The sequence below is a fragment of the Streptomyces sp. SCPE 10 genome (assembly GCF_051980735.1).
GTDB lineage: Bacteria > Actinomycetota > Actinomycetes > Streptomycetales > Streptomycetaceae > Streptomyces > Streptomyces misionensis.
This window is the reverse complement of record NZ_CP197069.1, coordinates 6085746-6141794: the sequence shown is the minus strand read 5'-3', so window position 1 is coordinate 6141794 and position 56049 is coordinate 6085746. Positions and strand designations below refer to the sequence as shown.

At 74.1% G+C, this 56049-nt stretch carries 49 protein-coding genes and 1 pseudogene; 27 read left to right on the top strand and 23 right to left on the bottom strand.

What is annotated here, in order from left to right; all coding sequences use genetic code 11:
• Nucleotides 1-282 precede the first annotated feature (282 nt).
• From ACSP97_RS28170 to ACSP97_RS28160, 3 genes are all read left to right on the top strand, one after another.
• Complete coding sequence (locus ACSP97_RS28170) at nucleotides 283-1965, top strand: PucR family transcriptional regulator (protein WP_355154065.1); 1683 nt, start codon at nucleotides 283-285, stop codon at nucleotides 1963-1965.
• 163 nt (nucleotides 1966-2128) lie between these two features.
• Entirely contained in the window at nucleotides 2129-2896 is a 768-nt protein-coding gene (locus tag ACSP97_RS28165; protein WP_355154067.1) for a hypothetical protein, read from the top strand.
• Nucleotides 2897-2992: 96 nt separating this feature from the next.
• Nucleotides 2993-3502, top strand: coding sequence for a DUF2231 domain-containing protein (locus ACSP97_RS28160; protein ID WP_440554859.1), 510 nt, complete (start codon nucleotides 2993-2995; stop codon nucleotides 3500-3502).
• Between the two features lie 100 nt (nucleotides 3503-3602).
• On the opposite strand, the gene ACSP97_RS28155 is transcribed toward ACSP97_RS28160, so the two are convergent.
• Complete coding sequence (locus ACSP97_RS28155) at nucleotides 3603-4412, bottom strand: GntR family transcriptional regulator (protein ID WP_440554857.1); 810 nt, start codon at nucleotides 4410-4412, stop codon at nucleotides 3603-3605.
• Between the two features lie 546 nt (nucleotides 4413-4958).
• Here ACSP97_RS28155 and ACSP97_RS28150 point away from each other — a divergent pair.
• Nucleotides 4959-6005: a DUF2637 domain-containing protein gene (locus ACSP97_RS28150; RefSeq protein ID WP_355154073.1), complete on the top strand. Its 1047-nt coding sequence runs from the start codon at nucleotides 4959-4961 to the stop codon at nucleotides 6003-6005.
• Between the two features lie 77 nt (nucleotides 6006-6082).
• Here ACSP97_RS28150 and ACSP97_RS28145 read toward each other — a convergent pair whose 3' ends face one another.
• The 3 genes from ACSP97_RS28145 to ACSP97_RS28135 form a co-directional block, all read right to left on the bottom strand.
• Nucleotides 6083-6457 carry an ATP-binding protein gene (locus tag ACSP97_RS28145; protein ID WP_355148658.1) on the bottom strand — a complete coding sequence of 125 codons (375 nt, stop codon included), beginning with the start codon at nucleotides 6455-6457 and terminating at the stop codon, nucleotides 6083-6085.
• Between the two features lie 1091 nt (nucleotides 6458-7548).
• Nucleotides 7549-9291, bottom strand: a complete 1743-nt coding sequence (locus ACSP97_RS28140) for a pyruvate dehydrogenase (protein ID WP_355148218.1) — start codon at nucleotides 9289-9291, stop codon at nucleotides 7549-7551.
• Nucleotides 9292-9354: 63 nt separating this feature from the next.
• A complete protein-coding gene (locus tag ACSP97_RS28135) occupies nucleotides 9355-10461 on the bottom strand; it encodes a protein phosphatase 2C domain-containing protein (RefSeq protein ID WP_355532258.1) in 1107 nt (368 codons plus the stop codon).
• A 537-nt stretch (nucleotides 10462-10998) separates the two neighbouring features.
• Here ACSP97_RS28135 and ACSP97_RS28130 point away from each other — a divergent pair.
• Complete coding sequence (locus ACSP97_RS28130) at nucleotides 10999-11985, top strand: helix-turn-helix domain-containing protein (protein ID WP_355148222.1); 987 nt, start codon at nucleotides 10999-11001, stop codon at nucleotides 11983-11985.
• 118 nt (nucleotides 11986-12103) lie between these two features.
• On the opposite strand, the gene ACSP97_RS28125 is transcribed toward ACSP97_RS28130, so the two are convergent.
• From ACSP97_RS28125 to ACSP97_RS28090, 8 genes are all read right to left on the bottom strand, one after another.
• Nucleotides 12104-13321, bottom strand: coding sequence for a GDSL-type esterase/lipase family protein (locus tag ACSP97_RS28125; RefSeq protein WP_355148224.1), 1218 nt, complete (start codon nucleotides 13319-13321; stop codon nucleotides 12104-12106).
• A 192-nt stretch (nucleotides 13322-13513) separates the two neighbouring features.
• The gene (locus ACSP97_RS28120) at nucleotides 13514-14005 is read right to left on the bottom strand and encodes a methylated-DNA--[protein]-cysteine S-methyltransferase (protein ID WP_355322494.1); all 492 of its coding nucleotides are present in this window, start codon (nucleotides 14003-14005) and stop codon (nucleotides 13514-13516) included.
• Nucleotides 14002-15402, bottom strand: a complete 1401-nt coding sequence (locus ACSP97_RS28115; RefSeq protein WP_440558488.1) for an AlkA N-terminal domain-containing protein — start codon at nucleotides 15400-15402, stop codon at nucleotides 14002-14004. The genes ACSP97_RS28120 and ACSP97_RS28115 overlap by 4 nt, the downstream gene beginning before the upstream one ends.
• A gap of 93 nt (nucleotides 15403-15495) precedes the next feature.
• Nucleotides 15496-18177 carry a SpoIIE family protein phosphatase gene (locus tag ACSP97_RS28110; protein WP_440554852.1) on the bottom strand — a complete coding sequence of 894 codons (2682 nt, stop codon included), beginning with the start codon at nucleotides 18175-18177 and terminating at the stop codon, nucleotides 15496-15498.
• A gap of 191 nt (nucleotides 18178-18368) precedes the next feature.
• A complete protein-coding gene (rsgA, locus tag ACSP97_RS28105; RefSeq protein ID WP_440554850.1) occupies nucleotides 18369-19463 on the bottom strand; it encodes a ribosome small subunit-dependent GTPase A in 1095 nt (364 codons plus the stop codon).
• A 259-nt stretch (nucleotides 19464-19722) separates the two neighbouring features.
• On the bottom strand, nucleotides 19723-21297 hold the full coding sequence (locus ACSP97_RS28100) for a cellulose binding domain-containing protein (RefSeq protein WP_355148232.1): 1575 nt from the start codon (nucleotides 21295-21297) through the stop codon (nucleotides 19723-19725).
• Between the two features lie 160 nt (nucleotides 21298-21457).
• Nucleotides 21458-22777, bottom strand: a complete 1320-nt coding sequence (locus ACSP97_RS28095; RefSeq protein WP_355532262.1) for a radical SAM protein — start codon at nucleotides 22775-22777, stop codon at nucleotides 21458-21460.
• A gap of 250 nt (nucleotides 22778-23027) precedes the next feature.
• Nucleotides 23028-24035: a hydroxyacid dehydrogenase gene (locus ACSP97_RS28090; protein WP_440554847.1), complete on the bottom strand. Its 1008-nt coding sequence runs from the start codon at nucleotides 24033-24035 to the stop codon at nucleotides 23028-23030.
• A gap of 107 nt (nucleotides 24036-24142) precedes the next feature.
• Between ACSP97_RS28090 and ACSP97_RS28085 the strand changes: the two genes are divergently transcribed.
• The 3 genes from ACSP97_RS28085 (at nucleotide 24143) to ACSP97_RS28075 (ending at nucleotide 27123) form a co-directional block, all read left to right on the top strand.
• Nucleotides 24143-25387 (top strand): FAD-binding protein, encoded by a 1245-nt coding sequence (locus ACSP97_RS28085; protein ID WP_440554845.1) that lies wholly within the window; start codon nucleotides 24143-24145, stop codon nucleotides 25385-25387.
• A 110-nt stretch (nucleotides 25388-25497) separates the two neighbouring features.
• Entirely contained in the window at nucleotides 25498-26289 is a 792-nt protein-coding gene (locus ACSP97_RS28080; protein ID WP_440558487.1) for a sugar-binding domain-containing protein, read from the top strand.
• 99 nt (nucleotides 26290-26388) lie between these two features.
• A complete protein-coding gene (locus ACSP97_RS28075; protein WP_440554843.1) occupies nucleotides 26389-27123 on the top strand; it encodes an alpha/beta fold hydrolase in 735 nt (244 codons plus the stop codon).
• Between the two features lie 42 nt (nucleotides 27124-27165).
• Here the strand turns inward: ACSP97_RS28075 and ACSP97_RS28070 are convergent, their stop codons facing one another.
• Nucleotides 27166-27471, bottom strand: coding sequence for a helix-turn-helix domain-containing protein (locus ACSP97_RS28070; RefSeq protein ID WP_355148242.1), 306 nt, complete (start codon nucleotides 27469-27471; stop codon nucleotides 27166-27168).
• Between the two features lie 65 nt (nucleotides 27472-27536).
• Between ACSP97_RS28070 and map the strand changes: the two genes are divergently transcribed.
• Nucleotides 27537-28319 (top strand): type I methionyl aminopeptidase, encoded by a 783-nt coding sequence (gene map / locus ACSP97_RS28065; protein ID WP_440554841.1) that lies wholly within the window; start codon nucleotides 27537-27539, stop codon nucleotides 28317-28319.
• Nucleotides 28320-28422: 103 nt separating this feature from the next.
• The gene (mmuM, locus tag ACSP97_RS28060) at nucleotides 28423-29358 is read left to right on the top strand and encodes a homocysteine S-methyltransferase (protein ID WP_440554839.1); all 936 of its coding nucleotides are present in this window, start codon (nucleotides 28423-28425) and stop codon (nucleotides 29356-29358) included.
• 261 nt (nucleotides 29359-29619) lie between these two features.
• On the opposite strand, the gene ACSP97_RS28055 is transcribed toward mmuM, so the two are convergent.
• From ACSP97_RS28055 to ACSP97_RS28040, 4 genes are all read right to left on the bottom strand, one after another.
• Nucleotides 29620-31188, bottom strand: coding sequence for a carboxylesterase/lipase family protein (locus tag ACSP97_RS28055; RefSeq protein ID WP_440554837.1), 1569 nt, complete (start codon nucleotides 31186-31188; stop codon nucleotides 29620-29622).
• 226 nt (nucleotides 31189-31414) lie between these two features.
• Entirely contained in the window at nucleotides 31415-31678 is a 264-nt protein-coding gene (locus tag ACSP97_RS28050; RefSeq protein ID WP_355148250.1) for a hypothetical protein, read from the bottom strand.
• On the bottom strand, nucleotides 31675-32538 hold the full coding sequence (locus ACSP97_RS28045) for an isocitrate lyase/PEP mutase family protein (RefSeq protein ID WP_070025567.1): 864 nt from the start codon (nucleotides 32536-32538) through the stop codon (nucleotides 31675-31677). Before ACSP97_RS28045 ends, ACSP97_RS28050 begins: the two co-directional genes overlap by 4 nt.
• 197 nt (nucleotides 32539-32735) lie before the next feature.
• A complete protein-coding gene (locus tag ACSP97_RS28040) occupies nucleotides 32736-33389 on the bottom strand; it encodes a ThuA domain-containing protein (RefSeq protein ID WP_355532514.1) in 654 nt (217 codons plus the stop codon).
• Nucleotides 33390-33505: 116 nt separating this feature from the next.
• Here ACSP97_RS28040 and ACSP97_RS28035 point away from each other — a divergent pair, with 116 nt between their 5' ends.
• Nucleotides 33506-34141: a VOC family protein gene (locus ACSP97_RS28035; protein ID WP_440554834.1), complete on the top strand. Its 636-nt coding sequence runs from the start codon at nucleotides 33506-33508 to the stop codon at nucleotides 34139-34141.
• A 35-nt stretch (nucleotides 34142-34176) separates the two neighbouring features.
• Here ACSP97_RS28035 and ACSP97_RS28030 read toward each other — a convergent pair.
• Both ACSP97_RS28030 and ACSP97_RS28025 read right to left on the bottom strand, forming a co-directional pair.
• Nucleotides 34177-34453: pseudogene (locus ACSP97_RS28030) on the bottom strand (DUF6597 domain-containing transcriptional factor); the annotation flags it as partial.
• A gap of 14 nt (nucleotides 34454-34467) precedes the next feature.
• A complete protein-coding gene (locus ACSP97_RS28025; RefSeq protein ID WP_355322474.1) occupies nucleotides 34468-35718 on the bottom strand; it encodes a YihY/virulence factor BrkB family protein in 1251 nt (416 codons plus the stop codon).
• Nucleotides 35719-35883: 165 nt separating this feature from the next.
• On the opposite strand from ACSP97_RS28025, the gene ACSP97_RS28020 reads away from it, so the two are divergent.
• The 15 genes from ACSP97_RS28020 (at nucleotide 35884) to ACSP97_RS27950 (ending at nucleotide 51045) form a co-directional block, all read left to right on the top strand.
• Nucleotides 35884-37521 carry an acyl-CoA dehydrogenase family protein gene (locus tag ACSP97_RS28020; protein ID WP_440554832.1) on the top strand — a complete coding sequence of 546 codons (1638 nt, stop codon included), beginning with the start codon at nucleotides 35884-35886 and terminating at the stop codon, nucleotides 37519-37521.
• A gap of 342 nt (nucleotides 37522-37863) precedes the next feature.
• Nucleotides 37864-39159 (top strand): GAF domain-containing protein, encoded by a 1296-nt coding sequence (locus ACSP97_RS28015; RefSeq protein ID WP_440554822.1) that lies wholly within the window; start codon nucleotides 37864-37866, stop codon nucleotides 39157-39159.
• Nucleotides 39160-39368: 209 nt separating this feature from the next.
• Entirely contained in the window at nucleotides 39369-40706 is a 1338-nt protein-coding gene (locus tag ACSP97_RS28010) for a hypothetical protein (protein WP_440554799.1), read from the top strand.
• A 219-nt stretch (nucleotides 40707-40925) separates the two neighbouring features.
• Nucleotides 40926-41498, top strand: coding sequence for a GNAT family N-acetyltransferase (locus ACSP97_RS28005; RefSeq protein ID WP_358275476.1), 573 nt, complete (start codon nucleotides 40926-40928; stop codon nucleotides 41496-41498).
• A 127-nt stretch (nucleotides 41499-41625) separates the two neighbouring features.
• Nucleotides 41626-41709, top strand: a complete 84-nt coding sequence (locus ACSP97_RS28000; RefSeq protein ID WP_309486338.1) for a putative leader peptide — start codon at nucleotides 41626-41628, stop codon at nucleotides 41707-41709.
• Between the two features lie 147 nt (nucleotides 41710-41856).
• Nucleotides 41857-43554, top strand: a complete 1698-nt coding sequence (locus tag ACSP97_RS27995) for a nitrite/sulfite reductase (RefSeq protein ID WP_364728101.1) — start codon at nucleotides 41857-41859, stop codon at nucleotides 43552-43554.
• Nucleotides 43551-43733, top strand: coding sequence for a hypothetical protein (locus ACSP97_RS27990; protein ID WP_070025559.1), 183 nt, complete (start codon nucleotides 43551-43553; stop codon nucleotides 43731-43733). The genes ACSP97_RS27995 and ACSP97_RS27990 overlap by 4 nt, the downstream gene beginning before the upstream one ends.
• Nucleotides 43730-44440, top strand: a complete 711-nt coding sequence (locus tag ACSP97_RS27985; RefSeq protein WP_355148268.1) for a phosphoadenylyl-sulfate reductase — start codon at nucleotides 43730-43732, stop codon at nucleotides 44438-44440. The genes ACSP97_RS27990 and ACSP97_RS27985 overlap by 4 nt, the downstream gene beginning before the upstream one ends.
• 38 nt (nucleotides 44441-44478) lie before the next feature.
• On the top strand, nucleotides 44479-45015 hold the full coding sequence (cysC, locus tag ACSP97_RS27980) for an adenylyl-sulfate kinase (protein ID WP_355148270.1): 537 nt from the start codon (nucleotides 44479-44481) through the stop codon (nucleotides 45013-45015).
• Nucleotides 45012-45947 carry a sulfate adenylyltransferase subunit CysD gene (gene cysD, locus ACSP97_RS27975; RefSeq protein WP_355322464.1) on the top strand — a complete coding sequence of 312 codons (936 nt, stop codon included), beginning with the start codon at nucleotides 45012-45014 and terminating at the stop codon, nucleotides 45945-45947. Before cysC ends, cysD begins: the two co-directional genes overlap by 4 nt.
• Before the next feature lie 2 nt (nucleotides 45948-45949).
• The gene (locus ACSP97_RS27970) at nucleotides 45950-47284 is read left to right on the top strand and encodes a sulfate adenylyltransferase subunit 1 (RefSeq protein WP_355322462.1); all 1335 of its coding nucleotides are present in this window, start codon (nucleotides 45950-45952) and stop codon (nucleotides 47282-47284) included.
• A 223-nt stretch (nucleotides 47285-47507) separates the two neighbouring features.
• On the top strand, nucleotides 47508-48617 hold the full coding sequence (locus ACSP97_RS27965) for an aliphatic sulfonate ABC transporter substrate-binding protein (protein WP_355148276.1): 1110 nt from the start codon (nucleotides 47508-47510) through the stop codon (nucleotides 48615-48617).
• 34 nt (nucleotides 48618-48651) lie between these two features.
• Nucleotides 48652-49431, top strand: a complete 780-nt coding sequence (locus tag ACSP97_RS27960) for an ABC transporter ATP-binding protein (protein ID WP_355148278.1) — start codon at nucleotides 48652-48654, stop codon at nucleotides 49429-49431.
• Nucleotides 49418-50302: an ABC transporter permease gene (locus ACSP97_RS27955; protein WP_355322458.1), complete on the top strand. Its 885-nt coding sequence runs from the start codon at nucleotides 49418-49420 to the stop codon at nucleotides 50300-50302. The genes ACSP97_RS27960 and ACSP97_RS27955 overlap by 14 nt, the downstream gene beginning before the upstream one ends.
• A gap of 5 nt (nucleotides 50303-50307) precedes the next feature.
• Nucleotides 50308-51045, top strand: coding sequence for a sirohydrochlorin chelatase (locus tag ACSP97_RS27950; RefSeq protein WP_358275482.1), 738 nt, complete (start codon nucleotides 50308-50310; stop codon nucleotides 51043-51045).
• A gap of 37 nt (nucleotides 51046-51082) precedes the next feature.
• Here ACSP97_RS27950 and ACSP97_RS27945 read toward each other — a convergent pair whose 3' ends face one another.
• Together ACSP97_RS27945 and ACSP97_RS27940 are read right to left on the bottom strand one after the other, a co-directional pair.
• On the bottom strand, nucleotides 51083-51406 hold the full coding sequence (locus tag ACSP97_RS27945; RefSeq protein WP_180328846.1) for a hypothetical protein: 324 nt from the start codon (nucleotides 51404-51406) through the stop codon (nucleotides 51083-51085).
• Between the two features lie 538 nt (nucleotides 51407-51944).
• A complete protein-coding gene (locus ACSP97_RS27940) occupies nucleotides 51945-52436 on the bottom strand; it encodes a DUF1697 domain-containing protein (RefSeq protein WP_440558486.1) in 492 nt (163 codons plus the stop codon).
• 352 nt (nucleotides 52437-52788) lie between these two features.
• Here ACSP97_RS27940 and ACSP97_RS27935 point away from each other — a divergent pair, with 352 nt between their 5' ends.
• Nucleotides 52789-53652 (top strand): phosphotransferase enzyme family protein, encoded by an 864-nt coding sequence (locus ACSP97_RS27935; protein WP_355148286.1) that lies wholly within the window; start codon nucleotides 52789-52791, stop codon nucleotides 53650-53652.
• 43 nt (nucleotides 53653-53695) lie between these two features.
• Here ACSP97_RS27935 and ACSP97_RS27930 read toward each other — a convergent pair whose 3' ends face one another.
• On the bottom strand, nucleotides 53696-54418 hold the full coding sequence (locus ACSP97_RS27930; RefSeq protein ID WP_355148288.1) for a 3'-5' exonuclease: 723 nt from the start codon (nucleotides 54416-54418) through the stop codon (nucleotides 53696-53698).
• 102 nt (nucleotides 54419-54520) lie between these two features.
• Nucleotides 54521-55759, bottom strand: coding sequence for an SAV2148 family HEPN domain-containing protein (locus tag ACSP97_RS27925; protein WP_355148663.1), 1239 nt, complete (start codon nucleotides 55757-55759; stop codon nucleotides 54521-54523).
• Nucleotides 55760-56049 lie beyond the last annotated feature (290 nt).

The window sequence follows — 56049 nt, the reverse complement described above, 5'->3', positions numbered from 1 at the left end:
TGACGCGGAGTGGAGCCAGTACACCGCCGCGTACTCCGGCGGGGTCAGTCACCGAAACCATGAAGGAGTTCGCTGGCCAGGCGGAGCATCTTGTAGATTCGTATGAACGGAGGACATCGGAAACCTCTCCGTTTCTCCCGGGACACACGGGAAGCGGCTTCCCGCCGGACGGGAGCGGCGGCGGAGATCCCGAGCGGGCCCCGGGGCGCCGCGCCGGTCGCTCCCCCTTCACCCTCCCAAGATCCATCGTAGATTTCGAGACACAGAAACGGCGGCGACGAGATGCGGCTGCGCGCACTGCTGGACACCGATGCGCTGGGCCTGCTGCTGCTCGGCGGCGAGGACGAGCTGGACCGCTCGGTGCGCGGTGTGATGACGACCGACCTGCGCGACCCCAGCCGCTACCTCTCCGGCGGCGAGCTGGTGCTGACCGGCCTGGCCTGGCGCCGGGACGCGGCGGATTCCGAGCCGTTCGTGCGGATCCTGGTGCAGGCCGGGGTGGCGGCCCTCGCGTCCGGCACCGCCGAGCTGGGCGGGGTGCCGGAGGACCTGGTGGCGGCCTGTGCCAAGCACCGGCTGCCGCTGTTCGCGGTGGACGAGTCGGTCTCGTTCGCCACGGTCACCGAGCATGTCGTGCGCCAGGTCTCCGGCGAACGCGCCGGGGACCTGGCCGCCGTCGTGGACCGGCACCGCCGGATGATGACCTCGGGCCCGGCGGGCGGCGGCCCGGACGTGGTGCTCGACCTGCTCGGCTCGGATTTGGACATGCGCGCCTGGGTGCTCTCGCCCACCGGCCGGCTGATCGCGGGTTCCAAGGTGGCGGGCCCGGCCCTGCCCGCCGAGACCTGCGCCCGGCTGGCCGCCGAGCACCTGGCCGCCGCCCGCAGCGGCAGGCGCGGCCCGCACCGGGTGCCGCTGGGCGGCACGACCTACTCGCTCTTCCCGGTGCGCTCCTCGGGGCGCGCCCCGCACGCCGCGCGCGATGTGCGCGAGACGGTGCTGTCGGACTGGCTGCTGGCCGTGGAGGCGGACGCGGGCGACTGGCCCGAGCAGCGCATGGACCTGCTCCAGGGCGTCACCCAGCTGATAGCGGTCGAGCGCGACCGCCGGGAGGCGGCCCGCACGGTGCGGCGCCGGCTCGCCCAGGAGGTCCTGGAACTGGTGCAGACGGGCGCCGCGCCCGCCGAGATCGCCGCCCGGCTGCGGGTGGCCGCGCCGGTGCTGCTGCCCGGGCTCGGGGCGGCCCCGCACTGGCAGGTCGTGGTGGCCCGGGTGGAGTGGGAGGGCGAGGGGATCGAGGGCGGTCCGGTGGCCCAGTCCCTGCTGGAGGAGGTGCTGGTCGACCCGCTGGCGACCGGCCCCGAGCCGTCCGACCGCATCGCCGTGGCGCACACCGGCGACGAGGCGGTCGCCCTGGTGCCGCTGCCCGCCGTGCCGGCCGTCGCGGCCGACCGCGAGGGCGCGGAGACCGGTCTGCTCGCCGACGCCCTGCTGCGGGCGGTGCGCGAGCCGCTGGCGGCGGGCCTGGACGACGACGGGCGGCTCACCCTCGGCGTCAGCGCGGCCGTGCACTCGGCGGAGGGCCTGCGCGGCGCCCTGGAGGAGGCCCGGCACGCCCGCCGGGTGGCGGCGGCCCGGCCCGGACGGGTCTGCGCGGCCGGCCACCAGGAGCTGGCCAGCCACGTCCTGCTGCTCCCCTTCGTCCCGGACGACGTGCGCCGCGCCTTCACGGCCCGGCTGCTGGACCCGCTGAAGGACTACGACCGCCGGCACCGGGCGGAGCTGATCCCGACCCTGGAGGCGTTCCTGGACTGCGACGGCTCCTGGACGCGCTGCGCCACCCGGCTGCACCTGCACGTCAACACGCTGCGTTACCGGGTCGGCCGGATCGAGCAGTTGACGGGACGCGATCTGTCCCGGCTGGAGGACAAGCTCGACTTCTTCCTGGCCCTGCGGATGAGCTGAGCCGAACGGGCGAAGCGGACGAAGCGCGGCACGTCGGCTCCCCGCCACTTTGTGAAAAGTTTCACCCACCCTCTTGGCCCGGCCACTCGATCGGTGCTGGAATGCGGCCACCACTCATGGGCTCGATGGCGTGCTAGGGGAGGTCAACGTGGCGCATACCGCCATGTCTGGGAACGGAACGACCGCCGGTGACGATCCTCTCCAGACCGCGGTATGGAGGCTGCGCTCGCGGGCCTGCTGGGCCGACGCCGCGGCCCTGCTGCCACCCGACAGCCCGGGGGCCGCGCTGCAACGGGCCATGCTGCTGGTCGAACGCTGTCTGTACACCGAGCGCGGCTGGGCGGACGCGGAGGACGCGCTGCGCACGGCGGAGGCGCTCGCGCACACCGACGAGGAGCGGGGCGCGGCCGCCTGCGAACGCGGCCAGCTCGCCTACGCGGCGACCCTGCACGGCGTGCGGGACCGGGTGGACGAGGCGCGGGCGGCGCTGGGGCGGGCGGCGGCGCTGATCCCGCCGGGGGCGGCGGGCCGGGCGCTGCTGGACTTCCGCCGGGGGCTGCTCGCGGAGAACCTGTCCCGTTCGCCGCAGGCGGCGCGGGCCGCCTACCGCCGGGCGCACGCGGGCGCCACCGCGCACGCGGACCCGCTGCTGCTGTCCTTCACCTGGCGCCATCTCGCCGGACTCGCCCTGCGCGACGGGGAGTTGGCGGAGGCCCGGCACGGCTTCGCCGAGTCCCTGCGGATCCGGGAGGAGCTGGGCTACCTGGTGGGCACGGCACCGGCCCTGGTGTCGCTGGCCGACACCGAGGAGGAACCGGCCGCGTCCCGGCTGCGGGAGGAGGCCCGCCGCCTGTTCCGCCTCCTGGGCGGCGTACCGACCTGGCTGGCGGCCCAGCTGGCCCCGCCGACGGCCGGAACCGCGACCGCGTGAGCGCGGGTACCCGCGGGGACGGGGTGCTCAGAGGGAACTGAGAGACGGCTGTGCCAGTCTGGCGCGCCCCGAGCCCCCACTCCAGGAGAACGTCGGATGACGCTCGTCAACGGCCTGCCGGCCCACATCCTGCTCGTGCACGTCGTCGTGGTGCTGATACCCCTGACGGCCCTCGCCCTGATGGCCGCGGCGCTGTGGCCGCGGGCCGCGCGCCGGCTGGGCGTGCTGCTGCCCGCGCTGGCGTTCGTCGGGCTGGTCAGCGTGCCGCTGACCACCCACGCGGGCGAGTGGCTGGAGCGGCACGTCGACTCCGACCCGCTGGTGCGCAGGCACACCGAACTGGGCGACGGGCTGCTGCCGTGGGCCCTCGGCCTGTTCGTCCTCGCGGCCATCGTGTGGTGGGCGGGGCGCCGTACGGCGGGCGCCGAGCGCGCCGGGCGCTGGTCCGCGCTTCCGGTGCGGGTCGTGGTGGGCGTGCTGTCCGTGGTCGTCGCGGTGGGCGCGGTGGTGGACGTCTACCGGATCGGTGACTCCGGGGCCAAGGCGGCGTGGCACGACGGCTTCTCGAAGACGGCGCACGAACAGGGCGGTTCCGACGGGTCCTGAGCGGCGGCCCGCCGTCGCGGGCGGGCGTGCCACCGGCCGGGCGTCTCCACGGGGAGGCGCCCGGCCGGTGTTCTCGCACGGCCCGGCGCGGGGAAGGCGGTCAGTTCGCGCCCGCGAAGTGCTCGGTCACCAGCCCCAGCACCACGTCGAGGTCCCCGGCGACCAGCGCGTCCAGCAGGATCACGTGTTCGGCCGCGTCGGCGGCCAGATCCGCGCGGGCGTGGCGGACGGCACCGCCGACGAGGGGCCACTGCGCCCGCCGGTGCAGGTCGTCCGCGATCCGGCACAGCTCCTCGTTGCCGGACAGCCCCAGCATCGCCCGGTGGAAGGCCCGGTCGGACTCCGCGTACGCGGCCGGGCAGCCGGAGGCCGCCGCCCGCACCGAATCCTCCGCCAGCGGCCGCAGCGCCGCCCACCGCTCCGCCGGCACCGTCCGGGCCAGCCGCAGCATCACCGGGACCTCGATCAGCTCCCGTACCTCCGCCAGCTCGGCCAGCTCGCGCGCCCCGCGCTCCACCACCCGGAACCCGCGGTTGGGCACCACCTCGACGGCGCCCTCCAGGGCGAGCTGCTGCATGGCCTCCCGCACGGGCGTGGCCGAGACGCCGAAGCGCTCCGCGAGCACCGGCGCCGAGTACACCTCGCCCGGCCGCAGTTCCCCGGTGACCAGCGCCGTGCGCAGCGCCTCCAGGATCTGTCCGCGCACCGAGGCCCGCCGCACCGAGGGCCGCTCGGCCGCGGCCGACGGCCCGGCGACCGGCCGGTCACCCCACGTGAGCTCGTCCGGTACGGCCCCCGGCGCACCGGCGTCCGGCTCGTGTGCCGGGCGCTCGGCGCGCGCCGGGCGCTGTTGCGCCGGCACCCGCGCACCGCTCTGCGCCCCGGCGGAGCCCTGCACGCCGTGCTTCACCGGGTCCTCCTGGCGGCTTGTCGGTACTTGGGGTCATTAACGGTGGCTTGTCGGTTGTTCGTCAAGCACCTTAGACATACCGAGCGGCAGGTCAAACTCGATCGAGAGAAGGTAAGGAAAGGCTCACCTCACCAAATTGCCCGCTCGCCGGGGCGGGGACCGGGCCGAAGCACCACATCTTCCCCGTCGCCCGCCCGCCGCACCATCGGAAACACCAACAGCCGGGCACCCGAGGCCGCCTGACGGCCCCTCAACGACAGGAGGGGCCCGGTCGTCCATTAAGATCGACGCGAATCGGACCGCCCCGCACGGACAGGTGATTCACAACTTCCTCACCTCTCGCAGGAACTTTCCGAGGAACCATCCGTACGGGTAGTCTTATTCGAACTCAACTCCCGCCCCTCACGCGGTAGTTCGAGCAGAACGCCGTCCCTGGGCATCCCCTCGCACCTTCTTGGCGGCCTCTTGCCGCGAAACCCCCTGAGGGCCGCCGGGAGTGGGCCACTATGGCGGGCGTTACGCCCTATCCCAATGCAAGGGACCCCTATGAGACTGACCGACATATCGCTGAACTGGCTGCTTCCCGGCGCCGTACTGCTCCTGGGCATGCTGGCGGCGGTGGCGGTGCTCGTGCGCGGCAAGCGCTCCTCCGCGGAGAACGCGAACGCGGACGACTCCTGGGAGCGCAGCGAGGAGCGCCGCAGGCGCAAGGAGGCCATCTACGGCACCGCCTCCTACGTGCTGCTGTTCTGCTGTGCGGCGGTGGCGGCCGCCCTGTCCTTCCACGGCCTGGTCGGCTTCGGCGAGCAGAACCTCGGGCTGAGCGACGGCTGGCAGTACCTGGTGCCGTTCGGCCTGGACGGCGCGGCCATGTTCTGCTCCGTGCTCGCGGTGCGCGAGGCCAGCCACGGTGACGCGGCCCTCGGCTCGCGCATACTGGTGTGGCTGTTCGCGGCGGCCGCGGCCTGGTTCAACTGGGTGCACGCGCCGCGCGGCGCCGGGCACGCGGGCGCCCCGCAGTTCTTCTCCGGTATGTCCCTGTCGGCGGCCGTCCTGTTCGACCGCGCGCTGAAGCAGACCCGCCGTGCGGCGCTGCGCGAGCAGGGTCTGGTGCCGCGTCCGCTGCCGCAGATCCGCATCGTGCGCTGGCTGCGGGCGCCCCGCGAGACCTACCGTGCCTGGTCGCTGATGCTGCTGGAGGGTGTGCGCAGCCTCGACGAGGCGGTCGAGGAGGTCCGCGAGGACAAGCGGCAGAAGGAGCAGGCGCGGCAGCGGCGGCGCGAGCAGGAGCGGATGGAGCGCGCCCAGCTCAAGGCGATCAGCCGGGGCCACGGGCGGCTGGTGGGCCGCCCCGGCGGCGGCCGGCAGGTGGAGGTGCAGGCGGTGGAGCGCGGCCCCGCGCCCGCGCCCGCGGAGCCTGCCATATCGGGTACGGACCAGCTTCCGGTACCGTCCCGTCCCTCTCTTCAGCCGGTTCGCAAAGGGTCTGAGCCGGTGACCGTCGACCTCACCGCGGAGGACGACACAATGGCCCTGCCACGACTGGACTCCCTGGAGCGCAAGCTCAAGGACCTGGAGCAGCAGTTCGGCTAGCCGGGCCGGGAGCCACGGCTCCTCATGGGTCGGGGGCGTGACCGGCGGTCACGCCCCCGACCCATGTCCGCGGTGCCTCAGGCCGCTTCGGCGCCCAGTTCGAACCACACCGACTTGCCGACCCCGTGCGGCCGTACGCCCCAGGCGTCGGCGAGGGACTCCACCAGGACCATGCCCCGGCCGTGGGTGTCGTCGTCCGGCCGGCGGGTGCGCACCTCCGGTCTTCGGGGCACGAAGTCCCGTACCTCCACCCGGAGTCCGCCGGGCGCCACGACGGCGGTGAGCACCGCGTCGTCGTCGGTGTGCACGAGCGCGTTGGTGACCAGTTCGCTGGTGAGCAGTTCGGCGATCTCCGACTGCCCCGGCTTGCCCCAGTCCCGCAACAGCTCCCTCAGCTCCCGCCGCGCCTCCGGCACGGCCCGCAGGTCCGCCCGTCCGAGCCTGCGCCACAAGCGCTGCGGGTACTGCGGCCCGGCGTCCGCCCGAAGGCCCCGTCCGGCGCCCGCCCTTCCGCGCCCGGTGCCCTCACCGGTGCGACGGCCGTCCTCCCGCCCGGCGCCGGCCCTGTGGCCGGTCTCCCGCCCGGACGCCGCGCCGGTGCCGTGCCCGCCGTCCCGGGCGTCCGCGGTCGCGGCGGCCCTCTCCCGCGTGATGTCCGCGGCCGTACCGCTCTTCTTCCGCGCGGTGTCCACGGCCGGGCCCCGCCTCTGCCGCGCGGCGCGCGGGCGGTGGCCCGCGGAGTCGGTGGCGGGGACCGCCGTCACGGCGTCGCCGGTGTCCTCCCGCGCACCGCCCACGGCGCTCCCGGTCCCGGCGGCGAGACCGTCTCGGGCCCCGCCCCGGTCGGCGAGGCGCCCGCGCCCTTCTCCCCATGCCTGGGCGAGCTGCCCCGAACCGCCGTCCACGGCTCCCGCGAAACGCGCCCGGTGCTCGCCCTCGGACTCCGGCAGCCGCCCCACCGGCTCCCGGGCCGGCTGCGGCAATCGTCCCGGCGTCCCGGGTAAGGGCGGACGTCCCGTCGTCCCGTCCCCGGCTGCCGGCAAGCGCCCCGTCTGCTCCCCCATCGGCTGTGCCGGTCGTCCCGCCGTCCCCTCCACCGCCTCCGGCAACCGCCCCGCCGGTTCCCCCACGGCGTCCCCAAGGCGTCCCGCCGCTTCCCCCACGGTTTCCCCCGTTCCGTCCTCCGGCTCCGGTGAGGAGGTGCCCGTGGTCGCGGGACCTCCCCGTGCCTGCCTGTTCATGGCCCCCGCCCGCGCGCCGCTCGAACCCTGCCCCTTCTGGTCGAACACGTTCACGGGGGATGCTTGCCCAGCGCTCACCCCGGCAGTCCTGGGCGTGGGGCGATGACCGGCGGTTCGGCCACCGGCGGTGCCTTCGGCCCGGGGCGCGGGGTGCGCGCGGTGGCCGGAGGAGCACCCGTGCGGGGGCCGCCTGGCGCCGCTGACGCCCCGTGACGGCGGGGCAGCCGCGTCCGGCACAGGCGGTCGGCATGTCGTCACGGGCCGTGAAACTGGCCGAAATCCGCTCCCCGGTCCGGGTGGTGTCAGGGTCGCGGCACGTTGCGCAGGTTGGAGCGGGCCATCTGCACCATGCGGCCGACCCCGCCGTCCAGCACGATCTTGGACGCGGACAGCGCGAACCCTGTGACCATCTCGGCGCTGATCTTCGGCGGGATGGACAGCGCGTTGGGGTCGGTGACGATGTCCACCAGCGCCGGCCCCTTGTGCCGGAACGCGTCCTTGAGCGCGCCGGCCAGTTGCTTGGGCTTCTCCACCCGCACCCCGTACGCCCCGCACGCCCGGGCCACCGCGGCGAAGTCGGGGTTGGCGTTGGCCGTGCCGTACGAGGGCAGGCCGGAGACCATCATCTCCAACTCCACCATGCCGAGCGAGGAGTTGTTGAAGAGGACGACCTTGACCGGAAGGTCGTGCTGCACGAGGGTCAGGAAGTCGCCCATCAGCATGGCGAAGCCGCCGTCCCCGGACATCGACACCACCTGCCGGCGCCGGTCGGTGAACTGCGCGCCGATCGCCATGGGCAGCGCGTTCGCCATCGAGCCGTGCGAGAAGGAACCGATGATCCTGCGGCGGCCGTTGGGCGAGACGTAGCGGGCCGCCCACACGTTGCACATCCCGGTGTCCACGGTGAACACGGCGTCGTCGTCGGCGACTTCGTCGAGCACCGCGGCCACGTACTCGGGGTGGATCGGAACGTGCTTGTCGACCTTCCTGGTGTACGCCTTGACCACGCCCTCCAGCGCGTCGGCGTGCTTCTTCAGCATCCGGTCGAGGAAGCGCCGGCTGGTCTTCTCCCTGACCCGGGGGATCAGACAGCGCAGGGTCTCGCGTACGTCGCCCCACACGGCGAGGTCGAGCCGGGACCGCCGCCCGAGCACCTCGGGCCGTACGTCGACCTGGGCGATCTGCACGTCGTCGGGCAGGAAGGCGTTGTACGGGAAGTCGGTGCCGAGCAGGATCAGCAGATCGCACTCGTGGGTGGCCTCGTAGGCCGCGCCGTAGCCGAGCAGCCCGCTCATGCCGACGTCGTACGGGTTGTCGTACTGGATGAACTCCTTGCCGCGCAGGGCGTGGCCAACCGGCGCCTTGAGCTTCCCGGCGAACTCCATGACCTCGGCGTGCGCCCCCGCCGTGCCGCTGCCGCAGAAGAGGGTGACCTTGCCGGCCTTGTCGATCATGTCCGCCAGGGCGTCGATCTCGGCGTCGCCGGGGCGGACGGTGGGCCGTGAGGTGACCAGGGCGCTCTGCGCGGACCCCTCCGGCGCGGGCTCGGCGGCGATGTCGCCGGGCAGGGAGACCACGCTGACCCCGCTCCGCCCGACCGCGTGCTGGATCGCGGTCTGCAGCAGCCGGGGCATCTGCTTGGAGCTGGAGATCAGCTCGCTGTAGTGGCTGCACTCCTGGAAGAGGCGGTCCGGGTGGGTCTCCTGGAAGTACCCGAGGCCGATCTCGCTGGAGGGGATGTGGGAGGCGAGGGCCAGCACGGGTGCCATCGAACGGTGGGCGTCGTACAGGCCGTTGACGAGGTGCAGGTTGCCGGGGCCGCAGGAGCCCGCGCAGGCGGCCAGCTTCCCGGTGATCTGGGCCTCGGCCCCGGCCGCGAACGCGGCGGTCTCCTCGTGGCGGACGTGGACCCAGTCGATGCCGGCGTGGCGGCGCACGGCGTCCACGATCGGGTTGAGGCTGTCGCCGACGACGCCGTAGAGGCGGCGCACGCCGGCGCGGACGAGGATGTCGACGAACTGCTCGGCTACGTTCTGCTTGGCCATCTCTCGTCTGCCCCTTCCAAGGCCCGGTCGGTCCCCGGTTCCATGGAGGCATACGAGCAGCCGTCACGCCTCCCACACGGCAGCCGCCGTACGGTCGTCGGCGTAGCCCTTGACCCGCACCCGGGTGTCGGCGAGGAACGCGGCGAGGCCGGGCGCGCGGCGGCCGGACCAGCGTCGGGCCAGGTGAGCGCCGAGCGCGGGCTCCCCGCGCAACGGCTCGGCCAGGCCCGTCGTACACATCACCAGGACATCACCCGGGCGGGCTAGCGAGGCCTGGAAGCGGAACGGCGCCGGGTCCGGCGCGGGCCGGGCGGCCGGGACGCCGAGGTCGAGGGTGAACCGGTCGTCGTCGGCCGGCTCCGCGTGCCCGGCGGGCGTGGCCCGCGGCTCGATGTCCCGGAAGGCGCCGTCGCGCAGCAGGAACAGGCCGCCGTCGCCGGTGCCGAAGAACACCCGGGTGCGGCAGTCCGCGTCGGCCGGCAGCAGCAGGCAGCGCAGGGTCGCGGTGTACTCCCGCGGGTCCAGGCCCCGTTCGGCCGCGCTCGACCCAAGCCGGCGAAGGCCCCGGTCCGTCAGCCGGTGCAGGCCGGCCCGCAGATCGGCGCGCCGGGCCGCCCGCAGGTCCTCGGCCAGGCGCCGGTGGCTGCGGCCCACCGCCCGGCCGATCCAGCGGCAGGCCTCGGCCGCCGCCAGGTGCGCCTCCGGCGTGGTCCGGGCGCCGGTGGCCATCGCGACGAGCAGCAGCGCCTGCCCGCCGGTGCCGAACCGGGCGGTCAGCAGCGCGTCCCGGCGCGGCTCGCCCCGGTAGCGCGCCGAGTCCCCGCGCAGCGAGACGGAGCGCAGCGTCCACGCGCCGTACCGGGCCCCGTCCAGCACCGTGTCCGGCACCGACTCCTCCAGCGCCTCCGGCTCGGCGGCCGGCAGCGCGGTGGGCTCGGGGTCGTAGGTGGGCGGGCCGGAGCCCACGTAGTCGAGGGGGGAGGCGGGTTCGGGGGCGGGCGGGTCCGGCGGGGTCCGGGTCCCGGTGACCGTCCGCTTGACCGAGGTGAAGCGGTCGTCCAGGGAGTCGGGCGCGGCCGTGGGGCCGGTGTCGCCGGTGGCGTCGTCGTACAGGTCCCCCCACCAGTCGTCCTCGGGACGGACGGCGGGTCTTCCCCCCTGCTGGCTCATGCCCTGATTGTCACCACGGGGGCCGCCGGAAAACGGGGCATCGGGAAAAACCGTCGCCCGGCAGGCGCCCGGGTCGGCGTGTCGGGGGACAGATCGTACGGCCGTACGGCAACGGGCACCGGGGGGCGCGGTGGAAGGCCGCCGGGCGGTCCCACCCCCCACGGGGAGACCGCCCGGCGACGTGCGAAGTGACCCGGCCCCGTATCCCCTCCACGTCCTGGGCACGTCCTGGGACGTGTCGGACACGCACGGGCCCGGGTCACGGTCCTGGGGACCGGGCCTTGTCGGCCACCGGTCCGCCGGCCGGATCGCGGCGTGGTCGCCCCGGCCGCGGCGGCGCGACCGGACGCACGGGCGCCCCGGCCCGGCAGGTGTCCGGGCGCGAATGCCGCGGTGAGGCCCACCTTGGCAGAGGCACTCGCGGTACCGCGATGATGGGCGGCGGCGGGTTTGCGTCGTGGCCGGTTTCCGCCAGCCGCGGGCCCGCGCGACGGCTTGTTCTCAGACTGCTCGGACTCAGGGGAGGGACGCGGGGCGATGCTGGCGGCGATAGGGCTGGACGAGAGACACGAGGCGGCGTACCGGGCACTGGTGGCGGTGGGCGCGGCCGAGGTGGCCGATCTGGCGCGGCGGTTGACGCTGGCGGAGCAGGACACCGAGCACGCGCTGCGCCGGCTGGAGCGGCAGGGGCTCGCGGCCCGTTCCTCGGCGCGCCCCGGCCGCTGGGTGGCGGCGCCGCCCGCGGTGGCCCTGGGCGCGCTGCTGACCCGGCAGCGGCACGAGTTGGAGCAGGCGGAGCTGGCGGCGGCGCTGCTCGCGCGGGAGTACCGGGCGGCGGCGGACGAGCCCGCGGTGCACGACCTGGTGGAGGTGGTGACCGGCGCCTCGGCGGTCGCCCAGCGGTTCCTCCAGCTCCAGTTGGGCGCCACCGAGGAGGTGTGCGCGCTGGTGACCGGGAATCCCGTGGTGGTCTCCGCGGCGGAGAACGAGGCGGAGGAGCAGGCGGCCGGGCGCGGGGTGCGCTACCGGGTGGTGGTGGAGCGGGCGGTGCTGGATCCGCCGCAGGGGCTCGGCGGGCTGGCCGCCGCGCTCGGCCGGGGCGAGCGGGTCCGGGTGGTGGACCGGGTGCCGACGAAGCTGGTCGTCGCCGACCGCTCGCTGGCGATGGTGCCGCTGACCTCGCGGAGCGCGGAGCCGGCCGCGCTGGTGGTGCACGCCAGCGGGCTGCTGGAGCTGCTGGCGGGGCTGTTCGAGTCGGTGTGGCGCGAGGCGCTGCCGTTGCGGCTGAACAGGCAGGGGGCGGCCGAGGAGGTGCCGGACGGGCCGGACGGCACCGATCTGGAGGTGCTGTCGCTGCTGCTGGCCGGGCTGACCGACGCGAGCGTGGCCAAGCAGCTGGACCTGGGGCTGCGGACGGTGCAGCGCCGGGTGAAGCGGCTGATGGAACTCGCCGGGGTGACCACCCGGCTGCAACTGGGCTGGCACGCCCACGAGCGGGGCTGGGTCGCACGCGAGCCGGGCTGATGCGCCGTCGCCCCGCCGGGCCGTCGTCGCTCCGGCTCGCCGCCCGGTTCCCCGGGGCTGCCGGGGGTGGTGGCGCGGTTCCCTGCGGCTGCCGGGGATGGTGGCGCCGGGCTGCCGCTCACGCGTGGCCGGTCGGTCCGGGCGGGCCGAGCGTGCGGCGGACCGTCTCGGCCACCGCGGCCATGCCCGCGTCGCTGAAGTGCAGGTGGTCGCCCGGGTCGTAGGCGGGCCGGATGCGGGTGGGGTCGGCGCGGTCGCGTACGGCGGCGTCGGCGTCGGCGACCGCGTCGAAGACGCCGCCGGTGCGGATGAAGGCGTTGACCCGCTGCCGTACCTCTTCGCGGGCGACCGTGTAGGCGGCGAACCCGTTGAACGGGGTGAGGGTGACGCCGACGACCCGGATGCCGTGCGCGTGGGCGCGGTCGACGATGGTGCGGTAGGCGTCGGCGTAGGCGGCGGGGTCGTTGGCCGGGGGGAGGCCCTTGATGTCGTTGATGCCCTCGAAGACGACGAGGATCCGCGCGCCGGTCCGGTCCAGGGCGTCGGCGTCGAGGCGGCCGAGGGCGCTCGTCCCGGCGCCGTCGCGCAGCAGCCGGTTGCCGCCGATCCCGGCGTTGAGGACGCCCATGCCGGAAAGGCGCGCGGCGAGCCGGTCGGGCCAGCGGCGGTTGGCGTCGGGGGTGGACCCGGTGCCGTCGGTGAGCGAGTCGCCGAAGGCCACGACGCTGCCGGTGGCACGGCCGAGGACGTCGACCCCGGTGACGTAGTACCAGCAGGTGAGGGTGGTCCGGTAGGCGGAGCCGTCCGCGTCGGCGGCGTGGCCCGCGCCGTCGGCGGCCACGTAGCTGGTCTGGAGGGCGGTGGCGTGGTAGGTGGCGCGTCCGTCGTTCTCGGGGGTGTACACGGTGACGAGGAGGTCGGCGGCGGCCGGCACGGACAGCCGCACCGGGTCGCTGACGGTCTCCCCGCCGGGCGGGACGGTGGCGGTGGCGGCGCCCCGGAACGTCGCGGCGCGCAGGGTACCGGGCACGGCGTCCGGCCCGGCGGCGCGGCGCAGCGCGACGGTCACCGCGCCGAGCCGCAGGGGCGCGCTGCCGAACCGGTTGCTCAGCCGCACCCGCACGGCGGTGCCGCCGACGCTGAGGTGGACGACGTTGCGGACGGCCGCGCCGGGCAGCGCTGCGGCGGTGCCCGACGGCGCGGTCTCCCAACTCCCGGTCCAGCGAGCAGCGTTGCGCACGGCATCCACCGCGGGGACGGCCCCCGCGGTGGCCCGCGCGCCCGGCAGGACCAGCGCCAGCAGCAGGACCGCGAGGACCCGTCCGACCTTGCCCATGTGTCCGCCCGCCCTTCCCCGGGATCCGCCGGAGGCGACCGTGCCACAGCCCGGCGCCGCCGCGCCCGCAGCTCCGTCCCGTTTCCACCCGGTCGGCGCAACGGCCCGGCGGGGCGGGCGGGTCGGTCCCGCGGGGTGGTCAGCCGAAACCGAGGCGGCCGGGCCGCTCCTCGGGCCGCGCCGCCGCGTCCGTCAGTTCCCTCGCGGCGCCGCCAGGGCCCCCTCCAGGGTCAGCAGTCGCACCTTGCGGTCGAGGCCGCCCGCGTAGCCGGTCAGGGAGCCGTCGGCGCCGATCACCCGGTGGCAGGGGCGCACGATCAGCAGGGGGTTGGCGCCGAGCGCCCCGCCGACGGCGCGAACGGCCGCCCGGGGCGCGCCGATCCGGGCGGCGAGCAGGCCGTAGGTGACGGTGGTGCCGTACGGCACCTCGTCCATCGCGTCCCACACCCGCCGCCGGAACTCGGTGCCCTCGGCCCGCAACGGCAGCCGGAACTCCCGGAGTTCACCGGCGAAGTAGGCGTCGAGCTGTTCGCGCGCGGCGCGGAACGGCCCCGGATCCTCCCGCAGTCCGTCCGGGGGCTCCCCCGCGCAGCGCAGGGAGGTGAGCGCCCCGTCCGGGTCGGCGGTGAGCAGCAGCCGGCCGAGGGGCGTGTCGAGACGGGTGAAGCATCCGGCGGTGGTCATCGTTTCAACTCTCCTGCGACGTAAAGGTGTTGGACGGCATAGGTGCGCCAGGGCCGCCAGGCGTCGGGCACCTGGACGCCGGGCGGGGCCACGTCGGGGTCGCCGAGGGCGCGGGCGCACAGGACGGCTGCCGCGTCCGGGTCCATCCCGGGCAGGGCGAGCAGTGCCCGCCGGGCGTCGTCCCGGTCGGCGCCCGGGTCCAGACGGAGGGCGCCGTCGGCGAGGGCGGCGGCGAGCGCGGCCAGCGGGGCGCCGGTGCCGCCGGCCGCCTCGGCGAGGGCGGCCGGTTCCGGGAAGAGGTGGGTGAGCGTGCCGCTCGGGGCGTCGAGGGTCTTGCCGTGGCGCTGGACCAGCCGCGCGGCGCCCGCGGGGCCGGCCAGGGCGCGTACGGCGACTTCCAGGGGGTCCACGGCGCCGGGTGCGCGCAGCCCGGGACGGGCGGCGACCAAGGGGGCGAGGCGGGGGTCGGCGGCGAGCCGTTCGTCCACCGCGTAGGGGTCGGCGTCCAGGTCGAACAGCCGCCGCAGCCGCTGCACGGCGGTGGTCAGGTCCCGCGGATCGGTGAGGTGCACACGGGCGTCCAGCCAGCCGCCGGGATGCGTGCCGGCACCCGGGCGCGGTGTCCGGGTGCGTTCGGCGACGGCGGCGATTCCGGTGCCGTACGGCAGCCGCAGGGTGCGCCGGTAGGTGCGGGCACCGCGGCGGCCCGTGACCTCCTCGACGCCCGCCACCGCCTCCCGGGCGAGCTGGTCGAAGACGGCGGCGGCCTGGTACGGGCCCCGGTGGGCGAGGCGCAGCGGGATGCCGGTGCCCGCGGCGGCCCGGCGGGCCCCGCTGCCGCGCGGGGCGGCGGCCCGTACCTCGGTCGGCGTTGCCGCGTACACCTCGCGGACGGTGTCGTTGAACTGGCGCACGCTGGCGAACCCGGCCGCGAACGCAATCTCGGTGACCGGGAGTTCCGTGGTCTGGAGCAGCACCCGCGCGGTGTGCGCCCGCTGTGCGCGGGCCAGCGCCACCGGCCCGGCGCCCAGCTCGGCGGTGAGCTGCCGCTGCACCTGCCGGGCGCTGTAGCCGAGGCGGGCCGCGAGCCCGGCGACGCCCTCGCGGTCCACCACGCCGTCGGCGATCAGCCGCATGGCCCGGCCGACGACGTCCGCGCGCACGTTCCACTCCGCCGAGCCCGGCACCGCGTCCGGCCGGCAGCGCCGGCAGGCCCGGAACCCGGAGCGCTGGGCCGCGGCGGCCGTCGGGAAGAACCGCACGTTGCGCCGCTTGGGCGTCACCGCGGGGCAGCTGGGCCGGCAGTAGATCCCGGTCGTCTCGACGGCGAAGAAGAACGCCCCGTCGAACCGTCCGTCCCGGCTGCGCACCGCCTCGTACCTGCTGTCCTCGTCCATCACGGGTTCCAGTGTGGGCCCCGCCCGGACGAACCGGCTGGCGGAAAACGGACACCCAGCTGCGGGGTCCGGCCACGGGTGCCGACTACGGGGTCAGATGCTCTCCCACTGGTCCAGGATGTCCTCGGTGGTGTCCGCGTCCGCGCCGGCGGCCCCTGCGGGGCCCTCCTCCTGCGGGGACAGCTCGGCCCAGATCACCTTGCCGCGCGCCGTGTAGCGGGTGCCCCAGCGGGTGGCGAGCTGGGCGACGAGGAACAGCCCCCGCCCGCCCTCGTCGGTGGCCGCCGCCCGCCGCGGGTGCGGCGCGGTACTGCTGCCGTCGGCGACCTCGCAGATCAGCCCGCGGTCGTGCAGCAGCCGGACCCGGATGGGCGGGGCGCCGTAGCGGACCGCGTTGGTGATCAGCTCGCTGAGGATCAGCTCGGCGGTGTACCCGGCGTTCCCGAGACCCCAGGCGTCCAGGGTGGCGGCGCACTCGGCGCGGACGGGGGCGACGGCCGCCGGGTCGCGGGGCACGTCCCACTCGGCGACGTGCTCGGGGCCCAGCAGCCGGGTGCGGGCCACCAGCAGGGCGACGTCGTCGATGGTCGGGGCGGGCAGCACCGCATCCAGGATGGCTGTGCAGACGGCCTCCGGGGCGCGGCCCGCCGACTCGGCCAGTGTGTCGCGCAGCAGTTCGAGTCCGGTGTCGAGGTCCCGGCGGCGGTCCTCCAGCAGCCCGTCGGTGTACAGCACCAGCTGGGAGCCCTCCGGCAGTTCCAGTTCCAGTGTCTCCACCGGCATGCCGTCGCCGAGGCCCAGCGGTGGGGAGACCGGTACGTCGGGGAAGGCGGCGGTGCCGTCGGGCAGCAGCAGGGCGGGCCCGGGGTGGCCGGCCCGGGCGATGGTGGCCCGCCCGGCGACCGGGTCGTACAGCGCGTACAGGCAGGTGGCGCCGGTGACGTCCGCGACCGCGTCCCGCCCGTCCCCCGCGGTCCCGTCCCCCCGTTCGTCGCTGTCGATGCGGCTGACCAGTTCGTCCAGGTGGACGAGGAGTTCGTCGGGGCTGAGGTCGAGGGCGGAGAAGTTGTGCACGGCGGTGCGCAGCCGGCCCATGGTGGCCGCCGCGTGCAGCCCGTGCCCGACGACGTCGCCGACGACCAGCGCCACCCGCGCGCCGGGCAGCTGGATGACGTCGAACCAGTCGCCGCCCACCCCGGCCTGCGCCGGCAGGTACCGGTAGGCCACGTCGAGCGCCGACTGGTCGGGGACGCCGCGCGGCAGCAGGCTGCGCTGGAGGGTGACGGCGGTGGTGTGCTCGCGGGTGTAGCGGCGGGCGTTGTCGATGGCGACCGCGGCCCGGGCGACCAGTTCCTCGGCGACCGCCATGTCCTCCTGTTCGAACGGCTCGGTGTCCGCGGAACGCCAGAAACTGGCCACGCCCATCAGGACGCCGCGCGCCCGCACCGGCACCACGAGCATCGAGTGGATGCCGTGGGCGAGGATCCGGGAGGCGTTGGCGGGGTCGTACTGCTGCCATCCGGTGCCGCGGCTCAGGTCCGGCTCCAGGACCGGCACGCCGGTGCCCATGCCGATCGCCTGCGGGGTCTGGGAGGCGAAGTCCGTGAGCGAGCCGACCGGGTACAGCGGATGGTCGGAGTCGACGGCGGTGAGGGCCGTACGGCGCATCGTGGTGCCCTCGGGCTCGCCGCCGCGCAGGATCGAGTCGAGCAGGTCCACGCAGGCGTACTCGGCGAACCGGGGGACGGTGAACCGGGTCAGCTCCTCGGCCGTGCGCCGCACGTCGAGGGTGGTGCCGATCCTGCTCATGGCGTCGTACAGCAGCCGCAGCCGCCGCTGGGCCACGGCCGCGCGGTCGGCGACGGCCCGCAGTTCGGTGGTGTCGAGCAGGGTGACGACGCTGGAGGGCGCGCAGTCGTGGGCCGTGGTGGGCCGGACGCTCACCGCGAGCAGCCGGTCGCCGGCCTCGCACACCTCGTCGGTGACCGGCCGTCCCGCGGTCAGCAGCTCGGCGAGGGACGGCGCGAGCCCGAGGTCGGCCAGCTGCCTGCCCTCGGCGTCCGCGGGCAGGCTCAGCAGGCGCAGCGCCTCGTCGTTGGCGAGCAGCAGCGTGCCGTCGGCCGCGACGATGAGCACGCCCTCGCGGGCGGCGTGCAGTACGGCGTCGTGGTGGTCGTACATCCTCCGCAGCTCGGCCGGTTCCAGGCCGCGGGTCTGCCGCCGCAGCCGGCGGTTCACCAGCACCACCCCGGTCGTCGCCAGCAGCAGCGCGCCGCAGCCGGCCGCGAGCAGCAGCGGCAGCTGCCGGGCGACCTGCGCCTCGATGCTGCGGGTGGTGATGCCGACGGAGACGAGTCCGACGACCGTGTGGTGGGCGTCGAGGACGGGGGCGGTGGAGTCCACGGCCACGCCCACGGGGGTGTCGGCGGTGACGGTCCGCGGGTGTCCGCGCAGCGGCTCCTCGAAGGAACCGATGACGTGTTTGCCGATCAGCTGCGGGACGGGGTGCGTCCAGCGGATCCCGGCCGGGTTGAACGCGACCACGTAGTCGACGCCGGTGGCCTTGCGGATCGCCTCGGCGCGGGGCTGCAGCACCGCCGTGGGGTCCGGGGAGCGCATCGCGTCGAGGGTGCCCGGGGAGTCGGCGAAGCTGACGGCGGTGGCGAGCGTGCGGTGCCGTGCCTCGTTCAGTCCGGCCCCCCGGGCCTGGAGCACCAGGGTGGTGCCGGCCACGGCGCCGAACAGCAGCAGGATGACCAGCTGGAGGAGGAACATCTGTCCGGCGACCGTACGGACACCGGGTGGCCGCCACCAGGACCGGCCGGGGCCTGCGCCGGCCGGGGAGGATCCGGCCGGGACGGAAGCGTCCCACCCCTGAAACAGGCCGAAACGCCTCTTCATGATGCATTTCTAACATTCACCAATGAAGAGGACACGGTTCGACCTGCCGGGGTGGGGGATACGGGTCAGCTCCAGCGGCCCCGCTTCGCGTCCATCGCCGCCTTGCCCTCGGCGCCCCTGCGCTTCCATTCCCGCCTCAGCTCGGCACGGACGCGGGCGTCGGTCTTGGCGACGATCCACTGGTTCTCACGGACGAGTTTGCGGTAACTGTCCAGCCTGCGCACCGCGAGTTCACCGCTGTCCACCGCGGCGAGCACGGCGCAGCCCGGCTCGCTCTCGTGGGCGCAGTCGTGGAAGCGGCACCGCCCGGCCAGCTCCTCGATCTCGGCGAACACCTGCCCGACCCCGCTCTCGGCGTCGTACAGGCCGACCCCGCGCAGCCCGGGCGTGTCGATGAGGACGCCCCCGCCGGGCAGCGCGAGCAGGTTGCGGGTGGTCGTGGTGTGCCGTCCCTTGCCGTCGACGTCCCGGGCGGCCCGGACGTCCATCACGTCCTCGCCGACGAGCGCGTTGGCCAGGGTGGACTTGCCCGCGCCGGACTGGCCGAGCAGCACGGTCGTCCCGGAGCCGATCAGCGCGCGCAGGACGTCGAGACCGTCGCCGGTGTGGGCGCTGACGCCGAGCACCGGCACGCCGGGCGCGCTGTGCTCGACGTCCTGCACCAGGTGCGCGAGGGAGACCGGATCGGCCACCAGGTCGGTCTTGGTGAGGACGACCACGGGCTGGGCGCCGGACTCCCAGGCGAGGGCGAGGAACCGTTCGACCCGGCCGAGGTCGAGTTTGACGGCGAGGGACACCGCGACCACGGCGTGGTCGACGTTGGCCGCGAGGATCTGCCCGTCGGACCGCTTGGAGGAGGTGGACCGCACGAAGGCGGTACGGCGCGGCAGGTACGTCCGGACGTACCGGGGGTTGCCGCCCGCTTCGACGGCGACCCAGTCGCCGGTGCACACGACCCGCAGGGGGTCGTGCGGGGTGACGAAGGCAGTGTCGGCGCGGACGACGCCGTCGGCGGTGACGACGTCGCACTGCCCGCGGTCGACCCGTACGACCCGTCCGGGCAGCAGTCCTTCGGCCGCGTGGGGGGCGAACGCGTCGGCCCAGTCGTCGTCCCAGCCGTAGGGAGCCAGGGCGGAGTGCACAGCAGAGGTGGAAGACAAGGGAAACCCTTCGAAGGGCGGCCCCGGGCAGCGGCGGTCGACGCCTTCGACCCGCTCGGATCAGCCGGTGGCCACGGAGGTGGAGATGAGGTGTTCCTGGATGTGGGCAGCGCCCGGCACGGTGACAGCCATCGTCGGCACCTCCTCGTCCTCGCTCGCGCTCGCGCACGCCACCTCGGCGTGTGGGAGGACAGTAGCCCGGGTGCGGGGGGCCGCGTCAACGCGTTTTTCGCGCGGCGCCGTCCGGTGCGACCGCGCGTCAGCCGGTGGTGCAGGGCGCGCCGTTGAGGGCGAACCCGCCGGGGGCGCGGTTGGCGGCCGCCCAGGTGCCGGTGAAGCCGAAGGAGACGGCGGTGCGGGCGGGGACGGCCCGGTCGTAGTCGGCGGCGGTGGCGGTGACGCGGGCGCCGGACTGGCGGGCGGTGGCGCCCCACATCCGGGTGACCTGCTGGCCGTCGGGGAAGGACCAGTCGACCCGCCACCCGGCGAGGGCCCGCTCGGCGGTGACGGTGACCGTGGCCTGGAATCCGCCGGTCCACTGGCTGACCAGGTCGTAGCCGACCCGGCAGGAGGGCGGTGGGGTGGCCGTGGGGGTGGGAGCCGCGGCGGCCGGTCGGGTGCCGCCGGGGCGGCGGGCCGGGGAGGAGACGCCGGGGGGCACCGTGTCGGGGGCCGTGTCGGGGGCGGGGCGGGGTGTCGTACGGCTGGCGTCGCGGGTGCCGGTGGCGGGCGTGCGGGTCAGGGTCGCGGTCGGGGTGGGCGAGGGGGCGGCGGTGGCCGGGCGGCCGCCCGGGGTGGCCTGGACCCGGCCGTGGTCGAGGGGCGCCTTCTCGCCCGGGGCCCCGGTGTCGTCGGGAGCCGGGCCGTCGTCGCGGGTGGCGGCGGTGTCGTCGCGCGCGGCGAAGGAGTCCGTGCCGGAACCGCCGTACGGCATCAACGAGGCGGCCAGCGCCAGCGCCGACAGCAGCACCGCGGTGGCGAACAGGCCGCCGCCCCGCAGCAGCCGGCCGAGCCCCGCGCGCTCGTCGGGTTCGCCGCCGTCCACGGCCTCGACGGGCCGCCCGGTGCCCTGCCGCACCTCGCTGGCCCGTCGGCGCCGCTCCAGGTAGGCGAGGGAGCCCCAGCCGATCACTCCACCGGCGAGGACGGGGGCCAGCGCGGCGCCCTGGGTCCGGGCGGCGGGGCCGGCACCGGTGCAGTGGGGGCAGGCGGACGGGTGCCCGGGAGAACCGGCGCGGGCGGCGGCACCCGGCGCGCGGGCGCAGACCCAGCACCTGCCGTCCTCCCCGCCGGCGCCGTGGACATGGCGGCAGCGGTCCCGGAACAGGGCGCGCACGCGTTCGAGTTCACCCGAAACGGTGGCCGGCTCCAGGCCGAGCCGGCGGGCGGCCGCGGGCAGCGGCAGCGCCTCCACCTCCGCCAGCCACAGCAGCGCCGCGTCGGCCTCGGCCAGGTCGCGCAGGGCGCGCAGCGCGGCGGGGCGTTCGCGGGGCGGGCCCAGGTGGCGGGCCGCCTCGGCGGACTCCAGCCACTCGCTCAGGCCGGGGTCGAGCCGGTGGCCCTGCCCCTCGGCCTGCCAACCGGCCGCGGTGGCGCGGACGGCGGTGAGCAGGGCCGGGATCGTCGGCAGCCGCGGGGTGCGGCGGCCCGCGCCGCGCACATGGGTGCGGGCGGCGGCACGGACCTCGCGCATGCCGCGCGTGAACGCCTCGGTGGCCAGCCGGTGGGCCGTGGCCGACCCGGAGGTGCACAGGTCGGCGTACGAGAGCACCGCGTCCCAGGCCTCCGAGAACAGCGCGGCCTCGGCTCCCTGAGGGGTCGGCAGGTCGGGCATGGAACTCCTGCATCCACGGGCGAGGTCAACTCACCACAGGAACGACGGAGTTGGTTGGAACCTCGCGGCACTCCCCCGAGCCTTTCACGCACCGGGCATCGCTGACAAGCGGCCCGTACGCTTCCGGTCACACAGAGTGGCGGCTCTGGCCCCGGCCTGTTCAGGCCTCGACCGGCTCCTCCGCGGGCAGGCTGTCCATGAAGGAGCTGACCGAGAAGACCGCGCGGCCGGGTCCGGGCGGGCCGTAGCCGGGCGGGGAGGACAGGCCGAAGTCGTCCATGGTCTGGCGGTAGGCCTGGAGCAGCCGGATGTGGTACTCCAGCGGCGCGCCCTGCGGGTTGGCCTTGCCGAGCGGGGTGGTGGGCTCGGGGCACCAGGTGGTGAAGCGGGGCGTGATCCCGTGCGACATAAAGAACCGCAGCCCCTCGGTGGTGGAGGCGATGGCCTCGTCCACGGTGGTGAAGCCGAACGGCTCGGCCATCTCCACGCCCGCCACGAAGTTGGGGATCACATTGCGCGGCCCGAACACCTCGGCGGAGTCGAGGATCCGCTTGTGCCACTCGTCGCGGCCGACGTAGCGCTCCTTGCCGGGGCAGTACAGCTCGAACAGCCGGCGGTCCCACACCTCGAAGTTGGGGTGGTAGATCTGCACCCCGTAGTCCTTGAACCGCTGCACGTCCGCCTTGGGCAGCGCCTGCGCCACCACCTTGCCGATCCAGCGGCCGGGGAAGCGCTCCTCGATGGCCTTGGCGTAGTGGCCGTAGAAGTCGGCCTCGTCACGCCCGGCGACCGTCTTGGTGATCGCGCCACCGGTGAGGGTGTACGCGGTGGACGCCTTCTGGGTGTCGTACCGGTCGATGATCTCCAGGGCCTCGAGGACCTCCTCGACGTCCTTCACGCCCGTGTACGGCCGCCCCGCCGCCTTGTGCTGGCGCCAGTTGTGGTTGATGTCGCAGTACTGGCACTCCTCCTTGGCGCCGAAGTACTGGCAGACCCGGAAGACGGTCAGGTAGATCAGGTAGCCCCACTGGATGGTGGGGGCGACCTCCATGACGGACTTCCCGTTGGAGAGGGTGTGCCGGTAGTACTCGGGCATCGGCGGCACGCCGACGTCGGCGATGCGCTTGCCGTCCAGGTAGAGGCCGAGCAGCCCCTCCTCGTCGGCGGCCACCCGGTAGGGGGAGGCGGGGTTCACCCGTACGGAGACGACCGTACGGCGCAGGTCGTACGGGCCGCCCGTGAGGATGATCTCCTCCGGGGGCCGGCGCAGCGCCGCCTCGCCCAGCTCGGGCAGGGTGCCGTGGTCGAAGGAGAAGATGAAGTACGACTTCGGCTTGACGTCGCCGTCCTCGTTGTCGCTGAGGGCGGATTTGTCGAAGGCGACACCGCCCCGGAGCAGGTCCTCCTTGAAGACGGCTTCCCGCGGCACTTGCGGGAACCGCTCCATCAGATCTTCGACCAGCGCGGTGCGACTGCCCATCCGTATGTCTCCTCCCGGCTCAGGCGTACTTCCCACACCGTATGCCCCCGGGTCCGGGGAATCCGTGGCGGGTCCGGGTGACGTGTCCGGGAGGGGGTGGGGGTGGGGTGGCGGAGGGGCGGTGGGAGCGGCGCATATGGCATACAACGTGCGATGTGCGGCATACCGGATGCGATGCGGGGCGTGCAAAATACGGGGTACGGCATACCAAATGCGGTATACCGCGTACCGCATCCGGTATACGGGCGCCTCAGGCCAGTCGGTCGAGCGCCGTGGGGTCGACCGCATACAGAAGCCCGTCGCCTGCCGACAGCCGGCCGGCCTCCTCGACCACCGTCCGGCCCAGCCGGGACACCTCGTTCCCCTGGGAGCCCGCCAGGTGCGGGGTGATGAACGCGTTGGGCAGGTCGAACAGCGGCGAGTCGGCGGGCAGCGGCTCGGGGTCGGTGACGTCCAGGACGGCGGCGAGCCGGCCCGTGCGCAGTTCCTCGGCGAGCGCGTCGTGGTCGACCAGGGTGCCGCGCGCGGTGTTGACGAGCACCGCCCCGGTGGGCATCAGGGCGAGTTCACGGGCGCCGATCAGGTGGCGCGTCTCGGGCGTCGCGGGGGCGTGCAGCGTGACGACGTCCGAGGTGCGCAGCAGCTCGTCCAGGGGCAGCAGCGGCACTCCGAGCCGGGCGGCCTCCGCGGCGTCGACGTGCGGGTCGGTGAGCGTGACCGCGAGGTCGTACGGGCGCAGCAGTTCGATCAGTCGGCGTCCGACACGGGAGGCGCCGACGACACCCACCCGGCGGCCGTGGTTGCCGATGCCGGGGATGACGTCGCCGTACGGGAAGTCGCGCCGGGTGCGCAGTAGCCGGCGGAAGGCGAAGACGTCCTTGCCGGTGAGCAGGATCATGGCGAGCGTGTACTCGGCCACGGGCAGGGCGTTGGCGGCGGCCGCCGAGGAGACGACGATGCCGCGCCGCCACACCTCGGCGGTGGTGAAGCCCTTGACCGAGCCGGCCGCGTGCAGCACGGCGCGCAGCTTCGGGACGGCGTCCAGGGCGGCCGCGTCGAGGCGGGGGCAGCCCCAGCCGGTGATGAGGATCTCGGCGCGGGCGAGGGCCTCGCGCAGCCGCGGCTCGGTGAGGTCGCGCGCGACGAGCGCCGGGTCGATGTCCACGCAGGCGCGCAGCCGGGTGAGCAGCTCGGGCGGGAAGAGGTGCGGGACGTTCTCGGCCGCCATGGCGAACACAGCCTGCGGGCGCTCGGTCAAGGGCGGACCTTCCGGTCGGTGAGGCGCGGACGGCAAGCGATCTCTACCGTAGGTCGCGGCGGACGAGAGGGTCAACGGACCCGCGCCCCTGTGGAAGGAACGGCGATATGAGCGAAATGGTGACCAACTGGGCACACACCATCACCTACAATGCGAAGGAGTACCAGCGCCCCCGCACGCTCGACGCGTTGCGCGCCCTGGTGGCCGGCGCTACGAAGGTGCGGGTGCTGGGCAGCGGGCACTCCTTCAACCGCATCGCCGATCCCGGTCCGGACGGCGTGCTGCTGTCGGCCGCCCAGCTGCCGCCGGTGATCGAGGTGGACTCGGCCGCGCGGACGGTCCGGGTGTCGGGCGGGGTCCGCTACGCCGAGCTGGCCCGCGCGGTGCACGCCCGTGGTCTGGCCCTGCCCAACATGGCCTCGCTGCCGCACATCTCGGTGGCCGGTTCGGTGGCGACCGGCACGCATGGCTCGGGGGTGGCCAATCCTCCGCTGGCGTCGGCGGTGCGCGAGGTGGAGCTGGTCGTCGCGGACGGTACGACGGTGGCGATCGGGCGGGGCGACGCCCGCTTCGACGGCGCCGTGACCTCGCTGGGCGCGCTGGGTGTCGTCACCGCGCTCACGCTCGACCTCGAACCGGCATTCGAGGTGGAGCAGCGGGTGTTCACCGAACTGCCGCTGGACGGCCTGGACTTCGAGGTGGTGGCGGGGTCGGCGTACAGCGTGAGCCTGTTCACGGACTGGCGGGAGCCCGGTTTCCGGCAGGTGTGGCTCAAGGCGCGCACCGACCGGCCGGCGGGTGACTTCCCCGAGGCGGCACCGGCGGTGGGGGCCATGCATCCGGTGCCGGGGATGCCGGCGGAGAACTGCACCGAGCAGTTGGGGGTGCCGGGGCCGTGGCACGAGCGACTGCCGCACTTCCGGGCGGAGTTCACGCCAAGCAGCGGTGAGGAGATGCAGTCGGAGTACCTGCTGCCGCGGTCGGCGGCCGTCGATGCGCTGTATGCGATCGACCGGATACGGCATACCGTCGCCGGTGTTCTGCAGATCTGCGAAGTGCGCACGGTCGCCGCCGATCCCCAGTGGCTCAGCCCGGCCCATGCCCGCGACTCGGTCGCGCTCCACTTCACCTGGGTGCGGGACGAGGCGGCCGTGCAGCCCGTGGTGCGCCGGCTGGAGGAGGCGCTGGAGCCGTTCGATCCGCGCCCGCACTGGGGAAAGGTATTCGGTATACCGTCGGCGGCGCTTCGCGGACGGTATGCGCGGCTCGACGACTTCCGGGCCCTCGTCCGCACGCTCGACCCGGCCGGCAAGTTCACCAACGCCTTCGTCGCCGATCTGCTCGACGCCTGACGATCCCTCCCGCCTGACCCACCCGTCCGTCCTCGTGTGGCACCAGATCGGAGACCCCCCTCCGTACCACCGTCGACTACGTCGAGGACGTCTCCCCCGGCTCCTGGACGCTGCCGCCCCGCGCCTGGTACGCGTCCTCGGACGCCACCCCCCTTTCGCTGAACGGGGATTGGCTCTTCCGGCCGTCACCGGCGGCCGGTGCCGAGGACGACTCCTTCGCGCGCGAGGGGTTCGACGCGGACGGGTGGGCGCGGATCGCGGTGCCGGGCCACTGGGTCCTCCAGGGCCATGGTTCTCCCGTCTACACGAACCACCGCTACCCGTTCCCGGTGCATCCGCCGCGGGTGCCGACCGAGAATCCGACCGGCGACCATCTGCGGGTCTTCGATCTGCCGCCCGACTGGCCGGACCGCTCCGACGGCGAGGCGGTGCTGCGGTTCGAGGGGGTGGAGTCCTGCGCCCGGGTGTGGCTGAACGGGATCGACCGTGTGCGGTGGTTCGGCGGCGGACCCGGCGAGGCGTATCCGGACACCAGGATGGCGGCCGCCGTCGGCCGTTGGCAGTCGACTGTGGACGGTATGCAGACGCCCTACGTCCGCCCCCAGGAGAACGGCGCCCGCATCGACGTCCGCTGGGCCGAGCTGGGCGGTCTGCGCGTCGAGGGCGAGCCCCTCTTCCTCCTCACCACCCGCCGCTGGACCACCGAGCAACTGGACGCCGCCGCCCACCGCACCGACCTGGTGCCCGGTGACACCGTCTGGGTCAACCTCGACCACGCCCAGCACGGCATCGGCTCCCAGTCCTGCGGCCCCGGCCCCCTGCCCCGCCACCACCTGCGCCCGGAGCCGGCCGAGTTCTCCTTCGTCTTCTCCCCGCTGCCCTCCCGATCACCCGGCGTCTAATTCGGAGGCCTGGGGGCGCCATGGGACGTACCGTCTCCCGGGCGAGACGATCAACGCCCGGCAGCCGGGCGGGCGTTGCCACCCGGGAGAGGACGAGCGATGACCGAGACGGCGTGCCAGGACGGCCGCGACCACTACGAGGTGACGGGCGGCGGCCCCGTACTGCTGGTACTGCCGGGCGGGGCCGGGCATCCGATGGGGCTCGAGCCGCTGGTCGAGCGGCTGGCGACACGGTTCACCGTGGTGACGTACGACCCGCTGGGGCTCGCGCACGGCCGGCTCGGTCTGCCGGTGGCCGAGCAGCGGGTGGCGGACTGGAGCGAGGGGGCGCACCGGGTGCTGGAGGCGGTGCTGCCCGAGGGCGAGCCGGCGTATGTGTTCGGCACCAGCTCGGGCGGTATCGCGGTGCTCGACCTGCTCGCGCGGCATCCGGGGCGGCTGGCGCACGTGGTGGCGCACGAGCCGCCCTGTGTCACCGTGCTGCCGGACGGTGCCGAGCGGCGCGCCGAGCTCATCGGCCGGTTGGACGGCCCCGGGCGACCGCCGGCCGAGGGGGAGTCGGCGACGCCGATGGGGGTGTTCCTCGCCCGGGTCCTGCACCCGTTCACCCGGTACGCGCCCGCCGCGGTGCCGGCGAGCGTCCCGCTCACGCTCGTGGCGGGGGCGGACTCGCACGGCCACGTGCTGTACCGCACCGCCGAGTTCCTGGCCGAGCGGCTGGGCGGGGCGTTCACGGAGTTCCCCGGCGGGCACCTGGGCACGCTGGAGCACCCGGTGGAGTTCGCCGACCGGCTGGCCGAGTCGCTGCTCTCCGGGGCGCGGAGCCCGTCGTAGGCCGGTGTCCGCCGTCCGGGGAGCGGTCGGGCGCGTGCGGCGTTACGAGGCCAGCGACGGATGCCGTGCGACGGCCAGGACCGGCTGATCCCCTGCGGTTCGCTCCGCCCCGCTGATCTCGGCCCAGACGGCGTCGAGGGACAGGCCGAGGGTGTCGGCGATCGCCGCGATGGTCGGGAAGGCGGGGGTGGCCACACGGCCGGATTCGATCTTCCGCAGGGTTTCCGGCGAGATGTGCGAGGCGAGCGCCACGTCCAGCATCGAGCGGCGGCCACGGGCCCGGCGGAGCAGGGCCCCGAGGCGCTGTCCGCGTTCGACCTCGGCGGGGGTGAGCGGCAACCTGACCATGAGCCCATTCTAATACCGGTACAGTTAGACCGGTATTGTTATTGGACGCACATGAGAGGTCCTCCATGATCGAGATCCTGAACTCCGCGCGGCTCGACCGGGCGAGGGACACCGGTGCCCTGGTCGGAGACATCCTGCACACGCTGAAGCAGCGCAGCACGGTCGGGACGAACCTGCTGGACATCGACCGGTGGGCCAAGGAGATGATCATCGAGGCGGGTGCGGAGTCCTGCTACGTCGACTACGCGCCCTCCTTCGGGCGCGGCCCGTTCGGGCACTACATCTGCACGGCCGTCAACGACGGAGTGCTCCACGGGCTGCCCCACGACTACGCGCTGGCGGACGGGGACCTGCTGACGCTCGACCTCGCCGTGGCCAGGGGCGGGGTGGCCGCGGACGCGGCGATCAGCTTCCTGGTGGGCGACACCAGGCCGGAGGAGAGCGTCGCGCTGATCGAGGCGACCGAACGCGCGCTCGCCGCCGGTATCGCCGCCGCCCGGCCCGGGGCGCGCATCGGCGACCTCTCCCACGCCATCGGCACGGTCCTCGGCAAGGCGGGCTACCCGGTCAACACCGAGTTCGGCGGCCATGGCATCGGCTCGACGATGCACCAGGACCCGCACGTCCCGAACACCGGGCGGCCCGGCCGCGGATACAAGCTGCGCCCCGGACTGCTGCTCGCCCTGGAGCCCTGGGTGATGGCCGACACCGCCACCCTCGTCACCGACGCCGACGGCTGGACGCTGCGCAGCGCGACGGGCTGCCGCACCGCGCACAGCGAGCACACCATCGCGATCACCGACGACGGAGCCGAGATCCTCACCCTGCCCAGGCACGCGCGACCGTAAGCGCCCACACCGCCGTCTCGGCAGCAGACAGACCCGACCGGCAGGCGCAGGCGGGCCGGGCCGGGCCGGGCAGACGGTACGTCGTTTGGGCTAGCGTCGTGGCATGACCGGCAACGCCTGCTCCCCCGGCCTCGCCGCGGCCCTCGCCGCCGGCACCGTCGTACTCGACGGCGGACTCTCCAACCAGCTGGAGTCCGCCGGGCACGACCTGAGCGACGCGCTGTGGTCCGCGCGGCTGCTCGCCGAGCGGCCGGACGCGATCACCGAGGCGCACCTCGCCTACTTCCTCGCGGGCGCGAGCGTGACGATCACCGCGAGCTACCAGGCCACCTTCGAGGGCTTCGCGCGGCGCGGCATCGGGCGCGCGGAGGCGGCCCGGCTGCTCGCGCTGAGCGTGCGGCTGGCCCGGGAGGCGACCGGGCGGGCGCGGGAGGCGGGCGTGCGGCGGCCCTTGTGGGTGGCGGCCTCGGCGGGACCGTACGGGGCGATGCTCGCGGACGGCTCCGAGTACCGGGGCCGCTACGGGCTCGGCGTGGCCGAGCTGGAGCGGTTCCACCGGCCCCGGCTGGAGGTGCTGGCCGCCGCCGGGCCGGACGTGCTGGCGCTGGAGACGGTGCCGGACGCCGACGAGGCCGTCGCGCTGCTGCGCGCGGTGCGCGGGCTCGGGGTGCCGGCCTGGCTTTCGTATACGGTCGACGGTCCGCGCACCCGGGCCGGGCAGCCCCTGGAGGAGGCCTTCGCCCTGGCGGCCGAAGCGGACGAGGTGATCGCGGTCGGTGTGAACTGCTGCGCGCCCCGGGACGTGGGGCCCGCCGTGGAGATCGCGGCGCGGGTGACCGGGAAGCCGGTGGTGGCCTACCCCAACAGCGGGGAGTCCTGGGACGCGGGGGCCCGGGCCTGGGACGGGCGCACCACGTTCGGCGCCGGGCAGGTCACGGCGTGGCGGGCCCGGGGGGCGCGGCTGATCGGCGGTTGCTGCCGGGTGGGCCCCGAGTCCATCGCCTCGATCGCGCGGGCGCTGGAGACGGGGACGGCCTGACGCGACGCGGGCCTCGTCCGGTGCACCCACCGCGGCGCCGCCGCAGGCCCCGTCCACAGGCCCGTCCGCTCCATCCGCTGCCGCGCGCCGTCGGCCCGGTCACCCTCCCCCGGGCGGCCGGGACCGCCGGGGCCCCGAGGTCCGCCGAACCCGCAAAGCCCGCCGAACCGGCCGGACCTGCCGCGACCCGCCCGGCCCCCGATGTCCGCCGGCCCCGGCCGGGCGACAACCGCACCCCGCCCCCGGTCCCCCGCCCCCGGATCAGCGGCGCAGGGCGCCGACCGAGCGGCGCAGGCGGCGCATGGCGGAGGCCAGTTCGGCGCCGGGGGCGCGGGGAACGGCGGCGGGGCCTGGCGGCGGGGTGCGGGGCACGGCCGACCACAGGGCGACTTCCGCGTCCCGTGGACCGTATGCGGTATGCGCGACACCGTCGCCGAAGATCCGCACCGGATGCGAGGCGTCCCACGCCTCCCAGCCGGGGTCCCCGCTCGTCGCGAACCGCACCCACGCCGTGTGCATCTCGTCGCACAGCTCGTGCGGCGCGCCCTGCCCGGCGAGCTTCTGCGACTCGGGGATGTCGCCGGAGTCGAACACGAAGCCCAGTTCCAGGGCGTGGCAGGCACGGAGTCCGGGGAGCAGGGAGGGCCAGGCGAACTCGTAGAGGTGGCTGGTGCCGGGATGGGCGTCGGCGAGGCGGTGCAGCGGGACGCGCAGCAGGTGGTCGGTGACCATCTGGCCGACGATCTCGGCGGCGCCCGCCTCGGGGTGCAGGGCGCGGTAGCCGCGCGGGACCTCGTGTCCGGAGTGGCAGCGGGCCATGGCCCCGGCGAGGGCGACGGCGCCGAGCCGGTCGACGTGCTCCACCAGTCCGCCGGGCACCAGCCACAGCCGGTACTCGTCCCGGGTCCAGCCCATCAGCAGGTCCACGTCCCGGGCGGCGGCACCCTCGACCAGGGCCTTCAGCGGGTCGCGGGGCACGAGGTCGCCGTCGACGACGATGCCGAACGCCGGCCCGCCGAGCACCGGGCTGGAGAGCCGGCCGACCTCGGCCTGGGTGCGCAGCAGCAATTCGCGGTCGACGGCGGCGAAGGCCTCGGCGGTTGCGGGGATCCTCAGCCGGGCGGCCATCCGGCGCACCATCCGCCGTACCTTGTCTCGGTCGGAGACCTCGGGCGCGCCGCTCTGCAGCACCGCGCGCCGGATCAGGCCGTCGGTGTGCGGCGAGGCAAGCAGGACGCCGGCGCTGATGGCGCCCGCCGACTGGCCGCACAGGGTGATGCGGTCGGGGTCGCCGCCGAAGGCGCCGATCGCCTCGTGCACCCAGCGCAGCGCGGCGAGCTGGTCGCGCAGGCCGGGGTTGGGCGGCGCGTCCGGGAACAGTCCGTAGCCCTCGACGCCCAGCCGGTAGTTGACCGAGACGAAGACGACGCCGTCGCGCGCGAAGGTGCGGCCGTCGTAGACCGGCACGGCGGAGGAACCCCTGGTCAGGGCGCCGCCGTGCAGCCACACCAGGACGGGCAGCCGGGCGCCGGGCGCCGGGTCGGGCGTCCATACGTTGAGATTGAGGCAGTCGTCGCCGGGGATGGCCGGGTCGGACAGGTACTGGGCGAACGCCTCGGAGTACGGCGGTTTCGGCGCGGTCGGTCCGAACGCGCCCGCGTCCCGCACCCCGTCCCAGGGCTCGGGCGGCTCGGGCGGCCTGAAGCGCCGGGGGCCGAAGGGCGGGGCGGCGTACGGGATGCCCCGGAACACCGCGACTCCGGCTTCGTACCGGCCGCGGACCGCCCCGTGGGGCGTTCTGGCCACCGGGCCCGTCGGGTCTGCCGTCATCGCCCACCAGCCCTTCGCCGACGAGTTTTGCCCTGTTCACATCAGAGCAACACGGCGACCGGATGTATTCCGGTGCACAGACCACCCGGTAGGCCGTCCGACGTACCCGGACGGCCGGACACGACGAGGCCGGGCCGCCTCCCGCAAGGGGGAGGTGCCCGGCCACCGTCGCCCCGAGCACGCGGCCGCAGGACCGCGTGGGCGCGTGGGTTCGTTCGGTCTGTGTTCAGTCCTCCTCGTCCGACGGGCGGGGGTTGCCGAAGAGCGCCTCGATGGCGTCCACAGCGCTGCCGTCGTGGTCGCTGCCGGCGTCTCCCCGGCCGGTCTGCACGTTGGCGGTGCGGTCGACCTCCAGCCAGGAGTCGGCGTGCGAGTTGTCGACCACGGTGATCAGGCTGTCGTCCGCGACCGCCGGGACGGCGCCGCCGCCGAGGAAGGCGACGGCGAGCGCCACCGCCGCCCGGGCTCGGGCCACCCGGGCGCCGGTCACACGCCCACGCTCTGGGGGACGAGCCGGTCGCGGGCGATGTTGCGCTCCAGCAGGGTGGTGGACGCCTGCACACCGATCCCGCTCGCGGGATCCACCTCGGGCAGCCGGCCGTCGGCGGCCTTCAGCCCGGTGAGCGCGGAGTCCATCGCCTCGTGCGCGGCGAACAGACACGGGGTGCTGTAGATGGCGACGTCCACGCCGAGGTCGGAGAGTTCGCCGAGGGAGAGGCGGGGGGACTTGCCGCCGGCGATCTGGTTGAACAGCAGCGGCTTGTCGCCGACGACCTTCCGGATCCGCTTGATCCACTCCACGCTGCGCACGCCGTCGACCAGGACCACGTCGGCGTCGGTCGCGGCGAGCCGCTCGGCGCGGTGCAGGATGTCGTGCTCGTCGGTGGCGTCGGTCCGGGCGACGACCACCAGGTCCTTGCGGGTCGCCAGGACCTGGTCGAGCTTCTCCAGGTACTCCTCCAGGGGCAGCACCTGCTTGCCGTCGGCGTGGCCGCAGCGGCGGGGCCGCTTCTGGTCCTCCAGGATGACGCCCGAGGCGCCGATGCGCTCCAGGCCCTCGACCACATGGCAGGCGACCTCGGGGTCGACGTACCCGTCGTCGATGTCCACCAGGAGATGGTGGTGCGGGAACGCGCCCCGCAGCCGCTGGACGAAGGCCACCATGTCGGGCCAGGCGATGAAACCGATGTCCGGCAGTCCGTAGTACGAGGCCGCGAAACCGAATCCGGAGACGAACATCCCGTCGTAGTGCTTGGCCGCGATCGATGCCGAGTACATGTCGTAGACGCCGATCAGCGGTGTGGTCCCGGGCCCGGCGATGCGATCGCGCAGCTTCTTCCCGTAAGTCAAGGTCCGGCTCCTCCTGTGGGTGGGTGGCACGACGGCGGGAGCCGCCGCACCCAAGCGCCCTTTACCAAGCCAAGAGCATCACCAGGTACACACATTGGCGAGTGATTACGCAAGCTTTACTCACTCGGGTGGAGCAACCGGTTCACCGCAGAAACGTCACTTGAGGGGTCGCGGGCTGTGGATCGGTCCGGCGGGCCTCACATCAGCCCGGCCGCCCAGGCGAGCCCGCCGTCCAGATGCGCCAGGAAGTCCGGGTCGCGGTAGGCGGCCTCGGCGTGCCCGAGCGCGGTGTAGAAGACCCGGCCGCCGTCCGCGCCGCGCTCGCGGCACCAGGCCAGCGGGTGGTCCGCGCCCATCCCGCCGCCCTCGTACGAGCTTTCGTCGGCCCGCAGCAGCACCCGTGCCCCGCCGCGCACGGGGGCGTCGAAGTCGTACCACTCGTCCGTGAAGTCCCAGGCGGCGGGCAGGTGCCGGGTCGCGGGGTGGCCGGGGTCCGCGACCAGGGCCCGGCCCGGCTGGTAGGCGGGGTGCCGTGCGAAGCGGGCGCCGAGCAGGCCGCCGTAGTACGGCCACCCGTACTCCGTGCAGGCCGCCGCGTGCACCCCGGCGAAGCCGCCGCCGGCGTCCAGGTGGCGGGCGAGCCGGGCGCGGCCGGCCGGGGTCAGCACCTCGCCGCTGGTGGACAGGAAGACGACGGCCGCGTAGCCGTCCAGCGGCTGCTCCAGGGCGGCGGGGTCCTCGGTGTGCTCGACGGTGTACCGGCCGAGGGCGCGGACGGCGGCGACGGCGGCCGGGATGGAGTCGTGCCGGTAGTCGGCGGTGCGGGTGTAGAGCAGCAGCGTCGGGGCCATGCCGTGACCCTAAGGGCCGCCGGTGCGTCCGGGGGCGCACCGGGGCGCGGCCGCCGCGGGCCCGGGGCGGCCGACGGCCTTGAACGGCGCGGTGGTTGACCGTAGCCTCCCACGGGGTGAACGCCATTCCCGCGTATCTGGACCACCTTGTCCTCGCCACTCCCGATCTGGCCGCGACCGTCGTCGAGTTCGCGCGGCGCACCGGCGTGACGCCCGCGCCCGGTGGCGCGCACCTCGGCCATGGCACCCGCAACCATCTGGTGGGGCTGGGCGGCCGGGCCTATCTGGAGATCGTCGGCCCGGACCCGGAGCAGCCGGAGCCCGCCGGGGCGCGCCCGTTCGGGGTCGACCGGCTGCCCGGACCGCGCGTGCTGACCTGGGCGATCAGTCCGCCGGACCTGGACGAGGCGATCGCAGCGGCCCGGGCGCGGGGCTACGACCCCGGCCCCGCGCACCCGATGAGCCGGCGCACCCCGGACGGCACGGTGCTGCGCTGGCGGCTGACCGGCGGCGACCACGCGCACCCCTCCGGGCTGGTGCCGTTCCTGATCGACTGGGGCGACTCGCGCCACCCCACCGCCTCGGGGGGCCTGCCGGTCACTCCCCTGCTGGAGGTGTCCGCCACCGCTCCGGGACCGCGGGAGGTGGCCGGATCCTTGGCGGCCCTGGGCACCGGTCTCGCCCTGTCCGAGGGACCGGTCTCGCTGACCTTCACCGTGGACACGCCCAAGGGGCCGGTCACCTTCGGCTGAGCCCTCGGCCGGGGCCACCCGGGTACCCGGCTCGCGTCCGCCCGGGGCGTCCGGTCCGGGGCGCTGTCCTCCAGGGCGGTCGCCGGGTCGGCCGCCGCCGCCATCCGGTCGTGCAGCCACCGGACCTGGGCGGCCGGCCGCAGATCGGCCAACTCCGTCCGTCGATCGAGGAGTTCGCGGGCGGGGACACCCAGCAGGGCCGGCGCGGTGCCGGGGTGGAAACGGACCCCCGCCCAGCGGCGCGGCCCTCGGGGCCGGGAACGGGGGGCGGGTGTCAGGGCCGGCGACCAGCAGCCGCTCCCCGGTCCACATCAGGTCCGGTCACGTCACCAGTGCCGGAAGGGCGGACCCCCGTTGCCGTCCCCGGCCCCGTTCCCGTTGCCAGTCCCGTTCCCGTTGCCCAGGGCGTGCCGCTGCTCCCCGTTCGCCTTGCCCTGGTCCTTCTTCTCCTTGCCCGGCCCCGGCGCGTTCTTCGGGTGCGCGCGCAGCCGGGCCGTGACGTCCTCGGGCGGCAGGAAGCGGGACCAGCGTTCGGGGAACTCGGAGGGCATGTCGGGGTCGTCCGGGTCCGGGTCGGCCTCGCGGGCCGCGGCGGCGCGGGCGACGTACTCGGCGATCTGCGCCGAGCGCACCCGTTCGTTGGCCTCGCGGGCGGCGGCCGTGGCGGCGGCCGGCCACACCCGGTCGATGGCGGCGTTGACGGCCGCGCCGACGAGCACGGCGAAGGCGGACACGCCGATCCACAACATGACGGCGACGGACGCGGCGAGGGAGCCGTAGATCGTGGCGCCCTCGATGGTGTGCACGAGGTAGATCCGCAGCAGGAAGCTGCCGAGGACCCACATGGCCAGGGCGACCAGGGCCCCGGGGACGTCCTCGATCCAGGGCGAGCGCACCGGCACCGACACGTGGTACAGGGTGGTCAGGAACACGATGGACAGGACGATGACGACCGGCCAGTACAGGACCTGCACCACCGTCTCCGACCAGGGCACCACCCGGACCACCGCGTCCGGGCCCGCCACCATCAGCGGCAGCGCCACCGAGCCGATCAGCAGCGCCACGATGAACAGCACGAAGGACATGATCCGGGTGCGCACGATGCCCCGGACGCCGTCGAGGCCGTACATGACGGTGATGGTGTCGATGAAGACGTTCACCGCGCGGGATCCCGACCACAGGGCGAACAGGAAGCCCAGGGAGATGACGTCGGGCCGGCCGCCTTTTATCACGTCGTGCAGGATCGGTTCGGTGATCTCCTTGACGCCCTTGTCGGACAGGACGGTCCGGGAGGCGTCGAGGATGTTGGTCTCCAGGCTGCCGATGGTGTGCGCGCCGGTCCAGGTGTCGACGTAGGCGAGCAGCCCGATGAGGCACAGGAGCAGCGGCGGCACGGACAGCAGGGTGAAGAACGCGGCCTCGGCGGCCAGTCCGAGGATGCGGTACTCCATGCAGGAGTTGACGGTGTCCTTGAGCAGCAGCCAGGCGGTCCTGCGCTTGGAGACGTTCCGGTAGAGGGCGCGGGCCCGGTGGAGCCGTCCGACCGGCCGTTCGGGGGATTCACTTGCTGGCTGCACGACCCAAAGGTATCCGCAGCAACGGGCCTGTCTCACCTCGCGGGGCGCTCTGCCGATCAGCTCGTCGCACCCTGTGCACACCTGCCCGTTTTCGCCCGGTCGCGGCGGCCGCCCTGTGTCACCCTGGAGGCCATCACCACCGCCGTTCCGGGTAGGTTCGCAATCATGGCAGGCATCTCCCTCCACACCGTGACGAACCAGCCGCCCCCGCTGGCCGGCTACGACCTGTTCACCGCCGACCGGGCGCTGGTGGAGGCCGTCGAGCGGCACACTCCGGACGCGCTGCTGGACGAGGTGCGCGGTGAGCTGTCGACGCTGGGCCGGGCCGGCGGCTCGGCGCAGGTCCAGGAGTGGGCGACACAGGCGAACGAGCAGCCGCCCCGGCTGCGCAGCCACGACCGCTACGGCCACCGGATCGACGAGGTGGAGTTCCACCCGGCCTGGCACCGGCTGCTCGGCAAGGGCGTCTCGGCGGGGCTGACCGGCGCCTGGACGCGGCCGGCCGGGCATGTGCGCCGGGCGGCCGGGTTCCTGCTGTGGACCCAGGTCGAGGCGGGCACCTGCTGCCCGCTGTCCATGACGCACGCGGCGGTGCCCGCGCTGCGCACCGACCCCGCGCTCGCCGCGGTCTGGGAGCCCCGGCTGACCTCCACCGTCTACGACCAGGAGCTGCGGCCGGCCGCGGACAAGCCCGGCGCCCTGTTCGGTATGGGCATGACCGAGAAGCAGGGCGGCAGCGACGTCCGGGCGAACACCACCCTGGCCCGTCCGCTCGCCGAGGAGGGCACCTACGCGCTCACCGGGCACAAGTGGTTCTGCTCGGCGCCGATGTCGGACGGGTTCCTGGTGCTGGCGCAGGCCCCCGGGGGCCTGACCTGCTTCCTGGTGCCACGCGTCCTGGACGACGGCACCCGCAACGTCTTCCTGCTCCAGCGGCTCAAGGACAAGCTGGGCAACCGGTCCAACGCCTCCGCCGAGGTGGAGTTCGACGGCACCTGGGCGCGCCGGGTCGGCGAGGAGGGACGCGGGGTGCGGACCATCATGGGGATGGTCGCCGCGACCCGGCTGGACTGCGCGCTCGGCTCGGCGGGCCTGATGCGGCAGGCGGTGGCGCAGGCGGTGCACCACTGCGGCCACCGGGAGGCGTTCGGCGGCCCGCTGGTGGACAAGCCGCTGATGCGCAATGTGCTCGCCGACCTCGCGCTGGAGTCGGAGGCGGCGACCGCGCTGTCGATGCGGCTGGCGGCGGCGTACGACGACGGGGGCGAGCGGGAGCGCGCCTTCCTGCGGCTCGCGGTGCCGGCCGCCAAGTACTGGATCGCCAAGCGGTGCGCGCCGGTCGTGGTCGAGGCTGCCGAGTGCCTGGGCGGCAACGGGTACGTGGAGGAGTCGGGGCTGCCCCGGCTGGTGCGCGAGTCGCCGCTCAACTCCGTGTGGGAGGGCGCCGGGAACGTGCAGGCGCTGGACGCGCTGCGGGCGTTGCGGCGGGAGCCGGCCGCGCTGGACGCCTGTCTGACCGAGATCGGGCAGGCGCACGGCGCCGATCACCGGCTGGACCGTGCGGTGAAGGGCCTGTTCACCGAACTGGCGGATCTGGAGGGCGTGGAGGGCCGGGCGCGGCGGCTGGTGGAGCGGCTCGCGCTGGTGCTCCAGGGGTCCCTGCTGGTGCGGCACGCGCCGCCGGAGGTGGCCGACGCCTTCTGCGCCTCCCGGCTGGGCGGTGACCACGGCGGGACGTTCGGCACGCTGCCGGGCGGCCTGGACCTGGCCCCGGTGGTCGAGCGGGCACGGCCGGTCGCCTGAAGCACCGCACGTCCACGGGGGGTTGTTCGATGTCCTGGCCGGAATCGGCCGGTGCCCGGCCGGGGGTGGTGCTGCGCCGACACGGCACCACCCCCGCCACTGGGCCCGTTGCAGCCCGTGGACGCCACGGCGGGCGCCGTGGTCAAGTCTCGGCCGGGTTCGGACGGTTCACCAGGGTTGCAGGGGGTTGCAACTTCTCGGCGCACATGCGCGGAGTGTGTGCCTCCGGCCTGCCCGGACCGGCAGTATGAGAGGAACAGCCGACCGGAATGCGCCGCCCGGGCGGCTTGAGGAGTTTGTTCGACGTTCTTCTCCGGGAGGGGACCCGTGGTGAACCCGCCGATGAACGTGGCGCGTCTGGCCGCCCTGGACGCGGCGCAGGCGGCCCGGGTGATGAACGCGGTGCGTGAGGCGACGCTCGCCGGCCAGCGCGGGCCCGTCGCGCCGCGGCCGGTGATCGAGCAGTCCTGGGGGCGGATGCTGCGCAGCGGCGTCGACCCGGAGCGCGACTGCAGATCGGGGCTGTTGCCCCCGGAGGAGGTACGGCGGCGGCGCGAGGAGTCGCCGCTGCGGCATGTCCTGCCGGTGCTGCGCGAGGGGCTGCTCTCGGTCGCCGACGTCGCCCAGCACATCATGGTCGTCGCGGACGCCGAGGGGCGGGTGCTGTGGCGCGAGGGGTCGGGCCCGGTGCTGCGCAAGGCGGACGGGCTCGGCTTCGAACTGGGCGCGGACTGGCGGGAGGACGTGGTCGGCACCAACGGGGTGGGCACCCCGGCGGTCGTGCGCCGGCCCGTGCAGGTGTTCGCCGCCGAGCACTTCGTGCGCTCGCACTCCTCCTGGACGTGCACGGGGGCGCCGATCACCGATCCGCGGGACGGCCGGCTGCTCGGAGTGGTGGATGTGAGCGGTCCGCTGGAGACCATGCATCCGGCGACCCTCGCCTGGGTGGACTCGGTGGCCAAGCTCGCCGAGGCGCGGCTGCGGGAGATGCACCTGACCTCGCTGGAGCGGCTGCGGGCGGTGGCGGCGCCGGTGCTGGCGCGGCTTGCCGGGCGGGCCCTGGTGGTGGACCGGGACGGCTGGGCGGCGGCCGTGACGGGGATGCCGTACGTGCGGCGGGTGGGGCTGCCCAAGTCGCTGGTGCCGGGCCGCCGGTGGCTGCCGTCGCTCGGCTGGTGCGCGGTGGAACCGCTGTGCGGGGGCTGGCTGCTGCGGGCGGACGAGGACCCGCACACCGCGTCGAGCTCCCGCGTCGTGCTGGACCTGACCCGGCCCGAGCGCGCGGCGGTGACGGTGTCGGCCGGGTCCTCGGCCGGCACCTGGTCGCGGGAACTGAGCCCGCGGCACGCGGAGTTGCTGTTCCTGCTGGCCGAACACCCCGGCGGGCGCGGGGCGGCGGAGCTGGCCGGGGATCTGTTCGGGGATCCGTCACGGACGGTGACGGTGCGGGCGGAGATGTCGCGGATACGCCGGTATCTCGGGGGACTTCTCCAGCATCGGCCGTATCGTTTCTCTGAAGCGGCGGACGTCGAGTTGCTGCTGCCCGAGAACCCCCGTGACCTGCTGCCCCGTTCGACGGCCGGGGCGGTGGAGCGCCGCCGGGTGGCCCTGATGGAGGACCGTCCGGCGCCCGCGTGACGGCGGGGGCGGCGCTGTTCCCGCGTGTCTTCCGGGTATTTGCGGGGTCTTCGCCCTGCGCGGACCGTTACTGCCGTAGCATCCCTACGGGCCCGGTGGCACGGGGTGCGCGTCAACCGGCGCGTCGCCGGGCGCAGTTGGACCACCCCGGCCGCAGGCCCGGGGCGACGGCGCGCGCCGGAGCGAAGGGACCCTGAAGAGGGGGCGACATGAACCATCGCGGCAGACACCGTCGGCGCAGGCGGGGTACGGCCCTGCGCGCCGCGCTGACCGGGACCGCGCTGGCGCTGACCGCGGCCGCCACCCTGATCAGCACCTCCCAGGCGCAGGTCACCGAGCGCCCCGGCGCGCTCAAGGCGCTCACCGCCCCGGCGGACACCGCCCCGCTGCGGCTGCGCGAGCACCTGGTGCCCGCCCGTGCCCTGGACCGGCTGGCCGCCGCGATGGGCCGTCCGGTCGGTGTGGACACCGTGCTGGACAGCGCCGACCGCACCCTCGCCGAGGGCGCCGACTGCTCCGACACCGACCGCGCCTCCCTGCCGGTCACCCCCTCCCCCGCCCGCGCCTACTGCTGGGACCCCGCCGACACCACCGCCGGCACGGACTGGCGGCCCACCTCGGTGACCACGTCCGGGGACGCCGACGAGGACGGGGTCTGGGGCAGTCACCGGGTCGTCCTGAGCGGGTGGACGCACAGCGCCGAGGACGGCCCGCGTGCCGAGCGGGGCCTCGCCCGGGTCGCCTTCGTGAACGCCGACGACCCGGACCGGCTCGCCTACCGCTGGGTGCTGCTGGTGGTGCCGGTGGACGGTGGCCGCGACTACCGGAGCCTCGGTTCCGGAATCTCCTCCATGGTCTGGTACCAGGACAAACTCCTGGTCACCACCCGGCGGGCCGATGCCACCGCGCTCTATGTGTACGACGTCGACCGCATCCTGCGCACCACGGTCGACGGGCCCGCGGTCGGCCGGGTGCGCGGCGGCTGGTCCGCCGACGGCTACCGGTACGTGATGCCCGCGGTCGGCACCTACCGCTTCACCGGGGGCCGCTGCTCGGCGTCCGGGCCGCCCTGTCCGGGCGCGCTGGCGCTCGACCGCAGCACGGCGCCGGACAGTCTGGTCGCCGCCGAGTGGACCACCCCCGGCAGCGAGCGGACCGCACGGCTGTGGCGGTACGCGTTCAGCACCGCGCCCGGGCACGAGGGGCTGCTCGCCACGAACGCCGCGGGGCAGGTGAACGCGGTGGAGGAGTACCGGACCCGGGTGACCGGAATCCGGGGCGTGCTGTCGTACCGGCGGGCCGGGGCGGCGCGTCCGTCCTGGTATGTGGGACGGCTGCCCGGCTCGCAAGACGGGCACGGCGGGCTGCTGCGCCAGGACACCCGGGGCGCCGAGGCCGCCGAGTGCGGCGCGGACGGCACCCACCGCTGCTGGGCCGACTCCCCGGGCTCCCTGTCGTACTGGCAGGAGACCGGCGAGGTGTGGTCCCTGTCCGACCGGATGCTGTTCACGCTCCCGCTGGCGGAGCTGGACCGGTCACTGGACTGAGGCCGGGCGAGTCCGGCGCCCCCACGCGCCGGGCTGGATCGGCGACCCCAGGGGCCGGGCGTTACGGACGCCCCAACAGACCGGGCAGGATCGGCGCCCGCACGGGCCGGCCGGGATCGGCGGCCCCGGGAGCCGGGCAGTGGCGGCCGTCTCACCACGCGCGGGGCGGGGCACGGCGGCCGTCGACAGACCCCGCGGCGGGATGATTCCCTGGCCCGCATGAGCAGCGTCCCTGTCACCACCTGGTACCTGGAGCAGACGACCCCGGCCGATCTGCTGCCCGCCGCCGCCCCCGAAGGCGATGTCCGGATCGTCCGCGCGGAGGTGCCCTCGCCCGAATTCAACCGGTTCCTGTACACCGCGGTGGGCGGGGACATCCGCTGGACCGACCGGCTCGGCTGGTCGTACGCGCGCTGGCAGGAGCTGCTGGAGCAGCCGGGGACGGAGACCTGGGTGGCCTACGACCGCGGCACCCCGGCCGGGTACGTCGAGCTGCAGGCGCAGGACGAGGGCGCGGTGGAGATCCTCTACTTCGGGCTGCTGCCCGCCTTCCGGGGCCGGGGCATCGGCGGCCATCTGCTGGCCCAGGGCACCGCCCGCGCCTGGGACCTCGCCGAGCGCTGGCCGGACCGGACGCCGACGAAGCGGGTGTGGGTGCACACCTGCGACAGGGACGGCGAGTTCGCCATGGCCAACTACCAGCGGCGCGGGTTCAAGCTGTACGACACCAGGGTCGAGCCGGAGCCCGACGTGGCGACACCGGGCCCCTGGCCCGGCGCCTACTCTGCCTGACCTGCCGGGACAAGCCTCCACCCGGCACATGTGAGCGACGACACCCTTGTCCCGCGATGTGGGACAAGGGTGTCCGCATGCCGGAAGAAGCTGGACTCTGTCCAGATCGCCGTGACACGCTGCCGTCATGTCTGGAACTGGAATTGCCTTGGTGAGTCGGCGGCACGTCGACCTCGGCCGCATGTCCAGCGCCATCTGTCCGGCGAGCTGACCCCTACAGCACCGCCGTTCCCGCACTTGCGATCTCCGCCTGACCCCTGCCCGCGCACGGCCGCGCACCCCTGCCCGTGCGCACCTGTACGTGCAGGTCAGAGCCGTCAGACCCGCCTTTCCTCCGGTCCCGAAGGACGTAGCAGCCATGGCCGCCACCCCACAGAACCCAGCCGCCTCCGCGCCCCGCCGCAAGGTGAGCCGTCACCGCGGCGAGGGCCAGTGGGCCCAGGGCCACTTCACACCGCTCAACGGCAACGAGCAGTTCAAGAAGGACGACGACGGTCTCAACGTACGGACACGTATTGAGACGATCTACGCCCAGCGCGGGTTCGACTCCATCGACCCGACCGATCTGCGCGGCCGGATGCGCTGGTGGGGCCTGTACACCCAGCGCAAGCCGGGGATCGACGGCGGCAAGACCGCGATCCTGGAGCCCGAGGAGCTGGACGACGAGTACTTCATGCTCCGGGTGCGGATCGACGGCGGCCGGCTGACCACCGCGCAGCTGCGGGTCATCGGCGAGGTCTCCCAGGAGTTCGCGCGCGGCACCGCCGACATCACCGACCGGCAGAACATCCAGCTGCACTGGGTCCGGATCGAGGACGTGCCGGAGATCTGGCGGCGCCTGGAGGCGGTGGGCCTGTCCACCACCGAGGCCTGCGGCGACACGCCCCGTGTGATCCTCGGCTCCCCGGTGGCCGGCATCGCCGAGGACGAGATCATCGACGGCACCCCGGCCATCGAGGAGATCCACCGGCGCGTCATCGGCAACCCGGCGTACTCGAACCTGCCGCGCAAGTTCAAGACCGCCGTCTCCGGCTCGCCGCTGCTGGACGTGGCGCACGAGATCAACGACGTCGCGTTCGTCGGCGTCGAACACCCCGAGCACGGCCCCGGCTTCGACCTGTGGGTCGGCGGCGGGCTGTCCACCAACCCCAAGATCGGGGTGCGGCTGGGCGCCTGGGTGCCGCTGGAGGAGGTCGCCGACGTCCACGAGGGCGTCATCTCGATCTTCCGTGACTACGGCTACCGGCGGCTGCGCAACCGGGCCCGGCTGAAGTTCCTGGTCGCCGACTGGGGCGCGGAGCGGTTCCGGCAGGTACTGGAGGACGAGTACCTCAAGCGCAAGCTGATCGACGGCCCGGCACCGGCCCAGCCCGTGGAGCGCTGGCGCGACCACGTGGGCGTGCACCGGCAGAGGGACGGCCGCTTCTACGTCGGCTTCGCGCCGCGCGTCGGCCGGGTCGACGGCGCCACCCTGGCCAAGATCGCCGACGTCGCCGAGGCGCACGGGTCCGGGCGGGTGCGCACCACCACCGAGCAGAAGATGATCGTGCTGGACGTCGAGGAGGCCCAGGTCGACCCGCTGCGCGCGGCACTCGACGCGCTCGGCCTCAGCGTCTCCCCGTCCCCGTTCCGGCGCGGCACCATGGCCTGCACCGGCATCGAGTTCTGCAAGCTCGCCATCGTGGAGACCAAGGCGCGCGGCAGCGCCCTGATCGACGAACTGGAGCGCCGGCTCCCCGAGTTCGACGAGCCGCTGACCATCAACATCAACGGCTGCCCCAACGCCTGCGCCCGCATCCAGGTGGCGGACATCGGTCTCAAGGGCCAGCTGGTCCTGGACGAGGACGGCAACCAGGTCGAGGGCTACCAGGTGCACCTGGGCGGCGCCCTCGGTCTGGAGGCGGGCTTCGGCCGCAAGGTGCGCGGGCTGAAGGTCACCTCGCAGGAACTGCCCGACTACATCGAGCGGGTGCTCAGGCGCTACCTGGCCGAGCGCGAGGACGGCGAGCGGTTCGCCGCCTGGGCCGGCCGCGCCACCGAGGAGGCCCTGTCGTGAGCGAGCGTGCGGCACCTTTCCACTGCCCCTACTGCGGCGACGAGGACCTGCGGCCGAACGAACAGGGCCACGGCGCATGGGAGTGCGGCGCGTGCAACCGCGCCTTCCAGCTGAAATTCCTCGGGCTGCTCGCCCAGGGACTGCGGCGAGCCGACGACCACAAGGGCGGACGGATATGACGGAAGTTCGGCAAGAGCGCACCACCGAGGAGCTGCGGGAGCTGGCCGAGCGCGCGGGCCGCGAACTGGAGGACGCCTCCGCCCTGGAGATCCTGCGCTGGGCGGTGGACACCTTCGGCGAGGAGTTCTGCGTGACCTCCTCCATGGAGGACGCCGTCGTCGCGCACCTGGCCTCCCGGGTGCGCAAGGGCGTGGACGTCGTCTTCCTCGACACCGGCTACCACTTCCCGGAGACCATCGGCACCCGGGACGCGGTGGCCGCCGTGATGGACGTCAACGTCATCACCCTCACCCCCCGGCAGACGGTCGCCGAACAGGACGCCGAGTACGGCCCGAAGCTGCACGACCGCGACCCCGATCTGTGCTGCGCCCTGCGCAAGGTGCGGCCGCTGGCGGAGGGCCTGGCGAACTACCGGGCCTGGGCCACCGGACTGCGCCGCGACGAGTCGCCGACCCGGGCGAACACCCCGGTCGTCGGCTGGGACGAGAAGCGGCAGAAGGTCAAGGTCTCCCCCATCGCCCGCTGGACCCAGGACGACGTGGACGCCTACATCGCCGAACACGGCGTCCTCACCAACCCGTTGCTGATGGACGGCTACCCCTCCATCGGCTGCGCCCCGTGCACCCGCCGGGTACTGGAGGGCGAGGACCCGCGGGCCGGACGCTGGGCGGGCCGCGCCAAGACCGAGTGCGGGCTGCACGGATGACGCCCCGCCCGATTCCCGATCCGACACAGGAGAACGACGTGACCACCGGAGCCACCGTCTGGCTCACCGGGCTGCCGAGCGCCGGCAAGACCACCATCGCCCATGAACTGGCCGCCCGGCTGCGGACCGAGGGGCGCCGGGTGGAGGTGCTCGACGGGGACGAGATCCGCGAGTTCATCTCTGCGGGCCTCGGCTTCTCCCGCGAGGACCGGCACACCAATGTGCAGCGCATCGGCTTCGTCGCCGAACTGCTCGCCCGCAACGGGGTGCTGGCGCTGGTGCCGGTGATCGCACCCTACGCGGACAGCCGGGAGGCGGTGCGCAAGCGGCACGAGGAGAACGCCACGCCGTATCTGGAGGTGCATGTGGCGACGCCGGTGGAGGTGTGCAGCGTCCGCGATGTGAAGGGTCTGTACGCCAAGCAGGCGGCGGGCGAGCTGACCGGGCTGACCGGTGTGGACGACCCGTACGAGGAGCCGGAGTCGCCCGAGCTGCGGATCGAGTCGCAGCACCAGACCGTGCAGGAGTCCGCGGCTGCCGTGTACGCCCTGCTGAACGAGAGGGGACTGGCATGACCGCGGTCGCCGAGGTCCAGGGCGGTACGGACAGTCCGTACGCCCTGTCGCACCTGGACGCGCTGGAGTCCGAGGCGGTGCACATCTTCCGCGAGGTGGCGGGCGAGTTCGAGAACCCGGTGATCCTGTTCTCCGGTGGCAAGGACTCGATCGTGATGCTGCATCTGGCGCTGAAGGCGTTCGCGCCGGCGCCGGTGCCCTTCGCGCTGCTGCACGTGGACACCGGGCACAACTTCCCCGAGGTGCTGGACTACCGGGACCGCGCGGTCGAGCGGCACGGGCTGCGCCTGCACGTGGCCTCCGTGCAGGACTACATCGACCGGGGCGTCCTCAAGGAGCGCCCGGACGGCACCCGCAACCCGCTCCAGACGCTGCCGCTGACCGAGAAGATCCAGTCGGAGAAGTTCGACGCCGTCTTCGGCGGTGGCCGCCGCGACGAGGAGAAGGCCCGCGCCAAGGAGCGGGTGTTCTCGCTGCGCGACGAGTTCTCCCAGTGGGACCCGCGCCGCCAGCGCCCCGAGCTGTGGAACCTGTACAACGGCCGGCACGCCCCCGGCGAGCACGTCCGGGTGTTCCCGCTGTCCAACTGGACCGAGCTGGACGTGTGGCAGTACATCGCCCGCGAGGGCATCGAGCTGCCGCAGATCTACTTCGCCCACGAGCGCGAGGTGTTCCGGCGGGACGGCATGTGGCTGACCGCCGGCGACTGGGGTGGCCCGCGCACGGGGGAGACCGTGGAGAAGCGCCTCGTCCGCTACCGCACCGTCGGCGACATGTCCTGCACGGGCGCGGTCGACTCCGACGCCACGACCCTGGACGCCGTGATCGCCGAGATCGCCGCGTCCCGGCTCACCGAGCGGGGCGCCACCCGCGCGGACGACAAGCTGTCCGAGGCCGCGATGGAAGACCGCAAGCGCGAGGGGTACTTCTAGCCATGAGCACCACCACGACCGAGGCACTCTCGGCCACCACCCTGCTGCGGTTCGCCACCGCCGGCTCCGTGGACGACGGCAAGTCCACCCTCGTCGGCCGGCTGCTGCACGACTCCAAGTCGGTCCTCGCCGACCAGCTCGAAGCCGTGGAGCGGGCGTCGGCGAGCCGTGGCCAGGACACTCCGGACCTCGCCCTGCTCACCGACGGCCTGCGCGCCGAGCGCGAACAGGGCATCACCATCGACGTGGCGTACCGTTACTTCGCCACGCCCCGGCGGCGGTTCATCCTCGCCGACACCCCGGGCCATGTGCAGTACACCCGCAACATGGTCACCGGCGCGTCCACGGCGGAGCTGACCGTCATCCTGGTCGACGCCCGCAACGGGGTGGTCGAGCAGACCCGCCGGCACGCCGCGATCGCCGCCCTGCTGCGGGTCCCGCACGTCGTCCTCGCGGTCAACAAGATGGACCTGGTGGACTACGCGGAGCCCGTGTTCGCCGCGATAGCCGAGGAGTTCACGGCGTACGCGACGGAGCTGGGCGTCCCGGAGGTGACGGCGATCCCGATCTCCGCGCTGGCCGGTGACAACGTGGTGGAACCGTCCGCGCACATGGACTGGTACGGCGGTCCCACCGTGCTGGAGCACCTGGAGACCGTCCCGGTCAGCCACGACCTGGCGCACTGCCACGCCCGGCTGCCCGTGCAGTACGTGATCCGCCCGCAGACCGCGGAGCACCGCGACTACCGGGGGTACGCGGGCCAGATCGCGGCGGGCAGCTTCCGGGTCGGCGAGGAGGTCACCGTCCTGCCGTCCGGGCGGACCTCGACGATCTCCGGCATCGACCTGCTGGGCGAACCGGTGGACGTCGCCTGGACCACGCAGTCCGTGACCCTCCTGCTGGCGGACGACATCGACGTCTCGCGCGGCGATCTGATCGTGCCGACGAAGGACGCGCCGCCCACCACGCAGGACGTGGAGGCGACCGTCTGCCATGTCGCCGACCAGCCGCTGACGGTCGGCCACCGGGTACTGCTCAAGCACGGCACGCGCACCGTCAAGGCGATCGTGAAGGACATCCCGTCCCGGCTCACCCTCGACGACCTGTCCCTGCACCCGCACCCCGGGCAGCTCGCCGCCAACGACATCGGCCGCGTCAAGATCCGCACGGCCGAGCCCCTCCCGGTCGACTCCTACGCCGACTCCCGCCGCACCGGTTCGTTCATCCTGATCGACCCGGCCGACGGCACCACGCTCACCGCGGGCATGGTCGGCGAGTCGTTCGCGGCGCCCGACCCCGTCAAGAGCGCGGCGGACGACGACGGCTGGGACTTCTGACCATGAACCCTCCCGATTTCTTCTCGGCGTTCGCGAAGGAGGGCGGCCGTGTGGGCAGCGGCGCCCTCGGCAGCGGCCAGGGCGGGGTCGCGCGATGTGTGCGCTGACGTACGCGCACCGCTCGCGCGCCCTCACCCCCCACCGCCGTAAACGAAGACCTGCCGACCTCCCGGCCACGACCTGAGAGACCGTGACCGCCGGGCCAACGAGAGGAAACCCTCCCGTGCCTGCCATCAACTCCCGCGTACTGCGCCGCTCGATAGCCGCGCTGGCCGCTCTCCCCCTGCTCACGCTCGCCGCGTGCGGCTACGGTTCCGAGGCGAAGACCGACGACACCGCGAAGGTCGCCGCCGGGGCGAAGAAGACCGACGGTCTCGACTCCGTGAAGATCGGGTACTTCCCGAACCTGACCCACGGCACCGCGCTGGTGGGCCGGGAACGCGGTCTGTTCCAGAAGGAACTGGGCGCCACCAAGGCCGAGTACGCCACCTTCAACGCCGGCCCGTCCGAGATCGAGGCGCTGAACTCGGGCTCCATCGACATCGGCTGGATCGGCCCCTCCCCGGCGATCAACGGCTACACCAAGTCCGACGGCAAGTCCCTGAAGATCATCGGCGGTTCGGCCTCCGGCGGGGTGAAGCTGGTCGTCAACCCGAAGAAGATCACGTCCCTGAAGGACGTCAAGGGCAAGAAGATCGCCACCCCGCAGCTGGGCAACACGCAGGACGTGGCGTTCCTCAACTGGGCCGCGGAGCAGGGCTGGAAGGTCGACCCGCAGAGCGGCAAGGGCGATGTCACGGTCGTGCGCAGCGACAACAAGGTGACGCCGGACGCCTTCAAGTCGGGCTCCGTCGACGGCGCCTGGGTGCCGGAGCCGACCGCGTCCAAGCTGGTCTCCGAGGGCGGCAAGGTGCTGCTGGACGAGTCCTCGCTGTGGCCGGGCAACAAGTTCGTGATCACCAACATCATCGTGCGCCAGGCGTTCCTCAAGGAGCACCCGAAGGCCGTCGAGGCGGTGCTGAGGGCGTCCGTCGAGGCCAACAAGTGGATCAACGCCAACCCGGAGCAGGCGAAGCAGGCCGCGAACAAGCAGCTCGCGGACGACTCGGGCAAGGCGCTGCCGGCCCAGGTGCTCGACCCGGCGTGGAAGTCCGTCCGCTTCACCGACGACCCGCTGGCCGCCAGCCTCGACAGCGAGGCGGCGCACGCGGTCAAGGCCGGACTGCTGGCCAAGCCGGATCTGAAGGGGATCTACGACCTGACGATCCTCAACAAGGTTCTCAAGGCCGAGGGCGAGCGTCCGGTCGACGCCGCCGGTCTCGGCACCAGCTGACGCCCGCCCCACGACGTCCCAGGAGGTGACGACCATGGCCACGACCCTCGCCAAGGCCGCGCGGTCGGTGGAGTACGCCGCACGCCTTGAGCATGTCTCGAAGTCCTTCGCCACACCGGGCGGGCCCCAGCTCGTCCTGGACGACATCGGCCTCGATGTCGCGCCCGGCGAGTTCGTCACCCTCCTGGGTGCCTCGGGCTGCGGAAAGTCCACGCTGCTCAACCTGGTGGCGGGCCTGGACAGGCCCACCGCCGGCACCATCCACACCGACGGCCGCCCCGCGCTGATGTTCCAGGAACACGCCCTGTTCCCCTGGCTGACCGCCGGCAAGAACATCGAACTCGCCCTCAGGCTCAGGGGAGTCCCCCGCCCGGAGCGGCGCGGCAAGGCCGAGGAGCTGCTCGAACTCGTCCGGCTGAAGGGCGCGTACGGCAAGCGCGTGCACGAGCTGTCCGGTGGCATGCGCCAGCGGGTCGCGATGGCCCGCGCGCTGGCGCAGGAAAGCCGGCTGCTGCTGATGGACGAGCCGTTCGCGGCCCTGGACGCCATCACGCGGGACGTGCTGCACGACGAGCTGACCCGGATCTGGTCGGAGACCGGTCTGTCGGTGCTGTTCGTGACGCACAACGTGCGCGAGGCGGTGCGGCTCGCCCAGCGGGTCGTGCTGCTGTCCTCCCGGCCCGGCCGTATCGCCCGGGAGTGGGAGGTCGGCATCCCGCACCCGCGGCGCATCGAGGACGCGCCCGTGGCGGAGCTGTCCCTGGAGATCACCGAAGTCCTGCGTGGGGAGATCCGCCGTCATGGCCAGCAGTGAGACGACGACCGGCCCCGCGACGGACAGCGTGGGGGCGGGCCTCGACGCGCTGGAGACCACCCAGTCGCGCCGTACCCCGTTCCGCAAGACCCTTGTCGACAAGATCGTCCCGCCCCTCGCCGCGATCGTCGTGGTGCTGGTGGTGTGGCAGGGCCTGATCACCCTGAAGATCGTGGACGACCCGACCAAGCTGCCCACGCCGGGCGCGGTGTGGGGCGCCTTCCGCGACGACTGGCTCCAGGGCAAGCTGCTCGGCTACATCTGGACCTCCGTCTCCCGGGGTCTGCTCGGCTTCTGCCTCGCGCTCCTGATCGGCACCCCGCTGGGGTTGCTGGTGGCGCGGGTCAGGTTCGTGCGCGCGGCGATCGGGCCGGTGCTGTCCGGGCTCCAGTCGCTGCCGTCGGTGGCCTGGGTGCCGCCCGCGGTGATCTGGCTGGGGCTGAACAACTCCATGATGTACACGGTGATCCTGCTCGGCGCGGTGCCGTCCATCGCCAACGGGCTGGTCTCCGGGGTGGACCAGGTCTCCCCGCTGTTCCTGCGCGCGGGCCGCACGCTGGGCGCCACCGGCGTCAGGGGCACCTGGCACATCACCCTGCCGGCCGCCCTGCCCGGCTATGTGGCCGGCATGAAGCAGGGCTGGGCGTTCTCCTGGCGCTCCCTGATGGCCGCGGAGATCATCGCCAGCTTCCCCGATCTGGGCACCGGCCTCGGCCAGTTGCTGGAGAACGCGCGCACCGCCAGCGACATGGCGATGGTGTTCGAGGCCATCCTGCTGATCCTGTTCGTCGGCATCGCGATCGACCTGCTGATCTTCAGTCCGCTGGAGCGGTGGGTGCTGCGCAGCCGCGGGCTGCTGGTGAGGGGCTGACCGGCATGAACGGGCCCGTGCTCCTCGTCATCGCCCACGGCAGCCGCGACGCGCGGCACGCCCGGACCGTGCACGCCCTGGTGGAGCGGGTGCGGTCGCAGCGTCCGGGGCTGCGCGTGGAGACCGGCTTCCTGGACTTCAACGTGCCCTCGGTGCAGGGCGTCCTGGAGTCCCTGGCGGCGGAGGGGGTCCGGGACGTCGTGGCCCTGCCGCTGCTGCTGACCCGCGCCTTCCACGCCAAGGCCGACATCCCGGCGGTGCTGCGGCAGGCTCCCGCGCGGCTGCGGATCCGGCAGGCGGAGGTGCTCGGCCCGTCGCCGCTGCTGCTCGCGGCGCTGGAGCGGCGCCTGTACGAGGCCGGGCTGTCGCCGGCCGACAAGTCCTCGACCGGGGTCGTGCTGGCCTCGGCGGGGTCCAGCGACCCGGAGGCGATCGCGGTGATCGCCGACATCGCGCGGGAGTGGTGGCACACCGGTTGGTGCGCCGTGCGGCCCGCGTTCGCCTCCGCCTCCCTGCCGCGCACCGAGGACGCGGTGCGCGAACTGCGCGCGCTCGGCTGCGCCCGCGTGGCCGTCGCGCCGTACGTGCTGGCCCCCGGCTTCCTGCCGGACCGCATCGCGCGCGGCGCCGCCGGTGCGGACGTGCTCGCCGAGGTGCTGGGACCCGCGCCGGAGGTGGCGCGACTGCTGCTGCGCCGGTACGACGCCGCGTGCCGGCCGACGCTCCAGGTGCTGGGCGCCTGAGCGGCACCGCCGGGGAGGGCACCGCGCCGGGCGGCGGTCACAGCCCGAGGGCCTGCACCAGCTGCCGGGTGTAGGCGAGGCTGGCGGTGCCGGCCGAGGCCCCGATGCAGATGTCGTCCAGCGCGGAACGGATGCGGCCACGGTTGGGCGGCAGCCCGTCGTCGGCGGACTCCGCGAACGCGGCCTCGATGATCTGGCCCTGGCGGACGAGCCCCGGGCACTCCCTGCGCAGCGCCTCGGTGAGCCGGGCGGAGACGGCGATCAGGGCCTCCAGCGGCGGGGTGCCGTGCGTCAGGTCGAGGGCGACGAACTCACCGTACTGTCCTGGGCCGTTGACGTGTCCGTAGTCATAGGTGCTCATGTCCAGTCCTCGCTCGTGGATCGGAGGTGACGTTACCGGCGGTTCGGGCGGGCGCCGCGGCCCGGTGGCGCGGCGCCCGCCCGCTGCGACGGCGAACGCGCCGAGTAGGCCGAAAATCGACGCTCGTTCGGGCGGTCGGTGGCGGTTGACCGGGCCGGACGCGCAAGCGGAACCGCGTACGCGTGCTCCGGCGCGGGCCCCGGGCCGTCCCGCGTGGCTGCAACCCTAGGCATGCGGGCGGGACTTGTCGCGTTCTTCGCGGAGCCTGACCCCCTGCGGGCGAGGTCGTGGTAAAAGCCGTCGCGGTCCGGCGTTCCCCTGTGACGTCGGACCGCGACGGCTCTTCGTTCTGCGTCCCGGACGGGCCCCGTGTCACAGGGGAGGATCAAGTAGCCGCGCTCCAGGGGCGGTTATCGGCCATCTGTACGCCGACTCACCCGGGCTCCGGTTGGGGCCAAGCGGAGCCCGGGTCGGTACGCCCGGCGCTCGGCCTCGTCGGCCGTCCGGACCAGGTCGGCGACCAACCCGATCGCCCTGTTCAGGCCGCCGGCGCGGTCAGCTCGACCAGCTTGACCACGGTGTTCCAGTTCCGGCTGGTGGCGATCAGGTCCTTGGTGGCGCGTGGTCGGCCCAGCATCTCGGCGAGCTTCGAGCGGCCGAGGCCGTCGGGGGCGTACAGGTACAGGCAGCGGTCGCCGAGGCGGAACTCCTCGGGGAGATGGGCGGCTTGGTCGATGTGCGCGTAGCGGTCGGGGGTGACGGGCGCGGAGAAGTAGGTGACGTGCAGTTGCCGGGCCGCCAGGCCGGCGGCCGGGAAGGGGCAGGCGCGGGCCACCTCGGCCAGATAGGCGTGGTCGCGCACCAGCACGTCGACCGCGAAGCCGAAGCGCTCCTCGATCGCGTCGGCCAGCTCCACCGCCAGGGTGTCCTCGTCGCCGTGGTCGGCGGTGAACACCGCCTGGCCGCTCTGCAGATGGGTGCGGACGCCGGTGTGGCCGAGGCCGCCGAGCAGGGCGCGCAGGTCGGCCATGGGGAGCTTCCGCTTGCCGCCGACGTTGATTCCGCGCAACAGCGCCGCATAGGTCGTCACCCGGTCAGCTTAGGACGGCCGTCGTGCCCCGTGGGGGCGGGCACGACGGCCGGGGCCCGCGCTTCGCTCGGGCTGCGCGAAACTCTGCCGGTTCGACGGGGTCCGGATCAACCTCTGCACGTGGCTGTGACTTGTTCAACAAGCCTTCGTAATCACAAAGTGGATCTCTGGCGGCGGAACGGACATCCCCCGCCGCGCGGGCGGGTCCGGCCTGGGCGAATGGGAGACTGGTCGGGGGAAACGGCGTCCGCCGAGACCCCGCACGACGGTTCGGGACGACGGAGGCACGACGATGGACGAGGCACGGGCGCGGGAGGTGCTGGCCGCGGCTCGGGTGCCGACGGTCGCGGCCGGGGACGCGCGGCTGCTCGCGCTCGGCGAGAACGCGGTGTTCGCCGCCGGTGACCTGGTGGTCAAGGTGGGCCGGGACGCCGAGCTGCTGGAGCGGGCCCGGCGCGAGCTGGCCATCGCCGGGTGGCTGGCCGGGGCGGGTGTGCCCGCGGTGCGGGCGGCCGAGCCGGAGCCGCGTCTGGTGGACGGTCATCCGGTGACCGTGTGGCACCGGCTGCCCGACGCCGAGCGGCCCGCCGAGCCCAGGGACCTGGCCGAGCTGCTGCGGGTCGTGCACGCCCTGCCCGCGGCGCCGTTCGCGCTGCCGCGCCGGGAGCTGCTCGGCGGGGTGGAGCGCTGGCTGCGGCTGGCGGGTACGGCGATCGACCCCGAGGACGCGGCGTATCTGCGCGAGCGCCGGGACGGCTTCGCGGCGGCCGCGGCGGCGCTGACGCCCCGTCTGGCGCCGGGACCGATCCACGGTGACGCGCTGCCCCGCAATGTGCACATCGGGCCGCACGGGCCGGTCCTGGTGGACCTGGAGACCTTCTCGGCCGACCTGCGCGAGCACGACCTGGTGGTCATGGCCCTCTCCCGCGACCGGTACGGGCTGCCGGCCGAGGCGTACGACGCGTTCACCGAGACCTACGGCTGGGACGTGCGCGAGTGGGAGGGGTGCTCGGTGCTGCGCGGCGCCCGCGAGACGGCCAGCTGTGCCTGGGTGGCCCAGCACGCGCCGAGCAACCCCAAGGCCCTGGCGGAGTTCCGCCGCCGGGTGGCCTCGCTGCGGGACGGGGACGAGTCGGTGCGCTGGTACCCCTTCTGAGCACTGCGCCGAACCGCCCTGCCGCACGGCCGCGAACGGCCCGTCACACCGCCTCGGGCGTCAGCTCCCGCAGCGGCCACGCGCCGTCCACCACCGCCGCCGCGTCCCCCTTGCGGCGCAGGAAGGCCTGGAAGTCCGCCGCCCACTGCGCGTACCACTCGATCTGCCGGCGGTGCAGTTCGGCGGGGCCGAGAGCGGCGATCTTGGGGTGGCGGTCGGCTATCGCGGTGGCCAGGCGGGCCGCGGCGAGGGCGTCGGCCGAGGCGTTGTGCGCCGCGTCCAGGACGACGCCGTACTCGGCGCACACCGCCTCCAGGTTCCGCTTGCCGCGGCGGTAGCGGTCCGCCCAGCGGTCGATCGTGTAAGGATCGACGACGGGGGCCGGGGCAAGGCCGCCGAGGCGGTCGGAGAGCGACGGCAGCCCGTGGCGGCGCAGTTCGGCGGAGAGCAGGGTGAGGTCGAAGGCCGCGTTGTAGGCGACCACGGGGACGCCGGCCGTCCAGTACGACACCAGGGTGCGGGCGATGGCGTCGGCCACCCGGTCGGCCGGTTCGCCCTCGGCCGCCGCGCGTTCGTTGCTGATGCCGTGCACGGCGACCGCGTCGGCCGGGATCTCCACGCCCGGGTCGGCCAGCCACTCCCGGTGGCCCAGCCGTTCGCCGGCCCTGACCTCGATCACCGCGCCGCTGACGATGCGCGCCTCGCGCGGATCCGTGCCGGTCGTCTCCAGGTCGAATCCGATCAGCAGCTCCCGGTGCCAGCCCATGGGTGGCCCCCCTTCTTGACGGTGCGTTCCCCCAGTGGTCTCCACCTTCGCACGCACCACTGACAACCAGAGGACCGCGTTCCGCTTCTCGCCGGGGACGGTTCAGGACACCGGGCGCGAATCGGCCCAGGCCAGCTCGAATTCCTCACGGTATGTCGGGAACAGCCCGGCTTCGCCCACGTCGTCCGACTTGACCAGGCGGCTGCCGTTGCGCAGCACCAGCACCGGGGACTCCATGCCGCGCGCCCCGCGCAGATAGGACTGCACCACGGCCACGCCGTCGGCGCCGTCGCCGTCCACCAGATAGGCGGTGAAGCGGGGCGTCTCGTCGTACACCTGGATCTCGAAGGCGCCCGGGTCGCGCAGCCGGGAGCGCACCCGGCGCATGTGCAGGATGTTCATCTCGACCGAGCGGCTGAGTTCGCCCCGTTTCATCCCGAGTTCGCGCTCGCGGCGCTTGACCGAGCTGGAGGCCGGGTTGAGGAAGAGCAGCCGTACCCGGCAGCCGGACTCGGCGAGCCGGACCAGGCGCCGCCCGGAGAAGTTCTGCACCAGCAGGTTGAGGCCGATGCCGATGGCGTCGAGGCGCCGGGCGCCGCCGAAGATGTCCTCGGCCGGGAACCGGCGCAGCAGCCGCACCCGGTCGGAGTGCACGGCGACCACGTCCGCGTACCGGTCGCCGACCAGGTCCTCCACCGCGTCGACCGGCAGCCGGCGCGCGGAGGGCACGTCGCCGCCCGCGCCGAGCATCTCCAGGAGCCGGGCCGAGGCGCGCTCCGCCTGGCCGAGCACCGCCTCGGACAGGGCCCGGTTGCGGGAGACGACGTTGCGGGTCACCTCCAGCTCGTCGAGGGCGAGTTCCAGGTCGCGGCGCTCGTCGAAGTACGGCTCGAAGCAGGGCCAGTGCTGCACCATCAGCTCGCGCAGCTGCGGCAGCGTGAGGAAACTGAGCACGTTGTCGTCGGCGGGGTCGAGCAAGTAGCCCTTGCGGCGGCTGACTTCGCGGACGGCGACCGCCCGCTGCACCCATTCCTGCCCGGCCGGCCCGGCGGCGGCGACCACCCACTCGTCGCCGTGCACGGGCTCGTAGACCGGCCGCAGGACGGCCGCGACGACCGAACGCAGCCGCTGCTCCACCAGGTTCAGCCAGATGTAGGCCCGGCCGGCCCGTTGGGCGCGGGTGCGCACCTCGTGCCAGGCGTCGGCGTCCCAGTCCAGCTCAGGCCCGATGGAACCCGCGCCCATCGGCCGTGCCAGCGACACCGCGCCGGGCGGGACGTCCGCGGAGTTCCCCTCGTGACCCTCGTCACCAGGGGGCAGCTCCAGCCCTCCCGAGCCCACCCGTGCACCGCCTTCCACTCCCGGGCCTCTCCCGTCTCAACGATCAAGGAAGGGTACTCCGGTAGCACTGCGCGGTGCAGCCGGATGGACAGGTCGGTTCCCCGGCTGCTTCGCTCAACTGCTTGGGGTTCCCGGGCCGTTCCGCCCCGGCGGGGCACCGGGAGTGAGCGGTTTCATAGCGGGGGCTTCCGGGGCGCACCCGGCCGGGCGACCGGCGCCCTGGCCTCGGACGTGCCGTGCCCGTCCGCGGTCCCCGCTCCCGGCGCGCCCCGCCCTGCCCCACCCGGACC

Excerpts from the sequence above, each read along its gene's own strand:
- ACSP97_RS28170 (WP_355154065.1), top strand. The coding sequence starts at position 283 with ATGCGGCTGCGCGCACTGCTGGACACCGATGCGCTGGGCCTGCTGCTG.
- ACSP97_RS28165 (WP_355154067.1), top strand. The coding sequence starts at position 2,129 with ATGTCTGGGAACGGAACGACCGCCGGTGACGATCCTCTCCAGACCGCG.
- ACSP97_RS28160 (WP_440554859.1), top strand. The coding sequence starts at position 2,993 with ATGACGCTCGTCAACGGCCTGCCGGCCCACATCCTGCTCGTGCACGTC.
- ACSP97_RS28150 (WP_355154073.1), top strand. The coding sequence starts at position 4,959 with ATGAGACTGACCGACATATCGCTGAACTGGCTGCTTCCCGGCGCCGTA.
- ACSP97_RS28140 (WP_355148218.1), bottom strand. The coding sequence starts at position 9,291 with ATGGCCAAGCAGAACGTAGCCGAGCAGTTCGTCGACATCCTCGTCCGC.
- ACSP97_RS28135 (WP_355532258.1), bottom strand. The coding sequence starts at position 10,461 with ATGAGCCAGCAGGGGGGAAGACCCGCCGTCCGTCCCGAGGACGACTGG.
- ACSP97_RS28130 (WP_355148222.1), top strand. The coding sequence starts at position 10,999 with ATGCTGGCGGCGATAGGGCTGGACGAGAGACACGAGGCGGCGTACCGG.
- ACSP97_RS28125 (WP_355148224.1), bottom strand. The coding sequence starts at position 13,321 with ATGGGCAAGGTCGGACGGGTCCTCGCGGTCCTGCTGCTGGCGCTGGTC.
- ACSP97_RS28120 (WP_355322494.1), bottom strand. The coding sequence starts at position 14,005 with ATGACCACCGCCGGATGCTTCACCCGTCTCGACACGCCCCTCGGCCGG.
- ACSP97_RS28115 (WP_440558488.1), bottom strand. The coding sequence starts at position 15,402 with ATGGACGAGGACAGCAGGTACGAGGCGGTGCGCAGCCGGGACGGACGG.
- ACSP97_RS28110 (WP_440554852.1), bottom strand. The coding sequence starts at position 18,177 with ATGTTCCTCCTCCAGCTGGTCATCCTGCTGCTGTTCGGCGCCGTGGCC.
- ACSP97_RS28100 (WP_355148232.1), bottom strand. The coding sequence starts at position 21,297 with ATGCCCGACCTGCCGACCCCTCAGGGAGCCGAGGCCGCGCTGTTCTCG.
- ACSP97_RS28095 (WP_355532262.1), bottom strand. The coding sequence starts at position 22,777 with ATGGGCAGTCGCACCGCGCTGGTCGAAGATCTGATGGAGCGGTTCCCG.
- ACSP97_RS28085 (WP_440554845.1), top strand. The coding sequence starts at position 24,143 with ATGAGCGAAATGGTGACCAACTGGGCACACACCATCACCTACAATGCG.
- ACSP97_RS28075 (WP_440554843.1), top strand. The coding sequence starts at position 26,389 with ATGACCGAGACGGCGTGCCAGGACGGCCGCGACCACTACGAGGTGACG.
- ACSP97_RS28070 (WP_355148242.1), bottom strand. The coding sequence starts at position 27,471 with ATGGTCAGGTTGCCGCTCACCCCCGCCGAGGTCGAACGCGGACAGCGC.
- map (WP_440554841.1), top strand. The coding sequence starts at position 27,537 with ATGATCGAGATCCTGAACTCCGCGCGGCTCGACCGGGCGAGGGACACC.
- mmuM (WP_440554839.1), top strand. The coding sequence starts at position 28,423 with ATGACCGGCAACGCCTGCTCCCCCGGCCTCGCCGCGGCCCTCGCCGCC.
- ACSP97_RS28055 (WP_440554837.1), bottom strand. The coding sequence starts at position 31,188 with ATGACGGCAGACCCGACGGGCCCGGTGGCCAGAACGCCCCACGGGGCG.
- ACSP97_RS28040 (WP_355532514.1), bottom strand. The coding sequence starts at position 33,389 with ATGGCCCCGACGCTGCTGCTCTACACCCGCACCGCCGACTACCGGCAC.
- ACSP97_RS28020 (WP_440554832.1), top strand. The coding sequence starts at position 35,884 with ATGGCAGGCATCTCCCTCCACACCGTGACGAACCAGCCGCCCCCGCTG.
- ACSP97_RS28015 (WP_440554822.1), top strand. The coding sequence starts at position 37,864 with ATGAACGTGGCGCGTCTGGCCGCCCTGGACGCGGCGCAGGCGGCCCGG.
- ACSP97_RS28010 (WP_440554799.1), top strand. The coding sequence starts at position 39,369 with ATGAACCATCGCGGCAGACACCGTCGGCGCAGGCGGGGTACGGCCCTG.
- ACSP97_RS28005 (WP_358275476.1), top strand. The coding sequence starts at position 40,926 with ATGAGCAGCGTCCCTGTCACCACCTGGTACCTGGAGCAGACGACCCCG.
- ACSP97_RS28000 (WP_309486338.1), top strand. The coding sequence starts at position 41,626 with ATGTCTGGAACTGGAATTGCCTTGGTGAGTCGGCGGCACGTCGACCTC.
- ACSP97_RS27995 (WP_364728101.1), top strand. The coding sequence starts at position 41,857 with ATGGCCGCCACCCCACAGAACCCAGCCGCCTCCGCGCCCCGCCGCAAG.
- ACSP97_RS27985 (WP_355148268.1), top strand. The coding sequence starts at position 43,730 with ATGACGGAAGTTCGGCAAGAGCGCACCACCGAGGAGCTGCGGGAGCTG.
- cysD (WP_355322464.1), top strand. The coding sequence starts at position 45,012 with ATGACCGCGGTCGCCGAGGTCCAGGGCGGTACGGACAGTCCGTACGCC.
- ACSP97_RS27970 (WP_355322462.1), top strand. The coding sequence starts at position 45,950 with ATGAGCACCACCACGACCGAGGCACTCTCGGCCACCACCCTGCTGCGG.
- ACSP97_RS27960 (WP_355148278.1), top strand. The coding sequence starts at position 48,652 with ATGGCCACGACCCTCGCCAAGGCCGCGCGGTCGGTGGAGTACGCCGCA.
- ACSP97_RS27955 (WP_355322458.1), top strand. The coding sequence starts at position 49,418 with ATGGCCAGCAGTGAGACGACGACCGGCCCCGCGACGGACAGCGTGGGG.
- ACSP97_RS27950 (WP_358275482.1), top strand. The coding sequence starts at position 50,308 with ATGAACGGGCCCGTGCTCCTCGTCATCGCCCACGGCAGCCGCGACGCG.
- ACSP97_RS27945 (WP_180328846.1), bottom strand. The coding sequence starts at position 51,406 with ATGAGCACCTATGACTACGGACACGTCAACGGCCCAGGACAGTACGGT.
- ACSP97_RS27940 (WP_440558486.1), bottom strand. The coding sequence starts at position 52,436 with ATGGCCGACCTGCGCGCCCTGCTCGGCGGCCTCGGCCACACCGGCGTC.
- ACSP97_RS27935 (WP_355148286.1), top strand. The coding sequence starts at position 52,789 with ATGGACGAGGCACGGGCGCGGGAGGTGCTGGCCGCGGCTCGGGTGCCG.
- ACSP97_RS27930 (WP_355148288.1), bottom strand. The coding sequence starts at position 54,418 with ATGGGCTGGCACCGGGAGCTGCTGATCGGATTCGACCTGGAGACGACC.